Source organism: Actinomyces oris, assembly GCF_001553935.1.
In the GTDB taxonomy this organism is placed as follows: Bacteria; Actinomycetota; Actinomycetes; order Actinomycetales; family Actinomycetaceae; genus Actinomyces; species Actinomyces oris_A.
Map to the genome: position 1 here is coordinate 2,127,563 of NZ_CP014232.1, position 57,671 is coordinate 2,185,233.

The window sequence follows — 57,671 nt, forward strand, 5'->3', positions numbered from 1 at the left end:
GGGAGGAGCGGGAGGAGGCCCGGCTGCGGCTGCTCGAGCTCTTCGAGGTCATCGGCTCCACTTCCCCGGAGGTCGCCCAGGCCCGCCGCCGACTGGCCACCATGCTCTACTGAGCCACGACGAACAGCCCTGCCGGGCGTTCTCGGCTCACCCAGTGCATGCACGAGCGCCCCTCACCGGTTGTGGTGAGGGGCGCTTGCTCATGCCGTGACGATCAGGCGATGGGCTCGGGGTCGATCTTCCAGACCTCGCGGGCGTAGTCGCTGATGGTGCGGTCGGAGGAGAAGCGGCCCGAGCGGGTGATGTTCACCCAGGCCTTGCGCTGCCAGGCGCGGGTGTCGGCGTAGTCGGCCGCCATGGCGTCCTTGGTCTCGCGGTAGGAGGCGAAGTCGCCCAGGACGTAGTAGACGTCGGCCGGCTCGTAGGAGGCCTCGAGCAGGCTGCGGCGCAGGTCGGCGAACCAGCCCGAGCCGTTGTCGTCCAGGGTGCCGTCGGTGAAGGCGTCCAGGACGCGCTTGAGACCGGGGACGTTCTCGTAGTGCCACACGGGGTCGTAGCTCTCACGCAGGGCGGGCAGCTCGTCCTCCGTGGCGCCGAAGATGTAGGCGTTGTCGTCACCGACCGCCTCCAGGATCTCCACGTTGGCGCCGTCGAGGGTGCCCAGGGTCAGGGCTCCGTTCATCATGAACTTCATGTTGGAGGTCCCTGAGGCCTCCTTGCCGGCCATCGAGATCTGCTCAGAGACGTCGGCGGCCGGGATGATGTGCTCGGCCGGGGAGACGTTGTAGTTGTGGACGAAGACGACCTTGATGGTCTCGGAGACCACGGGGTCGTTGTTGACCAGGTCGGCGATGGCGTTGATGAGCTTGATGATGGCCTTGGCCCGGATGTATCCGGGAGCGGCCTTGGCGCCGAAGATGAAGACCCGCTTGGGGACCTGCAGGCTCGGGTCCTGCTTCATGCGGAAGTAGAGGTCCAGGATGTAGATGGCGTTGAGCAGCTGGCGCTTGTACTCGTGGAGACGCTTGATCTGGACGTCGAAGATGGCCTCCGGGTCGATCTCGATCCCCTCGCGCTGGGCGATCCAGGCGGCGAAGTCCACCTTGTTGGCGTGCTTGATCTCCGCGAGGCGGTCGTAGACGGACTCGTCCACGGAGTCGGTGTGCTCGGCCAGAACGGAGAGGTCCTTGACCCAGGTGTCCGAGCCGGTGACCTCGTCCAGGAGCGCCGACAGGCGCGGGTTGCACTGGCGCAGCCAGCGGCGCGGGGTGACGCCGTTGGTCTTGTTGTTGAAGCGCTCGGGCCAGATGGCGTGCCATTCGCCCAGGGTTTCGCGCTTGATGATCTCTGTGTGCAGCGCGGCGACGCCGTTGATGGAGTAGGAGGCGTAGCAGGCGATCCAGGCCATGCGCACCTTGTCCCCGGAAATGGGGGCCATGTAGTCGATGGTGCCCTGCTCCAGGCCGCGCTCGGCCATCTCCATGCGGAAGCGGCGGTCGATCTCGCGAACAATCTCGGTGATGCGCGGGAAGAGGCGGTCGAAGATGGAGATCTCCCAGGTCTCCAGGGCCTCGGCCAGCACCGTGTGGTTGGTGTAGGCGAAGGTCTTGGTGACCACCTCCCAGGCCTCCTCCCAGCCCAGGTGGTGCTCGTCCAGGAGGATGCGCATCAGCTCGGGGATGGCGAGCACCGGGTGGGTGTCGTTGAGCTGGATGGCGTTGTAGTCGGCGAAGCCGGTCAGGTCCTCACCGTGGTGGTTGACGTAGTTCTCAACGATCTGCTGCAGGGAGGCGGAGCAGAAGAAGTACTGCTGGCGCACCCGCAGGACCTTGCCCTCGTAGGTGGTGTCGTTGGGGTAGAGGACACGGGAGATGTCCGAGGTGCGCTCGCGCTCGACGATCGCCTCGGTGAAGCGCTGGGAGTTGAAGGCGTCGTAGTCGAACTCCTCGAGTGGCTCGGCCTTCCACAGGCGCAGGGTCCCCACGTTCTTGGTGCCGTAGCCGGTGATGGGCATGTCGTAGGGGATGGCGCGCACAGTCATGTCCTGGTAGTGCACCAGGCGCTGGGCCTCCTCGTGGCGGATGACGAAGGGGTAGCCCTCCTCCATCCAGGGGTCGGGGTGCTCGGTCTGGAAGCCGTCCTCGAAGAGCTGCTTGAACAGCCCGTAGCGGTAGAGGATGCCGAAGCCGTTGACCGGCAGGTCGAGGGTGGCGCAGGAGTCGAGGAAGCAGGCGGCCAGGCGGCCCAGACCACCGTTGCCCAGGGCGGCGTCGGGCTCCTGCTCCAGGACGTCGCTGAGGCTGACGCCGAAGGAGCCGACGGCCTCGCGCGCCTCATCGATCATCCCCAGGTTGGAGAGGTTGTTGAGCAGGGCGCGACCCATGAGGAACTCGGCGGAGAAGTAGTGCTCCTGGCGCCCGGCGCTGTACTTCTGCTCGGTGGCGTACCAGTCGTCCGCGATGGTGTCGACGACGGCGGCGGACAGGCCCTGCCAGACCTCCATGAGGGTGGCTGCGGTCTCGGGTCGACCGGATACGGCGCGCACCTGCGCGGGGGCGCTCGTGACCAGCTTGTGTGTCATTCTTCTTCCCTTGTCAGGCATCGTGGTCGCCGACTGCAAGAGTTTTGCAGCGGACTGAAACATCGTACATCGACGGGGCCGGGCCGACCGGAGCGCGCAAGGGAACATGGCACCGGAGGCCGCGCGCCTGTGCGAGACAGGGCCCAGACTACCCGCTTATAGGCGATAGTGGTGGGCCGAGTTCACAGTTCTGATGACATGGCGAGCAACAGGCCGCGGTGGGGCGAGAGGTCCATGCCCCTCACCCCACCGCGGCGCGTGGTATCAGCCCGGGTCAGTCCTGAGCCGGACGCAGGAAGACCGCTCCCATCGGGGGGACCCGCAGGCGCACCGAGGCAGGGCGCCCGTTCCAGGGCAGGTCCTCGGCCTCGACCCGGCCCAGGTTGCCCACACCGGAGCCGCCGTAGTCCTCGGAGTCGGTGTTGAGGACCTCCTCCCAGTCCCTGGCGAAGGGCAGGCCCACCCGGTAGCCCTCATGCGGGGTGCCGGCGAAGTTGATGATGCAGACCATCAGGTCGGCCCGCCCGTCGGCGTCGGTCCCCTTGCGCAGGTAAGACAGGACGTTGTGGTCGCCGTCGCCGGCCTCGATCCACTCGAATCCGCGGTGGGAGAAGTCCTCCGACCACAGGGCCGGCGAACTCAGGTAGAGGCGGTTGAGGTCGCTGACCAGGGCGAGCAGCCCCTGGTGGCCGGGATCGTCCAGGATCCACCAGTCCAGGGAGGTATCGGCGTTCCACTCGGTTCCCTGACCGAACTCCTGGCCCATGAACAGCAGCTGCTTGCCGGGGTGGGACCACTGGTAGGCGTACAGGGCGCGCAGACCCGCCAGCTCCTGCCAGGGGTCGCCGGGCATCTTGGACAGCAGGGAGCCCTTGCCGTGGACGACCTCATCGTGGCTCAGCGGCAGGATGAACTGCTCGGAGAAGGCGTAGACGAGGGAGAAGGTCAGCTCACCGTGGTGGTAGCGGCGGTTGACGGGGTCCTCCGCCAGGTAGCGCAGGGTGTCGTTCATCCACCCCATGTTCCACTTCAGTCCGAAGCCCAGGCCGCCGTACTCGGTGGGGGCGGTGACGCCCGGCCACGCCGTGGACTCCTCGGCGGCCATGATGATTCCGGGGTTCTTGCGGTAGGCGGTGGCGGTGGCCTCCTGCAGGAAGCTGATGGCCTCCAGGTTCTCGCGGCCGCCGAACTGGTTGGGATGCCACTGGCCGTCCTGGCGCGAGTAGTCCAGGTAGAGCATGGAGGCCACGGCGTCGACGCGCAGACCGTCGGCGTGGAACTCCTGGAGCCAGTACAGGGCATTGGCGACCAGGAAGTTGCGCACCTCGTTGCGTCCGAAGTTGAACACGTAGGTGCCCCAGTCGGGGTGCTCGCCGCGCTGCGGGTCGGGGTCCTCGTACAGGGGGGTGCCGTCGAAGCGGGCCAGGGCCCACTCGTCCTTGGGGAAGTGGGCCGGCACCCAGTCCAGAATGACGCCGATGCCGGCCTGGTGGAGCTGGTCCACCAGGTAGCGGAAGTCGTCCGGGGTGCCGAAGCGCGAGGTGGGCGCGTAGTAGCTGGTGACCTGGTAGCCCCAGGAGCCGCCGAAGGGGTGCTCGGCCACCGGCAGGAACTCCACGTGGGTGAAGCCGGCCTCCTTGACGTAGGGGACCAGCTCCTTAGCCAGGCCGCGGAAGCCCAGTCCCTGGCGCCACGAGCCGACGTGGACCTCGTAGATGCTCATCGGCCCGCTGTGGGGGTCGGTGGTGGCGCGCTTGGCCATCCACTCCTGGTCCTCCCACTGGTGGAACTGGTCGGTGACCACCGAGGCGGTGGCCGGGGGGACCTCGGTGGCGCGGGCCATTGGGTCGGCCTTCTGGTGCCAGGAGCCGTCGGCGAAGCAGAGCTCGAACTTGTATCGCGCACCGACCCCGACGCCGGGCACGAACAGCTCCCACACTCCCGATGAGCCCAGGGAGCGCATGGCGGTGGCGGTGCCGTCCCAGTAGTTGAAGTCGCCGACGACGCGCACCGCGCGGGCGTTGGGGGCCCACACGGCGAAGGCGGTTCCCTCGACCTCACCCATGGGGCCGTCGTAGCGCTTGACGTGGGCGCCCAGGACCTCCCACAGCTCCTCATGGCGGCCCTCGGAGATGAGGTAGGTGTCCATCTCACCCAGAGTGGGCATGTAGCGGTAGGGGTCGTCGACGGTGGTGGTCTCGTCGCCGTAGGTGACCTTGATGCGGTAGTCGGGGATCTCCTGGCCGGGCAGGACCGCCACCCACACACCGTCCTGCTCATGGGTGGCCGGGTGGGTGCCGTCCTTGGTGACGACGACGACGTCGTCGGCCAGGTGACGGACGGTGCGGATGGTGACTCCGTTCTCGCCGACGTGGGCGCCCAGGACCTCGTGCGGGTCGTGGTAGCGCGCGTAGGCGACGTCAGCCAGAATCCAGGGGTCGACAGGGACAGGGGCGAGGTCCTTCTCAGGTGTGTTGGCGCTCATACAGCAACTCTTCCATGCGTTGGTGATTAACGGGTGCTTTTGGACGTCGGACCGATGGGGATAAGGGGAATGGAGGATCGTCGTGTGCTCAGCCCTCCGCGTGCTCGGACAGGACCGACTCGATCCCCGCCAGGGGGATGCCCAGCCAGTCGGGACGGTTACGGGCCTCGTAGACGGCCTCGTAGAGGGCCTTGTCCAGCTCCAGGCAGGTCAGGACCGTCTGGTAAGAGGCCTCGGCCTGCTCCTGGTCGCCGGATGCCGCTGGCGACGGGGTGAGCGAGCTGGTCTCCTGGCGTCCCAGGCGGTAGCCCTCCTCGAAGGCGGAGCGCACGGCGGGGAGCCAGTCGGGGTGGGGTGCCTTGCCCACGGCGGCGGCGTAGTCGAAGGAGCGCAGCATGCCGGCTACGTCCCGGGCCGGCAGGTCGGGGTCGGAGCGCTGGGCCAGGGGGCGCAGGGGCTCGCCCTCGAAGTCCAGGACGTACCAGCGCTGCTGGCCGCCGATCTCGTGAAGCACCTGCCCCAGGTGGTAGTCGCCGTGGATGCGGGTGGCCGGCTCCAGGGCGGGGAGCTCCTCGAGACGTGCCAAGGCCTGCTCCACCTTGAGCTCCAGGGCTCGGATGTGGCCGGAGAGCTCGGGCACCTCCTCCAGCGCCCACCGGGCGCGCTTGCGCAGGGAGGCAGCGAGCTCGGTCGGCGTTGGTGGTCGGCTCGTGCCCAGGGAGGCGGCCAGGTGGTGGTGCATCTGCGCGGTCGTGCGTCCCAGATCCCGGGCCAGCTCCACGGCGCGGGCCCGCACCGGTCCGTCGACGTCGTCGGTGGAGGCCAGTGAGCAGAACAGCTCGAAGCCGTCGTCGGCGCGGGGGACGAAGCTGCAGGCGACGGCCGAGTCGGTGGACTCCTCCAGGGCGGGCTGGCCGCAGCCGCCCATGCGCGTCCAGGTCATGGTGGACCAGGCCACCGGCGTGGGCACCCGGTCCCAGCCGCTGCGGGCCAGGGCCACCGACAGCTCCACGTCGGGATTGCGCCCGTGCTCCAGGACCCGCAGGAGCTTGACGATGAGGTCACCGGTGGCGGCGTCCTGCTCCCCAAGAGCCTCGGCGGGGTCGGAAGGGGCCGGCAGGATGACGGAGGTGTTGGACTGCTCCCCGGTGGTCACCCGCAGCCTCGGCGCCCGCTGGGCGATGGCCAGGGCTCCGGCCTCGCTCAGGACGGTGCCCGCCTTCAGCGTGCTCAGGGCCCAGGCCCGCCAGAAGGCCGGGTGATGGGCGCCGTCGACGAGCGCCACCTGCGTGGGTGACCCCTGAGAGCCGGTGGTCACCAGCAGGCCGTGGTTGCCGGGTGCTTCACCGGGGGTGGCGAAGGAGTCGAGCGCCTCGGCGGCCTCCAGGACCACCGGTACGTGCAGCAGCACCATGCCGTCGCGGTGACCGGTCTCGGCCTGGTTGCCCCGTAGGGCGGCGATGACGAGGTCTCGCACCCCCTCCTCCGGCTCCCAGGTTGCGATCACGCGCAGGGAGCCCGGGGGCGGTGCGGCGTCCCCCTTGAGGGGGAACCAGCGCCGTTGGAGCATCCACGGTTCCAGCGCAGCGAGGATCTCGGCATTGGTGGGCCAGGTCGATGGGGCTTGGGCGCTGCGCAGGGAGTGTGCCGGTACGGTGGTGGGCTGCGGTGCGGCGGAGATCGGTTCGTTGGGCATCAGACTTCCTCTGTCGGGTGGTTGTCGTGGTCGCCCTGGGGGGCGTTGTCGGGCTCAGTCCGGTCAACGGACAGCCAGTAGTATCCGCGCGCTCCCAGCGTCAGGGTGAGGCGGCCGCGCTCGTCAACGGGCGGGAAGGCGCAGCCGCCGAACAGGTCCGTGGTGCCCCTGCCCGCCAGCTCGGGAACCTCGATCGTCACCGACCGGGGGGTGGCCGAGAGGTTGGCGACGCACAGGAGGGTCTCCGCTCCCTCCATTGACGACTCGTCGCAGCGCGTGTGCGCCAGGATGGCGTCGTCGCTGGTGGAGCGCAGGAGGAAGCTCCCGCGTCCCAGGACGGGATGGGCGCGGCGCAGGTGCAGGATCCGCCGGGTGAAGTGCAGCAGCGAGTCGGGTCGGGCCATCTCTGTGGCCACCGTCAGGTGCGCGTAGCCGGGGGCCTGGATGAGTGGAAGCGTCAGGGCGCCGGGATCCACCACGGAGGAGAAGCCCATGTTGGGGGAGTCGTCCCACTGCATGGGGGTGCGCACGGCGTCGCGGTCCTCCAGCCAGATGTTCTCGCCCATGCCGATCTCGTCGCCGTAGTAGAGGCAGGGGCTGCCCGGCAGCGACAGGAGCAGGGCGTAGGCCAGCTCCACCTCGGCGCGGGAGGCGTCCAGGAGTGGGGCCAGGCGGCGTCGGATCCCGATGTTGGCGCGCATGCGCTCCTCGGGGGCGTACCAGGCGTACATCTGGTCGCGCTCGGCGTCGGTGACCATCTCCAGGGTCAGCTCGTCGTGATTGCGCAGGAAGGTTCCCCACTGCCCGTGGGCGGGAATATCAGGGGTCTTCTCCAGCACCCAGCGGATGGCCTCGGCCGAGCCCTGCCGCAGCGCGTAGAAGATGCGCGGCATGACCGGGAAGTGGAAGCACATGGTGCACTCGGGGGCCTCCTCGGTGCCGAAGTACTCCACGACGTCCTCGGGCCACTGGTTGGCCTCGGCCAGCGTGATGGTGCCGGGGAACTCCCGGTCGAGCATCTGACGGATCCCGGCGATGATCTCGTGGGTGCCGGCCAGATTCTCGCAGTTGGTGCCCTCCGACTCGGTCAGATAGGGGATGGCGTCGAGGCGGAAACCGTCCACCCCGGTGCGCGCCCAGAAGCGGATGACGTCGTGGATGGCCTCGATGACCGCCGGGTTGCGATAGTTGAGGTCGGGCTGGTGGGAGAAGAAGCGGTGCCAGTAGAACTGGCCGCGCTCGACGTCGTAGGCCCAGTTGGACTCCTCGGTGTCCACGAAGATGATGCGGGCGTCGTCGTAACCGGAGTCGTCGTCGGCCCACACGTAGAAGTCCCCGTAAGGGCCCTCCGGGTCCGAGCGGGAGGCCTGGAACCAGGGGTGGGCGTCCGAGGTGTGGTTGACGACCATGTCGATGATGATGCGGATTCCGCGCTGATGGGCCTGGTGGACCAGCTCGCGGAAGTCCTCCATCGTCCCGTAGCGCGGGTCGATGGCCGTGTAGTCGGAGATGTCGTAGCCGCCGTCGCGCACGGGCGAGGGGTAGAAGGGTGGGATCCACACGCAGTCCACGCCCAGCCACGCCAGGTAGTCCAGGCGGGAGATGAGCCCGCGCAGGTCTCCGATGCCGTCGCCATCGGAGTCGGCGAAGGAGCGCAGCAGCGCCTCGTAGAAGACCGCCGTGCGGAACCACTCGGGGTCCGCGCTCAGGCCGGGGCGGGCCTGGGCCGGCAGGGCCGGCACCCCGGGGATCGGTGGGGCCACCGCCAGCGGCATGGGGATCCCGCTGCCGGGGGTGGGGATCGCCGACATCTGGGCCGCCACGGGCGCCGTGACGGGCACGCCCGCCGCGGGCTGGCCGAAGGCTCCACCCGGCGCTGCGGTTGGAGTCTCGCTGCCGGGGGGCACCTGGGCAGTACTCATCGGATCGGTGCTCACAGCGGCTCCACGGAGAAGACGTGGGCGACCTGCCCGGCGAAGGGGTCGAGGCGCACATAGTTCTGCCCCGACCACTCGTAGGAGTCTCCGGTGAGCGCGTCGGTCACCCGCACCACCGGGTGCGAGGCGTCCACCCAGCCCGGCAGGCCCAGGGCCTCCAGGTTGAGGTAGACCTCGCCGGCCCTCGCTCCGTGAGGGTCGAGGTTGACCACCGTCAGGACGACGTCGTCCTTGCCCGTGGGGCTGTGGAAGGCGTCCACCCGCTTGGAGTAGGCGAGGATCTGGTCATCGCTCGTGGGGTGGAAGTAGATGTCCCGCAGCTGGCGCAGTGCCGGGTGGGCGGTGCGGGCGGCGTTGAGGCGCGTGAGCAGGTCCTCGATGCCGTTGCGGCGAGCGGCGGCGAAGTCACGCGGCTTGTACTCGTACTTCTCGTTGTCGATCTGCTCCTCATAGCCCGGGCGCGGTGTGGACTCGGCCAGCTCGTAGCCCGAGTAGATGCCCCAGGTCGGGCTGAGCGTGGCCGCCAGGACGGCGCGCAGCTTGAAGGCCGGCACCTTCCCGTTGGTCATGAAGGGGGTGAGGATGTCGTGCGTCGTGGGCCAGAAGGCCGGGCGCAGCAGGTGGGCGGTGTCCTTGCTGAGCTCCATCATGTACTCGATGAGCTCGTCCTTGGTGTTGCGCCAGGCGAAGTAGGTGTAGGACTGGTGGAAGCCGATCATGCCCAGGGTGCGCATCATGGCGGGGCGGGTGAAGGCCTCGGCCAGGAACAGCACCTCGGGGGACTCGGCGTGGATCTCGGCGATGAGCCGCTGCCAGAATGGCAGGGGCTTGGTGTGGGGGTTGTCCACCCGGAAGATCGTCACCCCGTGCGCGATCCAGGTGCGCACGACCTCCAGGATCGCCTGGTAGATGCCCTCGGGGTCGTTGTCGAAGTTGAGCGGGTAGATGTCCTGGTACTTCTTGGGCGGGTTCTCGGCGTAGGCGATTGAGCCGTCGGCCAGGACCGTGAACCACTCGGGGTGCTCGGCCACCCACGGGTGGTCCGGGGAGCACTGGAGCGCCAGGTCCAGGGCCACCTCCATGCCCAGCTCGCGCGAGCGCGCCACCAGGGCGTCGAAGTCCTCGAAGGTGCCCAGGTCGGGGTGGATGGCGTCGTGGCCGCCGTCGGGGGAGCCGATGCCGTAAGGGGAGCCGGGGTCGCCGGGACGCGCCGTCAGGGTGTTGTTGCGGCCCTTGCGGTTGGTCAGGCCGATGGGGGAGATGGGCGTGAGGTAGAGGACGTCGAAGCCCATGGCCGCGATGCGGTCCAGCCGCTCGGTCGCGCTGCGCAGTGTCCCCGAGTGCCAGGTGCCGTCCTCGCCGGCTCCCGAGCCCAGCGAGCGCGGGAAGATCTCATACCAGGAGCCGGTCAGGGCGCGCTCGCGGTCCACCTGGAGGGGGTACTCGGCGGAGGGCGAGACGTGGTCGCGCAGCGGCAGGCGTTCCAGGGCGGCCTGGACCGAGTCCGACAGGCCCGCGGCCAGGCGGTCGGCCACGGGGTTGGAGGGGTCGCGCATGATCCATACGGCGTCGTTGAGGGCCTTGACTCCCTCCTCATCGCGCCCCTCAAGGGCCGCTGCCCGGTCCAAGACGCGGGCGCCCTCCTCCAGCATGAGCTCGACGTCGATGCCGGCGGGCACCTTGATGCCGGCGTCGTGGCTCCAGGTGGCGTACGGGTCCGACCAGCCCTCGACGCGGAAGTGCCAGTCCCCGGGGGCGTCGGGCGCCACGGAGGCCTCATAGCGGTCCAGTCCCGGGGCGATGTCGTGCATGCGGGCGCTGGGGCCGTCGCTGCCGTCAGGACGCACCAGGACCGCGGTGGCGCCGAAGCGGTCGTGCCCCTCGCGGAAGACGGTGGCGCGGATCGGAATGACCTCGCCGACGACGGCCTTGGCCGGCCAGCGCCCGTCCTCAACGACGGGGAAGACCTCGGTGACCGGGATCCGGCCGATCAACGAGAACGGGGCCGGCTGCGGTGCCGCGCAGGCCGCGGACGACCCCGACGGCGCGGTCTGCGTCCCGGTGCCCTGAGCGGGTGCGTCGGTGGGAGCGGCAGAGGACTTGGAGGGACGGGTGGACTGCTTCTTGCCGGCCTTCGGCGTCGTGTTCGGAGTCACAGGGCCAAGACTACGGTGAGAAACGATCTGAGTCACATGTCGGCCCGCAGGACGCGGATCGGCCCGGTACGCGCGTCGCGAACCGGGCCGACCGGGTGGCTGGACAGGTCGGCTCTGCGGCCGACAAGCCGTCAGTAGTTCATCTGCATGGCGGTGCGGACGTCGTCGAGCGTCCGGTTGGCGACCTCGTTGGCCCGGGCGTTGCCCTGCCCCAGGACCTCCAGGAGGTAGTCCTCGTTGGCCGCCAGCTCGGCGCGACGGGCCCGAATGGGGGAGAAGAACTCGTTGACGGCCTCCGTGGTGACCTTCTTGAGCGTGCCCGCTCCGCCGTCACCGATGCGCTCGGCGATCTCCTCGGGAGCGCCCGCCCCGCACAGGGAGGCCAGCATCAACAGGTTGGAGACCTCGGGCCGGTTGGCCGGGTCGTAGGTGATGACGCGCTCGGAGTCCGTCTTGGCCTTCTTGAGGGCCTTGGCGGTCTCATCGGCGCTCATGCGCAGCTCGATCGTGTTGTGCCGCGACTTGCTCATCTTCTCCCCGTCCAGGCCCAGCAGCATCGGGGCCTGACTGAGCAGCGCCTCGGGGCGGCGGAAGACCGGGTGGTCCTTGACCGCCCGCCCGTAGCGCTTGTCGAAGCGCTGGGCGATGAGTCGGGCCTGCTCCAGGTGGGGGAGCTGGTCCTTGCCGACGGGCACGAGGTTGGCCTGGCAGAAGAGGATGTCGGTGGCCTGGTGGACCGGGTAGGTGAGCATCAGTCCGCTCATGGCCCGCCCGTCGGTGGCCTCCAGCTCCGACTTCACCGTGGGGTTGCGGTGCAGCTCGGACTCGGTGACCAGGGAAAGGAAGGGCAGCATCAGCTGATTCTGGGCGGGGACCGCCGAGTGGGCGAAGATCGTCGAGCGCTGCGGGTCCACGCCCACCGCCAGGGCATCGGTGACCAGGGACAGGACCCGCTCGCGAATGGGGCCCACGCCGTCGCGGTCGGTGATGACCTGGTAGTCGGCCACGAGGATCCAGGTCTCCACGCCCGCGTCCTGGATCGTCTTCCAGGAGTGCATGGTGCCGAAGTAGTGGCCCAGGTGCATGTTCCCGGTGGGGCGGACCCCGGTGAACATCCGGTAGCGGCCGGGGTTGACGGCGATATCGGCCTCGATCTCGGCGGAGCGGGCGATGGATCGGGCCAGGGAGGCGTCATTGGTGGCGTTGGCCAGGGCCTCCTCGGCCGCGGTGGGGGTCTGAGTCATGGCCCCATCCTAGGGGGTGCGCTGCGGCGGCAGGCCGACGGTGGCCCGTCCTGTGGGCGCAGTGGTGCCGGCTCAGTGCGCCTCGGCGCCCGGGCTCAGGGTCTCCAGCGGTTCGCCGGAGAAGTAGACCCGCAGGGACAGCGCCTCCAGCATCGTCGTGTCGCCCGGCCGGTCCTGGTGGCAGTCCGTGAGACTCTCGGCGGCATGAACCTCGGAGCCGTTGGCCACGGTCTTGACGTCCTTGACCTCGCCGGCGTCGTCGGTCTCGATGATGACGTCGGCCGGAGTGTCCTGGGGGCTTCGGCTTACGCGCCGTGCCTGGGAGAAGGGCGCGGTATGAGGTTGGGGGACCGCCCAGGTCGAGTCCCAGGCCAGGTGCCAGTCGGTCCCGCGCCCCTCGGGCAGGACGACGTCGACCTGATCCAGGGCGCCGTTGATGACCACGAGCATGTCGTCGTCGTTCCAGAGGCGGCCCGAGCGCAGCATCTGGACCACGCGAGTGTGCGGGTCGTGCCAGGAGTCCCCGTCCATCGGTGCGGCATCCGCCCGATACCAGGCCAGGTCCGCGATCGTGTCACCGTCCAGGACCTGTCCGGTGGCGAAGCGCGAGGGACGTGCCACCGGGTGGGTGTGGCGCAGGTGGATGAGGAAGCGCGTCGTGGCGACCAGATCTCGCTGCCAGACCTCCAGGTTCCAGTCCACCCAGGAGAGCACGGAGTCCTGGCAGTAGCAGTTGTTGTTGCCCTGCTGGGTGCGTCCCATCTCGTCGCCGGCCACCAGCATGGGGGTCCCGGCGCTCAACAGGACGGTGGCCAGCAGGTTGCGCATCGACCGGCGGCGCAGCACCTCGATCGGCCCGCCGTTGATGCCCTCGACGACGTCCCCCTCGAAACCGTGGTTCCAGGAGCGGTTGTTGGAGTTGCCGTCGCGGTTGTCCTCCTTGTTGGCCAGATTGTGCTTGTGGTCGTAGACCACCAGGTCGCGCAGGGTGAAGCCGTCGTGCGCTGCCACGAAGTTGACCGAGCCCAGCGGGCCGCGGCCGCCGGGGAACTCCCCGTGGCTGAACAGGTCCGCGCTGCCCGACAGGCGCGTGGCCAGGTCGCGCAGGTCCGAGCCCAGACGGCCCTTGGAGATCTCCGAGGCGTCATGTAGCCAGAAGGAGCGCGTGGTGTCGCGGAAGTGGTCGTTCCAGTCCTGGAAGGGCTCGGGGAACTGGCCGGTGCGCCAGCCGCCGGGTCCCACGTCCCAGGGCTCGCTGATGAGCTTGACGGTGCTGAGGACCGGATCCGTGGCGATGGCCGTGAGCAGCGGGTGACGCGGCGAGAACTCCGCGGCGTGGCGCCCCAGGGTGGTGGCCAGGTCGAAGCGGAAGCCGTCTACCCCGACCTCAGTGACCCAGTAGCGCAGCGAGTCCAGAACCAGGCGGATCGCACCCGTGGCCCGGAAGTCCACCGTGTTGCCGGTGCCGGTGACATCCATGTACTGCGCCGGCAGGTAGGGGGCGTGCAGGTAGTAGTCCAGGTTGTCCAGGCCGCGCAGGCTCAAGGAGGGGCCGTCGACACCGCCCTCACAGGTGTGGTTGTAGACGACGTCGAGCACGACCTCCAGGCCGGCCTCGTGGAGCATGGAGACCATGCCGCGCACCTCGTCCAGGACCGCCTGCGGGCCGGCCGCACGCGCCGCGGCTGTGGCGTAGGAGGGCTCGGGTGCGAAGTAGCTCAGGGTGGAGTAGCCCCAGTAGTTGGTCAGGCCCCGCTTGGTCAGGAAGGGCTCGCTCACTGAGGCGTGGATCGGCAGCAGCTCGATTGTGGTGATCCCCAGGCCCTTGAGATGCTCGACCGTCACCGAGTGGGCCAGCCCCGCGTAGGTGCCGCGCAGATCCTCGGGCACGCCCGGCAGCTGGTAGGTCAGACCCTTGACATGGGCCTCGTAGATGACGCTGCGCTCGCGGGGCACGCGCGGGCCCGGAACCACCGGGAAGGTGTCGCCGGTGACCACGCCGACGGCGGTGCTGCCGGCCGAGTCCAGGTGCGAGGGCAGCCACGGCTCGGCCGCAGGGACCAGGTCGTCGGTGACCTCGTGGGCGTAGACGGCCGGCCCCAGGTCCACGTGGCCGTCCAGGGCCCGGGCGTAGGGGTCCAGCAGCAGCTTGCGGGGGTTGTAGAGCAGGCCCTCGTGCGGCTTCCAGTGGCCGTGGGCGCGGTAGCCGTAGCGCTGACCGACGCCGACGCCGGGGACGTGCGCGCTCCACAGACCCCGCAAGGGCCCGTGCATCCCGATCCGGGTCTCCTCCACCACGGCGCCGTCGGCACCCAGGGTCAGCAGGCACAGGTCCACGGCAGTGGCATGCGGGGCGTGGACAGCGAAGTCCGCGCCGTCTCCGTTGAGAGCGACGCCCAGGCCGTGGTCGGGAGCTCCTGGCAGCTCGGCGCGCGGTGCTGGAGCGGGCTCTGGCATCGAAGACATGGGCCCATTGTCCTGGCGGCCGCTGGTTGCTACCACTTGAAGGGACGTGAGGTCTCCCTCGTAGGAGTGCGCCCCGTCGCGTTCAATCCACCCGCCGTGACTGCCTCGTCATCATCGCGTCATCCCGGTCCTCGTCCTGACGCCGTGTCAGGGTGACTGAGCGCTCAGTGGTGAGATGCCGCTGTTATGGCAACCTTAAGCCATGAGAATCGTGGTCTGCATCAAGCACGTTCCTGACGTTCAGTCCGAGCGTCGCATCGAGGACGGTCGCCTCGTGCGCGGCGAGGAGGACGTCCTCAACGAGCTCGACGAGAATGCCGTCGAGGCCGCCGTCGCCCTGGCTGAGGAGGCCGACGGCGAGGTCATCGCCCTGACCATGGGGCCGGAGGATGCTGAGGACGGGGTGCGTCGCGCCCTGCAGATGGGGGCCGACTCCGGGGTCGTCGTGGCCGATGACGACCTGGCCGGCGCCGACGTCGTCACCACCGCCCGGGTCCTGGCCGCCGCGATCGAGCGCATCGGCGAGGTCGACCTGGTCGTCACCGGGATGGCCTCCCTGGACTCCATGACCTCCATGCTGCCCGGCGCCCTGGCCGCAGCCCTGCACCGTCCGGCCGTCACGCTGGCCAACCACCTCGAGGTCGATGGCGGCGCCGTGACCGTCACCCGCACCGTGGGCACCGTCCGCGAGGTCCTCAGCGCGCCGCTGCCCGCGCTCGTCAGCGTCACCGACCAGGCCAACGAGCCCCGCTACCCCAACTTCGCCGCCATGCGCGCCGCGAAGAAGAAGCCCATCGACTTCTGGGACGCCTCCGAGCTCGGACTCCAGATCACCGAGCCGGCCGTCGCAGTCGTCGACGACGAGGCCCGACCCGCTCGTGAAGCCGGCATCATCCGCACCGACGCCGGAGAGGCGGGCCGTGAGCTCGCCGCCTGGCTCGTGGAGAACAAGCTCGTCTGACGGCCGGCCGCAGCGCCCGCCCACGTCCCGGCAGGGGCGCTGGACGCCGTCGCGCCGCCCGTCTGCCTCCTACCACTCGCGAAAGAAGCTGATTCCCATGCTCGATGCCCCCCTGCTCGTCCTCGTCGATCTTGAGACCACCGAGGCCACCCCCACCGGCCCCAGCCTGGAGCTGCTTACCGCTGCCCGGGAGCTGACCGGCGGCGACGTCGTCGCCCTGGCCCTCCAGCCCCTGGGCGAGTCCGCCTCAGCGGCCCTGGCCGGCGCCGGAGCCACCCGCCTGCTGTCCGCCGACCTGGGTGAGGCCGCCCACCTGCCCGCCACCGCGGCCGACGCCGTCGTGGCGGCCGTCGGCGCCGTCCAGCCCGCCGCGGTCCTGGTCGTCTCCGACTACCGCGGCAAGGAGCTGGCCGGACGGGCAGCCGTTGTGCTCGGCTCGGCCTGCGTCTCCGACGTCACCGCCCTGGAGGCCGCCGGCACCGAGCTGCGTGCCTCCAAGCTGGTCCTGTCCGGCTCCTGGTCCACCACCGCCGGCGTCGCCTCGGGCGGCTCCGCACCGATCATCGCCGTGCGCCCCGGGATCGCCGAGGTCGCTGCGGCCGAGGGCGCCCCCCTGACGGCCGAGCCCCTCGAGGTTCCCGTGAGCGCTGAGGCCGCCGCCGTGCGCCTCGTCTCGCGCGAGGCCACCTCCGTGGCCTCCGGTCCGGTCCTGAGCGAGGCGCGCACCGTCGTCGTGGGTGGCCGCGGCGTGGACGGCGACTTCGACCTGGTCCGCTCCCTGGCCCAGCCGCTCGACGCTGCCGTCGGGGCCACCCGCGTGGCCTGCGACGAGGGCTGGATCGAGCGCAGCGCCCAGATCGGTCAGACCGGGGAGACCATCTCCCCGCGCCTGTACATCGGCCTGGGCGTCTCCGGCGCTGTCCACCACACCAGCGGCATTCAGGGGGCCGGCACCGTCGTCGCCATCTGCGACGACTCCGAGGCTCCGATCTTCGAGATGGCCGACTTCGGCGTCGTCGGCGACGTCACCGAGGTCGTGCCCCAGCTCGTCGAGGAGCTCGCCAAGCTGCGCGGCTGAGTCTCGCTTCATCGCCCCGGACTCGCTCGCGGCCGGACGGGACGTCAGGCGACGGCGTGGCTGGAGGCCTGCGCGGGGGCAACAGTTGCCTGGGCCAGGACCTGGTCGCCGTCGGCCCCGCCGTAGATGACCAGGCTCTGACCGGCGGCCACGCCACGCAGGGGCATGGCCAGCTCGGCGTGTAGGAGGCCGCGCGCCGCATCGACGCGGACCCTCGCCGGGACCGGGCGGCCGTGGGCGCGCACCTGGACGCTGGCCTCCTGCCAGCCGACGGCGGGGGAGTCGTCAGAATCAGTGCTGCCGGTGGCGAGAGGTTCGGGGTCGGCGAGAAGAACGAGCCCGTCGCCGTCGACCGCGGTGCGGCTGAGCAGTTCCTCGGGGCCGACGACGACTTCGTTGGTGGCCGGGCGCGTCTCGATGACGTAGCGGGGGCGGCCGTCCTCGGCCGGGCGGGACAGGCCCAGGCCCTTGCGTTGGCCGACGGTGAAGCCGAAGTAGCCCTGGTGGGTGCCCAGGACCTCGCCGTCGGGGGAGACCATGGCGCCCTCGTGGGCGCCGAGCGAGCGGGTCAGGAAACCGCGGGTGTCTCCGTCGGCCACGAAGCAGATGTCGTAGGAGTCCGGCTTGGAGGCCACCGGTAGGCCCCGGGACTCGGCCTCGGCGCGCACCTGTGCCTTGGAGGGGGCATCCCCCAGGGGGAAGAGGGCCCGGGCCAGGCCCTCGCGGCCGGAGACGGCCAGAACATAGGACTGGTCCTTGGCGGCATCGACAGCGCGGCGCAGCGTGAGCCCCTCAGTGTCACCGGGGCGGCCGGAGGAGGCGCCGCCGCTCAGTCGCGCGTAGTGGCCGGTGGCGACGGCGTCGAAGCCCAGGGCCAGGGCCCGCTCGAGGAGGGCGTCGAACTTGACGCGCTCGTTGCAGCGCACACAGGGGTTGGGGGTGCGCCCGGCGCGGTACTCGTCGAGGAAGTCGGACACGACGCGCTCCTCGAATTCCTCGGACAGGTCCCACACGTAGAAGGGGATGCCCAGGATCTGGGCGGCCCAGCGGGCGTCGGCGGAGTCCTCGATGGAGCAGCAGCCGCGTGAGCCCGAACGGGTCTGGGCCCGGTTGCGGGTCAGGGCCATGTGGACGCCCACGACCTCATGGCCGGCGTCGACGGCGCGCGCCGCGGCCACGGCGGAGTCGACTCCGCCGGACAGGGCGGCCAGGACGCGCACGGGGGTCTCCTTCAGGCAGGCGGGTAGATGTTGCAACGGCCGTGGCAGGCTACCGCAGGTCGGTGGCCGCCAGGCAACTGGGAGAGCCCAGGGGGACCTCGTGGCGCCCGGCATGGACGGCGTTGAGGGAGGAGATGTCATACCTGACGAGTGCGTCCCTGGCATCGGCAGCTTCACCCGGCCCCTTCGCGCTCAGTGTTGATGCTTGGGGTTCTTCGTTTTCCGTCGGGGGAGTGCAAGCGCATTCTCAGCGTGGTGGGTGAGCATGTGACGGTAGTGCCCAGGCACGTTCCAACAGCGTCCGACCAGCGGCATCATGCTGTCCGTCGGGCTCGACTCGACAAAGGCGTGGCAGTGCGTGTCAGTGTGCTCATGGTGCTCATGCCTCATCGTTCACGAAAGGAGCCGCGATGTCCGATGCGTGGTTGGCCTTCTTGGTTGTTTTCGCCATGCTGTTGGCGATCTGGCGGATAGCAGATGGTCGAGAGCATCCGATGTCGAAGAGCGAGCAGGAACGCATGTTCTTCCGGCAGACCTACAGTCTGTCGATCGATCGCATGCTCTCGGAGAGTCCGCTGGATCGAGACGAGGTACGGCGCCTGCGTGACTCCGGGAGAAGCGACGGGAGTGCGCGAGCCATTAGGTACGTCCAAGAATGGGACCCCGTTCCTCGGGATATTGCCGCCCAGTTCGTCGACCGCGTGTGAGAGGGGCTGCGCGCTGGATCGGGAACTGCGTTCTTTGCCCAGGACGTACTTTTCCCCCACACGACTGCTGACGGACTCCAGTCGTTTGGGGGACATCGCAGTCCTCGGCCACCAAGTACGTCCCCGATGACCAAGAACTCGGGCTCCAGAGCGGATGGCCGGCCGCATGGTGCCTTTGCGCTGCTGTTGAGGGGTGCTCACCGGGCGGCGAACTCGTAACCGGCGCGAATGAGGTCCCTGAGCCAGTCGCTCTGCGCGGCCTCCATCGTCTTGACGACGACGTGGTGGTTCCACCTGTTCGCACTGACCTGGTCGACGCGGTGGACGTGCGGATCCTCCACGGGACGATCGAGCCTCACGTTGAGGAACAGGGTGCCGTCGCCCGTCCTCTCATAGGCCCAGACCCACAGGAACTTCCGGTTGATGGAGAAGCTCACCTGGGCCGTCAGGTGCTTGGTGACGGAGCCGAGCGAGAGTGCGTATGACTCGATCGCCGTGTACATGGCGGCCGACGCATGCTTGCCGCTGAAGTCGCCGATCATCTTGTTCGAGGTGGTGGGCATGCGGTGCTCCTCGTGAGTCGTCGGACTGGATGCTGCTACAGGCGCGTCCCGGCCGTCTTGTGCGTCACTCTCCAGGCGCGCCTGGCCCCCTCCAGGGCGGCGGGCAGGGCGGCGAGTAGGCGCTCGACGTCGTCGGGGCTCGTCTCCTGGCCCAAGGAGCAGCGCAGCGTGGAGCGGGCCGGCCCCTCCTCAAAGCCCATCGCCAGGAGCACATGACTGGGCTGGGTAACCCCGGCGTGGCAGGCCGACCCCGCCGACGCATCAATCCCCGCCAGGTCCAGGGCCATGAGCAGCGCCTCGACGTCGGCCTCCTCGAACCACAGGTGCGCCGTCGAGGCCACATGATCGGCACCTTCCGGCAACGTGGCGTGAACGCCCGCAAGCGCCCCGGCCCCCTCCAGGATCCGACGTCGCAGCGCCGCCAGCCGGGCCTCCTGCTCCTCCCGCTCGGCGACCGCCAGCTCCACCGCCAGGGCCAGCGCCCGGGCCGCCACCACGTCCTGAGTGCCTGAGCGGAGTCCCCGCTCCTGACGGCCCCCGCCCGTGGCCGGCGTCAACGCCAGGTCGCGGCGAACCACCAGGGCCCCCACGCCCACCGGCGCCCCCAGCTTGTGCCCCGTCAGGCTCATCGCATCCAGGCCCCAGCCATGGAAGTCCACCGGAACCTTCCCCAGTGCCGCCACCACGTCGGAGTGGATGGGCACGTACCCGCTCTCGCCGGGACGCCTGCCGCCACTGGCCTCCCGCACGCGCTCCACCAGCGCCGCCATGTCCTGCACCACGCCGGTCTCATTGTTCGCCGTCATCACCGACACCAAGGATGCGGGGGAATGGTCGGTACTGCCCGCCGGCACCAGCGCCCGATCCACCGAGTCGAGCTCGACCCGCCCCGCGCCGTCAACCTCCAGCAGGCTCAGCCCCGCCCCCAGCTGTTCCACGGCGGTGCGCGCCGAGTCCAGAACCGCCGGGTGCTCAATCGGAGAGACCACCAGCCGCCCGCCCGGCACCGCGCGCGCCCGCCCCGAGACCACCAGGGCATCGGCCTCCGTCCCACCGGAGGTCAGCAGCACCTCATGCGCATCCACCCCCAGGGCACTGGCCAGGCGGGCACGCGCTTGCGCCAGCAGGGCCCCCACCCGCCGGCCCGCAGTGTGCTGCGCACTCGGATTCGCCCAGCCACCCAGCCCACTGGCCAGGTCCTCGGCAACCTGCTGGGCGACCTCGGGACGGACCGGGGCCGAGGCGGCATGATCGAGATAGGTGCGCACGCCCCCAGCCTAGACGGCGGCACCGGCGGCCAGCATGGTCCGCCCGCGGCCTCCGCGCCGCCCGCACACCGCCCGCCTTCTCGCAGAACGCCTCGCCCCTCGCCCCGGCAGCCGCCCAGTCCCATATTCATCTCCTATTGGTATGGGCGCGCCCATGTGCGCCTCGAAGCAGGGGGTGGGAGAGTGACCCCATGCGCACCGACCAGCTCGCCCTGTCCCGCTCCGCCACCGACCGCGACGCCGAGCGACGCAGCGAGCCCGGGCTGCTGGAGCGCCTCGCCGCCGACCCCGACACCCGCCTGCTGCTGGTCGACGCCCGTGGCCGCGTGGCCCTGACCGGCCCGGCCATCCACCCCGACCTGCCCGACGACGGCCTCACCCCACCCAGCCTCATCGGCAGCCCCGGCGCCACCGCCTGGGAGGGCCCCGGCACCCGCAGCGGCTGGGGCCTGCCCGACCTGCGCGTCGGCTACCTCGGAGCCTCCACCCCCACTCGCTGTCCCGACCTGACCGTCCTCTACATGGGCCGCGAGCTCGCCGACGACGCAGCCTCCACCGGCCCCGCCTGGATCGCCGTCGTCGTGCCCCAGGCCCTCGAGGTCCCCGACGCCCCCGAGCCGCCCGCCACCGGCTCCGACGCCGAGGGCACCGCCGTCGATCACCCCGACCTGCGCCGCCTGCTGGAGCGCTACCCGCTCTCCGCCCTGCGAGCCATGGGCGCCCAGATGACGGCCCGCGACGCCGGCCTGGCCACCACGGCCACCGCTCTGGCCGCCTGGCACGCCCGCTCCGCCTACTGCCCGGGCTGCGGCGGACGCACCGAGATCATTGAGGCCGGCTGGGCCCGGCGCTGCTCCGACTGCGCCACCGTCCACTTCCCGCGCACCGACCCGGCCGTCATCATGGCGGTCACCGATACCTCCGACCGCCTCCTCCTCGTGCGCGGCGCCGCCTGGGCTCCCCGGCGCTACTCGGTCGTGGCCGGCTTCGTCGAGGCCGGCGAGTCCGTGGAGGCGGCCGTGGCCCGGGAGGTATGGGAAGAGGCCGGGCTGCGCGTGGCCGACGTCGAGTACCTCGCCTCCCAGCCCTGGCCCTTCCCACGCTCCCTCATGCTCGGCTGCCGCGCCCGCCTGGCCCCCGGCGAGGACCGGCCCCGACCCGACGGCCAGGAGGTCGTCGAGGCCCGCCTCGTCTCCCGTGACGAGCTCACCGCGGCTGCCGACGACGGCAGCATCCTCCTGCCCGGCCCCACCTCCATCGCCAGACTCCTCGTCGAGGACTGGTACGGCGGCCCCATCGTCAGCTGACGCACCCCGCCCGGGCAAAGGACCGTCGATTCCTGTCGCCTCCCCGTGGCAGGCTGGTACCGATGAGCCCGACCACCCCCCACCCCGCCCCTCTCGAGGTATCCAGGCTCCTGGAGGCCCTCGACCCCGACCAGCGCGAGGTCGCCGAGCACCTCGAAGGCCCCCTGTGTGTCCTGGCGGGCGCAGGCACCGGCAAGACCCGGGCCATCACCTATCGCATCGCCCACGGCGTGGCCACCGGCGCCTATCAGGCCACCCAGGTCCTGGCCGTCACCTTCACCGCCCGCGCCGCCGGCGAGATGCGCTCGCGCCTGGCCGACCTCGGCGTCCCCGGCGTCCAGGCCCGTACCTTCCACGCCGCCGCCCTGCGTCAGCTCACCTACTTCTGGCCCACCGCCATCGGCGGGCGCCGCCCCGACATCCAGGCCCATAAGGCGCCCCTGGTCGGCGCCGCCGCCCGTCGCCTGGGCCTGCCCACCGACCGGGCCACCGTGCGGGACCTGGCCGCCGAGGTCGAGTGGGCCAAGGTCACCATGACCCTGCCCGAGGACTACGCCCAGGCCGCCGTCGTCGCCGGTCGCACCGGCGTGGCCGGGCAGGAGGCGGCCACCGTCGCCCAGGTCCTGTCCCTCTACGAGGAGGCCAAGAGCGAGCGCGGCGTCATCGACTTCGAGGACGTGCTCCTGCTGACCATCGGGATCCTCCTGGACCGCGAGGACGTCGCCGCCCAGGTGCGCGGCCAGTACAAGCACTTCGTCGTCGATGAGTACCAGGACGTCTCCCCGCTCCAGCAGCGCCTGTTGGACCTGTGGCTGGGACGGCGCCGCCAGCTCTGCGTCGTGGGGGACGTCTCTCAGACCATCTACTCCTTCACCGGCGCCACGCCCGCCTTCCTCACCGGTTTCGCCACCCGCTACGAGGGGGCGCGCACCGTGCGCCTGAGCCGCGACTACCGCTCCACCCCGCAGGTCGTCTCCCTGGCCAACCGGGTCCTGTCCCGCTCGCGGCGTGGGGGCGGCGGTCCGCATCTGCCCGCCGGCGCCGTTGAGCTGGTCGCCCAGCGGCCCAGCGGCCCCGCCGTGCGCTTCGAGACCTACGACGACGACATCGCCGAGGCCGAGGGCGCCGTCGCTCAGGTGCGCCGGCTGCAGGCCGCCGGGGTCCCCCTGAGCGAGATCGCGATCCTGTACCGCACCAACTCCCAGTCCGAGGTCTTCGAACAGGCCCTGGCCGGAGCCCAGATCGGCTACCTCGTGCGCGGCGGCGAGCGCTTCTTCGAGCGTGAGGAGGTCAAACGCGCCATGGCCGTCGTCCTCGGGGCCGCCCGCACCGAGAAGGCCACCCTGACCGGAGACCTCGGCCAGGACGCGCGCACCGTCCTGGCCCGTGAGGGCTGGAGCGAGGAGCCGCCCGCACCGCGTGGAGCTGTGCGCGAGCGGTGGGACGCTCTCAACGCCCTGGTGGCCCTGGCCGATGAGATGGCCCAAACCCGCGGCGCCGACCTCGACGCCTTCCACACCGAGCTGCGTGAGCGCGCCGACGCCCAGAACGCCCCCACCGTCGAGGGCGTCACCCTGTCCTCCCTGCACGCCGCCAAGGGCCTGGAGTGGGACGCCGTCATCCTCGCAGGCGTCTGCGAGGGGCTGCTGCCGATCTCCTTGGCCGAGGGGCAGGCGGCCATCGAGGAGGAGCGGCGCCTGCTCTATGTGGGCGTCACCCGCGCGCGAGAGCACCTCGTCATCTCCTACGCCCGCGCCCGCAACGCCGGCGGACGGGCCGCGCGCAAGCCCTCCCGCTTCCTGGACGGCCTGTGGCCCACCGGCGACGGTCCCAAGGACGCCTCCCGGCGCCAGGGCCGCCAAAGCGCCAAGGAACGCTCCCGGCAGTCCGCCGCCGACTTCGAGGCCAACAACGACCCCCGCACCATCGCCCTGTTCGAGGAGCTGCGGGCCTGGCGCTCCCAGGTCGCCAAGGAGAGGGGCAAGCCCGCCTTCACGGTCTTCGCCGACGCCACCCTGCGGGACATCGCCGTCGTCAAACCCACCAGCCTGCCCCAGCTCTCCCTCATCCGCGGCGTGGGCGCCACCAAGCTCCAGGACTATGGCGGGCCGGTCCTGGCCCTCCTGCGCGACTTCGAGGCGGAGAACTGAGCGGCCACCAGGGGCGTTGCTGCCCGACGGCGCTCACAGCTGCGAGCACAGGCACTCGGGGTGACGATCCCAGGCCCTGTGCCGCCCCCGGGGCTCCCGGCCGGTGACCTCCACCGAGTGCGTGGACCACCACGCGGCCGAGTCCTCGCTCGCCTCCCCGCCCGGTTCGGTCTCGTCCCCGGCGCCGTCGGCCCCGGATGCCCGGCCCACCAGCGTGTCGATGACGGCCCGTGCCGTTGACGCCGCGGCCTCGTGCAGGACCAGGTGCTCGACCTCGGGCATCGGCAGGGTGCGCATCTGCGTGGCCAGCGCCGGCCAGCACGGGTCGGCGTCCCTCTCCCACAGGGCCAGGCAGGTCGAGCACGGGCCCTGAGCGTTGAGTACCGGGCCGATGCGCACGCCCGCCTCGCCGACGACGACAGGCAGGTGCACCACGTCCTCCTGAACGAGTCGGCGCGCGAGCAGCGGCTCGACCACGTGCGCGTCCACCGTCACCATGACATCAGGACGGGTGCGCAACGGCGCCCGCGTCCTCAGGGCCGGGAAGCGCGCGGACAGGAGTGGGGCCAGGCCCCCGTCCTGTGGAGACCGGGTGGACAGGATCGTGCCCACCCCCGCCTCCGCCAGCCACAGAGCAGCCTCCTGAGCCAAGGCGCTCACGCCGTGAACAGCCAGGACGGCCTGGGACAGGACCGCGCCACGGCCTTTGGCGTCAGCTCCCAGCCGGTCCCAGTAGACGCCGTCGGCCCCACCGAGCTCGCTGGTCGCCGAGGCCACCAGCACCCCCTGACGCTCCAGGTCCGCGACAATCTGCCGCGCCCGCGTCACCGGTACCCGACTGCGACGGGCGGCCCGGTAGACCCCTGCGCTCTCCAGGTTGCGCGCGAACTCATCGAGCAGGCGCTGCTCGGCCAGGCTCAGGTCACTGACAATGGTGCGGCGCTCGGGACTTGTCCCGATCTGGCTGACGCCCTGCTGGCGCCACAGGATGGCGCACCCGCCTCGTACACGCATCGTGCCTCCTCTCAGGTCTCCTGGAACCCGAAGGGGCGCCGGGAGCTCGAGGTCCTGACGAACGCGTCAGGACATGGAGCGACAGTGGCACGGGTTGGAGCCGATCCACCAGAGGTAGTTGCTGGCCTGTGGATAACTGTCCCCGGCGGGGCGCTGGGTCAGCGGGAGTCACTTGGCCGAGCACGTGGCCAGGCCGGAGGTGTCACCCGACGCGATCGCCTGAGTGGCGGTGACGGCCTCGTGCAGGGTGCTCACGGAGAAGACCTGCATGCCCTTGGGCTCATGACCCTTGACCTCCTCGCAGTTGCTCGTCGGGGCGAGGAAGAACGTGGAGCCCGCCTCTTTGGCACCCGCCATCTTCTGCTGGATCCCGCCGATGGGGCCGACCTGCCCGGTCATGTCGATCGTCCCGGTCCCGGAGATGTCCTTGCCTCCGGTCAGGGCCCCCGGGGTGATCTCGTCAACGACCCCCAGCGCGAACATCATGCCGGCACTGGGACCGCCGACGTCGGACAGGCTGAAGGTGGCCTCCACCTGACTGTCCACCGAGATCCTCAGGCTCAGCCCCAGCAGGGAACCGGTCGTCCCCTCCTGCGGGGCGATCGTGGTGAGCGCGGCGCTCGCCTGCTGCTCGCCGCGGCGCACCCCGAGTGTCACCCGAGTGCCTTCGGCAATGGTGGTCATGAGCTCTCGCAGCTGGGAGAAGGAGGTGATGGTCGTCGTCTGGCCGCCCTCAGGAGTGATGGTCTCCAGGACGTCCCCGGCCTGGATCTCCGTCGAGGTCTGCTGCTCGGTCACCTCAGTGACGGTCAGGTGCATGGCGCCGGCCTTACCGGTCTCCACGAGTGCGGCGATGACGGCGGAGTCCTGCGAGGCCGTCATCTGGGCCTTACCGGTCTCCTCGACCTGCTCGGCGCTCTGATCCTGCGGGCACACCTGGTTGCGGTCCACGATCCGCTTGTCCGCCGAGAACCAGGCGGTGACGAGGTCGGCAGTGGTCACCGGGTAGCCGGGGCAGCCCGATACGGAGACTGTCGTCATGCGCAGGGCGCCCTCGGTCGGGTAGGTCTCAGTTCCCGAGACCTTCAGGACGTCCTGGCTCGACGACGAACCGTTGTCCAGCACGTTCCAGGTCGGGCCGGGGGCCTCGATGACCACGTTGATTGGCACCGTGAAGACGGCGACGATGAGGGCCACCACCACCAGGACCGCCCCGACCGTCACGGAGCGTCGCAGCCTGCGTCGACGCCGGTCCTGCGCGGAGGGCTGCGGAGCCGGGGCTTCGGCGTGCCCGGCCTGGTCGAGCGGATTGCCCTCATGCTCCCGCATCGGCTGGGTGGTGCCTGGGGAGGTCGAGTCCGCAGTGTCGGCGGCGTCGTGCTGGTCTGGGTGCGTCACGCGCTCATCATGCGACATCATCCTGGGGAAGACGGACACATACCGACACGAACCCAGCACGAACCTGCTACGAACCCGGCCCAGGGCCGCTACGGAGAAGCCCTGAGCCTCTCCGGGGCGGTGCGGGCACGCCGTCGGCGAACGGAACATAGCCCCGGCACAGGAATGGGTGCGACCATAAGGCCGTTAGTGACAGTGTCCAGGCGCCCCAGACGGCCCGGACCATGCCCAAGGACGACCCGGCGAGAGGAAACCCCGTGAGCGAGGACGCCTTCGACGAGCTCGAGAAGATGCTCGCATCTCTGTTCGGCGAGCAGATGGCCTCCGACGCCGTCGGCGCCCTGCGCTCATCCGGGGTGGATCCCAGTTCCATCGCCCAGATGCCGGGGGTGGGGGACATCTCTCAGCTCAGTCCCGCCCAGCTGCTGGCGATGCGCGCCCAGTTCCAGCAGATGTTCTCCGCCTCCACCACCGAGCCGGTCAACTGGCAGATGGGGCAGGAGCTGGCCCTTCAGCAGGCGCGCGGCGACGGCGACCCCACGGTGACCGCCGCGGTCGCCGAGTCCACGCGCCAGGCCCTTCAGGTGGCCGACCTGTGGCTCGACACCGCCACTGAATTCATGCCCGCCCCCGGGCAGCGGGAGGCCTGGAGCCGTGGCACCTGGGTCGAGCGCACGCTGCCGGTGTGGAAGGACGTGTGCGCCCCGGTGGCCGAGGCCGTCACCGCAGCCCTGGCTCGCACCCTGGAGAAGCAGATTCAGGACATGCCGGCTGAGATGGGGCAGGCCGCCCAGCAGATGGGGGCACTCGGGTCCATCATGCGCACCATGGCCGGCACGGCCTTCGGCCTCCAGATCGGCCAGGCCATCGGTGAGCTCGCCAAAGAGGCGCTGGGGGCCACCGACACCGGCCTGCCCCTGACCCGCGAGCCCGGCACGGCACTGGTTCCCGCCAACGTGGCCGCCTTCGCCGAGGGGCTGGAGGTCGATGAGGACGAGGCCCGCATGTTCCTGGCCGTGCGGGAGGCCGCCACCGCCCGCCTCTACGCCCACGTGCCGTGGCTGCGCGGGCAGGTGCTTCAGGCAGTGCTCGCCTACGCCCGCGAGATCCGCATCGACACCGAGACCCTGGAGTCCGCTGTGGCCCAGGTGGATCCCAACGACCCCGACGCCCTGCGCGAGGCCCTTGAGAGTGGGCTGTTCGCACCCCAGGAGACGGCGGCCCAGCGTGAGGCCCTGGAGGACCTGGAGACGCTCCTGGCACTCGTTGAGGGCTGGGTCGAGGTGGTCACCGCCCGCGCCGCCGCACCGCACCTGCCCCACCTCATGGCACTGGCCGAGATGATGCGCCGGCGCCGCGCCCAGGGCGGCGCCGCCGAGCAGGTCTTCGCCCGCCTCATCGGGCTGACCTTCCGGCCCCGCCGGGCTCGGGAGGCCGCCGAGCTGTGGGCCCACCTGGGCGCTCAGGCCGGTGACGCCGAGCGCGACGCCTTCTGGAACCACCCCGACGTCATGCCCACGGCCTCCGAGCTCGCCAACCCCAAGGACTTCCTCACCATGCGGCGCATGGCCCAGGACATCGACGCCGAGATCGACGCCGACCTGGCCTCCCTGCTGGACGGGACCCTCGGGTACGCCGAGGGCGCCAAGGAGGCCGATGAGAACAGCCCCGAGGGGCTCGGGGACCGGAACCCCGCCTCCGCCGACGACGCCGCCTCCCAGGAGCCCAGCCAGTCCCAGTCAACGGGCCCCGTCTCGGCCGGCCCCGGGGACGAGGACTCGCCCGGAGAGCCCGACGAGCAGGACCCGACCGGCACGGACAAGGCCTGAGCCACACGGGGCCACGCGGCGCCGGCGACCGGCTACAGGAAGGTCGCCGCCAGGGCCTCGACCAGCCCGGGGACCAGGTGCTCGCCCTGGTAGAGCGAGGCGTCGTCGTCGTGACTGCGTGAGCGCAGTACGCACCAGGACTGCCCGCCGCGCAGGACCCCCACCACCATGCGGATGTCCTCGCGGTCCGGGCGCTCCTGGAGGAAGGCCAGACGCTTAGCGGCATCGGTGATGGCCTCGGCCTCCTCCTGGGCCGCGGGCGGAAGGACCAGCCGCTCGACGCTGATGGCGGCGCCGTGGACGGAGTCGGGCCAGGCGAGCTGCACCAGCAGGTGCTCCAGGTCCGCGGCGGGCGGCAGCCCCTCCTGCTCCACCACCATGAGCAGCTCGGGGTTCGTGCGGGCCTCCTCCACGGTGGCGGTGTCCAGGAGGCCGGCCACGTCTGGGTCGGCCTCAAGAGCCTCGGCGGTGCGCACCAGTGCGAAGACGCGCACCGGCTGGTCCCAGCCGTGGGCCGCCACGTGAGTTTCGGTCTCCGTCACCGCGCGGGCCAGCGCCTGTGCTGCGGAGGCCTCGGCTCGACCCGCCCCCGCGGTGTTCGCCTCATCATGCATTGTGTCAGTCACGCCGCCATCGTCTCACTGGTGGCGCCGCCTCCTCCAGTGACGAGGCATCATCAGTCAGGGGGCGCTCCTTGGCCGCCCGAGGCGTCTTCTCATCCTGGAGAAGGTTATGGGCGTCTCAGAGGTCTGTGGGACGATGGCCCGAGCGGCCCCTCCGGCCGATGACGCCATGTTTCACCGTGTGCGAGTTTCACCGTGTGCGAGGCGGCGTCACCACGAACGTCAGACAGGGAGCAGGATCGTGAGCACCAGGCCCGATGACGAGTCCCCGGACTCACCCCCCGAGGAGTCCTCGAGCAAGTCCACTGGCTCGTCCCGGCAGGGGAAGCCTGACAACTTAGCCGGACTGTTCGGCCTTGGACGCATGGGCGGGGGAGGGCCCCGTCCTCCCCACGCGCCGCGCAGCAGGACGGGTGGTGGCCGTCCCGGTCCGCTGGCCATGACGATCTCGATCATCGTGGCCATCGCCGTGGCCATCGGCATCCTGTCGCAGGTGTGGACCGAGGTCCTCTGGTTCAGTCAGATCGGGTACGCCCGTGTGCTGTGGACGCAGTGGATCGCCCTCATCGTCCTCTTCCTGGCGGGATTTGCCATCATGTTCGGGGCCGTCTTCGTCTCGATGACCAGGGCCTACCGTGCCCGGGAGATTGGGATGCCCGACGACGAGGCCTCGCGTAACCTCGAGGCCTACCGCTCCGTCATCGAACCCATGCGACGTCGGCTGACCTGGGCGGTTCCGGCAGTGCTGGCACTGTTCGGCTCGGCCTGGGAGCTGGCCCCCAGCTGGCGGGAGATTCTGCTGGCCTTGAACTCCCAGTCCTTCGGGGTCAAGGACCCCCAGTTCGGGATCGACATCTCCTTCTACGTCTTCATCCTGCCGGCGGTGCTGACGCTCGTGTCCTTCCTGGCCGGCGTCGTCCTGTTCTCCGGGGTGACGTCCATCGTCGTCCACTACCTGTACGGCGGTATCTCCGTGGTGCGCAAGCCCCACTTCACCAAGGCCGCCCGCATGCACCTGGCAGTCTTCCTGGCGCTGTACGCCGTCATCCGGGCCGTGGGCTACTGGCTGGGGCGTTACAGCGCCCTGTACGCCTCCAACTCCAAGTTCGACGGCGCCAACTACACCGACGTCAACGCGGTCATCCCCGCCAATGCGATCCTCGCGGCCATCGGACTGGCCGTGGCGATCCTCTTCATCGCCTCGGTGCGCTCCAGCTCCTGGCGCCTGCCGATCATCGGTGTGGCCGTCATGATCGTCTCCTCCCTGGTGGTGGGGACCGCCTACCCGCTGGTCATCCAGAAGTTCATCGTCGACCCCAACGCCCAGCGCCAGGAGGCCGAGTACATCCAGCGCAATATCAACGCCACCAAGGCCGCCTATGGCCTGGAGAACGTGGAGACCACCAACTACGACGCCACGACGAAGGCGGCGGCCGGCCAGCTGGAGAAGGACGCGGAGTCCACCACCTCGATCCGGCTCCTGGACCCCGGGCTCATCTCCCCGACCTTCCAGCAGGTCCAGCAGAACAAGCAGTACTACTCCTTCGCGAACCGGCTCAACGTGGACCGCTACAAGGTGGGCTCCTCCAGCCGGGACACGGTCATCGCGGTGCGTGAGCTCAACCTGTCCGGCCTGGGCGAGCAGCAGCAGACCTGGGTCAACGAGCACACCGTCTACACCCACGGATACGGCGTCGTGAACGCCTACGGCAACACGGTGGCCACCCGCGGCTACCCCTCCTTCTGGGAGGGAGGCATCCCCTCCAAGGGGGACCTGGGCGAGTACGAGCCCCGGATCTACTTCGGTCAGTCCTCGCCGTCCTACTCCATTGTGGGCGGCAAGGACAACGGCTCGCCGCGCGAGCTGGACTACCCCGATGACGAGTCCAAAACCGGTCAGGTCAACACCACCTTCGCCGGAAACGGCGGGCCGAGCGTGTCCAACCCGTTCAACCGCCTGCTCTACGCCACCAAGTTCCGGGAGGCCAACATCCTCTTCTCCCAGGAGGTGCGCGAGGGCTCCCAGATCCTCTACGACCGGGACCCGGCCAAGCGAGTCGCCAAGGTGGCCCCCTGGCTGACCCTGGACAACAGTCCCTACCCGGCCGTTGTCGATCACGATGACAACCCGGCCACTCCCAAGCGGGTCGTGTGGATCGTCGACGGCTACACCACGACGAACAACTACCCCTACGCCCAGCACGAGTCCCTGGCCAAAGCGACGGCGACCGCCGACAACAAGGGCGGACTTCTGCGGGCGCCGGAGGAGTCCAACTACGTGCGCAACTCCGTCAAGGCCGTCGTGGACGCCTATGACGGGTCGGTCAAGCTCTACCAGTGGGATGACAAGGACCCGATCCTCAAGGCCTGGCAGAAGGTCTTCCCCGGGACAGTCACGCCCATGAGCCAGATGAGCGCCGACCTCATCGCCCACATGCGCTACCCCGAGGACCTGTTCAATGTCCAGCGCACCATGATGGCGACCTATCACGTCAACGACGCCGCGGAGTTCTACTCCGGTGGAGACTTCTGGAAGATCCCGGATGACCCGACCACGCCCGGTCAGGACCAGCAGGCCCCCTACTACCTGACCCTCAAGATGCCCGGGCAGGACCAGGCGAGCTTCTCCCTGTCCAGCGCCTACATCATCGGCGGAAACACCAACCGCAACGTGCTCACCGGCTTCCTCGCCGTGGACTCCGAGACCTCTCCCGGCACCGGGAAGAAGGGGGAACGCAGTCCGAGCTACGGCAAGCTGAGACTCCTGGAGCTGCCGCGTTCCTCGAACGTGGCCGGGCCGGGGCAGGTGCAGAACATCTTCGACTCCAACCCGGAGATCTCCAAGGAGCTCAACCTCCTGTCCCAGGAGGGATCCCAGGTCATCAAGGGCAACCTGCTGACGCTGCCCGTGGGAGGCGGACTGCTCTACGTCCAGCCCGTCTACGTGCAGTCGTCGTCGGGAACTCAGTACCCGCTGCTGCGCAAGGTGCTGGTCTCCTTCGGGGACAACGTCGGATTCGCCGACACCCTCTCGGGGGCGCTCGACCAGGTCTTCGGCGGTAACTCCGGGGCGACCACGGGTCAGGAGGCCATCGACGGCGATGCCGCCGCGGCCAATGACACCAATGAGACGACCGACGGTAAGGACCCGACGGCGGATGGCGGAGCCAAGGCGTCGGCGAGCCCGAGCGCCACGCCCACGGCTTCAGCCAGCGCGTCCCCCTCGGCCTCGGCCAGCGCGTCCTCCAGTTCCTCCGCCACCCCGTCGGCCTCGGGAACCTCGGATCCGAAGGCGGAGCTCAATCAGGCGCTCTCCGATGCTCAGACCGCGATGACTGACGCGGACAACGCCAGGAGCAAGGGCGACTGGTCGGCATACGGTGATGCGCAGAGGCGCCTCAACGAAGCCGTCAACCGGGCCGTTGAGGCCCAGAAGAAGGTGGGCTGAGCCCACTCTCGGCCGCTCCTGAGGGCGTGCCCTGCGACCCGCCTCACCGGGCGGTGAGCAAGGGCACGCCCTCGTCATTTGCCTCAAGGGTGGGACGCCCCCTAGGGTTGGTTTCACCGACGCGGGGTGGAGCAGTTCGGTAGCTCGCCGGGCTCATAACCCGGAGGTCGCAGGTTCGAATCCTGTCCCCGCTACCACTCCAGAGGAGCCCGGTCCTTCCCAGGACCGGGCTCCTCTGCTCTTGTCTGTCCGGCCGTCCGACCGAAGAGAGGCAGCAGCCTTGAGGGGGCGTACGTTATAACGTACGCTTGCTGTGTGTCTACGATTCCAGTGACGACCGCTCGTTCTCAGTTGTATCGGCTCATCGATCAGGTCAACGAAGACTCCGAGCCGCTGGTCATCACCGGCCAACGCGGCAATGCCGTCTTGGTGGGGGAGGAGGACTGGAGGGCGATCCAGGAGACGCTCTACCTGGAGTCCGTCCCGGGCATGATGGACTCGATCCGGAACGCCCGACGTGAAGGCATCGAGGCGGGCTCGGAAGAACTCGACTGGTGAGCTCGTGGCGAATCGTGTTCTCACGTCAGGCACAGAAGGACGCGAAGAAACTCGCCGCGGCGGGACTCAAGCCTAAAACCGAGAAGCTCCTCAACCTCATGCGGGAGAATCCCTTCGTCAAACCGCCTCGTTACGAAAAGCTGGTCGGGGATCTATCGGGCTGCTACTCGCGGCGTATCACTATCCAGCATCGACTCGTCTACGAGGTGCACACCGACGAGAGGACCATCCATGTCCTGAGAATGTGGACCCACTACGAGTGACGGTAGCTCCCAGCAGGCTCGGCGTGATGCGACTCCCCGGACTGGCATGACTGCGGGCGCGTGGCTGGGTAGTGCCCGTATCTCCCTCATGAACACGTTCGCGGTTGCCTGCGCGCCCGCGTGGGATCTGTGCGAAACTCAAGTATGGCAAAGAAGCACCCCACCATGGACCGTTCCCTGTACGAGGCAGAGCTGCTGAGGCTGCAGGCGGAGCTGGTCGAGATGCAGGAGTGGGTCAGGGCCACGGGAGCCCGCGTCGTCGTTATCTTCGAGGGCCGTGACGCGGCCGGCAAGGGTGGGGCGATCAAACGCATCACCGAGTACCTCAACCCGCGTATCGCGCGCGTGGTCGCGCTTCCCGTCCCCACTGAGCGTGAGCGCACCCAGTGGTACTTCCAGCGCTACATTGCGCACCTGCCCGCCGCCGGCGAGATCTGCCTGTTCGACCGTTCCTGGTACAACCGCGGCGGCGTCGAGCACGTCATGGGTTACTGCACCCCGGAGGAGCACCGGCGCTTCCTCCAGCAGTGCCCGGTCTTCGAGAGGATGCTTGTCGACGACGGCATCCTGCTGCGCAAGTACTGGTTCTCCGTCCCTCAGAAGGAGCAGTACAAGCGCTTCAAGTCGCGGATGACCGACCCCATGCGGCGCTGGAAGCTCTCACCCACCGACCTGGAGGCCCTGCCCCGCTGGGAGGACTACTCGCGGGCCAAGGACGAGATGTTCGTCCACACGGACATCGACTCCGCCCGCTGGCACGTCGTGGAGTCGGCCGACAAGCGCAAGGCCCGCCTCAACATGATCCACCACCTGTTGGAGTCCATCCCCTACGAGCACGTGGAGCGTCCTGAGATGACCTTCCCGAAGAAGTCCTCGTTGCCGTCGTCGGGCTACCGCCGCACGGACCGGTCTCTCCAGAGCGAGGTGCCCGACTACGCGGCCACTCTCAGCGAGTCCGACGCAACCGAGCGCTACGTGGACCTCGAGGATCAGGGGATCAGCTAGGGCCGGCGGCTCCTGCGCCCCAGCTCCTCGAAGACCTGCCCGACCGGTTCACGGATGATGAGGTCGGCACGGGAGTCATACGGCGTGGGAGTCGCGTTCATGAGGACCAGGCGCTCACCGGCGTAGTAGTCGATGAGGCCTGCCGCCGGGTAGACGACCAGGCTCGTGCCGGCCACGATCAGCAGGTCCGCCTCCGAGATGGCCCGCACCGCCCCCTCTATGACGTCGCTGTCCAGCATCTCCCCGTAGAACACGATGTCCGGGCGTAGCACCGAGGCGCACGTGGGGCAGTGGGGGACTTCGCCGGAGCGGGCGTCGTCGACGTCGTCCAGGGTGATGTGCTCGCCGCAGCCGGTACAGGTCAGGCGCGACCAGTTGCCGTGCAGCTCGAGGACCCGCTCGGAGCCGGCCCGCTGGTGGAGGCCGTCAATGTTCTGCGTGACCACGGCCGACAGCTTCCCGGCCCGCTCGAGGTCGGCCACGAACCTGTGCGCGGCGTTGGGGGCCACGCCCTCGCGGGCGTTCTCCTGGGCGAACCACTCCCAGTAGGCCTGCGGGTGCACGGTGAAGAAGTCGATGGACAGCACCTGCTCCAGGGGAATCTCCCGGTCCTGGTGGTAGAAGCCCTTGGCGCCCCGGAAGTCGGGGATCCCCGACTCCGTGGAGACCCCGGCGCCGCCGAAGAAGACGATGCGGCTGGACTCTTCGATCCACTGGGCGAGCAGGCCCCTCTGGCTGTTCTGGCGATCCATGCACTCCACCCTAACGCCGGGCGTTGAAGCTGCGTGGCGCACGGCGGCAGCGGTCATCGGGTCCTGGGGCCTTGATGCGCAACGAAGGGCGCCGCCTCCCAGTATGGGAGGCGGCGCCGACGTCGGGGGTTCAGGGCTCAGATACCGAAGCCGACCCGGCGGGGCTCGGCCTCACCGAGCTCGATGTACGCCAGGGAGCCGGCCGGCACGAAGACCTTGCGGCCCTTGTCGTCGCTGAGGATGACGGCCTTGGTCTCGGCGTCGGCCACGGCGGCCAGCACCTTCTCCTGAGAGTCGGAGGTCTCCAGGGAGAGCTCGCGGCTGGCGTGCTTGATTCCGATCGTGACCTGCATGGGGCTCCTTCGCATCGTCTGTGTGCCGTATTGAGCGGCACAGCGCCCATCGGGGAGAGGGGCGTGAACCTGGCTCGATACTAGGGGGCTGCGGCCGTGCCGGCCCTCCGCGCGCCCCAGGAGCCGCGGCGTTTCGCGCCACGCGGAACGGGCGCCGTCGGCGCTCCCGGGTGGCGGGCTCAGCACCGATGACGATCCGTTAACGGTGCACGATCCTGTCGGTGGCCCGTGGTGAGATGGTCCCATGTCCCAGGACCCCGTCCGTCTCCTACCGCCCGCCGAGGCGGTCGAGCTGCCCGCCGCCGACGCCGATGGGCAGCGGGTCCTGGACCGCGTGGCTGAGGGCTCCAACGTCGTTGTCCTGGGGGCGCCCGGGACCGGTAAGACCTCTCTGGCCCTGAGGCTGCTGGCCGAGGCGGTCGCTGGCGGCCGCGACGCCGTCCTGCTGGCCCCCACCCGGGCGCGGGCCGACTGGCTGCGCGGCCGGGCCGCTCACCTGCTGCGTGAGGGCCATGGCGACGGCGTCGTCCGAGTGCGTACCCCCGCAGCCCTCGCCCTGACGATCCTGACCACCTCTTTGACCATGCGGCCCGACCCGCTGCCGCCTCCGGTGCTTCTGGCCGGTGCGGAGGAGGACTCCGTCCTGGCCTCGATGATCAGCACCGTCACCTGGCCAGGGCTCCCCGCCGAGGCCACCGGGTCTCGGGCGTTCCGCTCCGAGCTGCGCAACCTCCTGGCCCGCGCCGGAGAGCTCGGCATCAGCGCCGACGACCTGGCCGACCTGGGACACCGGCTCAATGTCCCCATCTGGGGGCCCGCGTCCCAGCTCCTGCGCACCTGGGATGCTCAGGGGCGGGCCAGCGCCGAGCGTAGGGCCCAGACCCGCAAGATGGACACGGCTCGTCTTCAGGACCGAGCCGTGGAGGCCCTGAGCTCCTGGGGCGCCGACGCCGTCACTGTCCGCCGCCCTGTGCCGGACCTCGTCCTCGTGGACGACTACCAGGACTGCACGGCCGCCACCGCCAGGCTCCTGACGGCCCTGGCGAGCCCGGACCCCGACGGGCACCGGGCGCAGGTCGTGGTGCTGGGGGACCCCGACGTCGCCGTGGAGACCTTCCGTGGCGGCACCCCCAGCCTGCTCGTCGCCGCCGAGGACCACTCGGGGCTTGCAGCCAGCCGCCTGCGGCTGACCACTTGCTACCGAGGCAACCCGGCCATCGAGGCGGTGATCCGCGACCAGAGTGCCCGGGTCCCGGTGACCGGCACGACCGCCCACCGGCAGACGACCCTGGCGCCCGGGTCCTCAGTACGGTCCTCGGTAGGGTCTTCCTCCGGGGCGAGTGACGCCGAGCGCCCGCAGGCGGCGGCCGGCGTCGAGGTCATCCTGGCCTCCTCCATCTGGCAGGAGCACGCCCACGTCGCCCGGGCGCTCAGGCTCGAGCACGTGCACCACGGCACCGCCTGGTCACAGATGGCGGTCATCGTTCGCAGCGCCGCCGACGCCGAGACCCTCGCCAGGGACCTGCGCAGACGAGGCGTGCCCCTGGCCTCCCGCACGCCTGCGGTCCTGCTACGCGCAGAACCGGCCGCAGCCGCGCTCCTGGACATCGTGCGCGCCGCCATCCGCGACCAGCTGGGCGGGCACGGTGAACCGCCCCAGCGCGACGCCGCCATCAACCTCCTCACCAGCCCCCTGGTGGGGCTGACCACCATGGACCTGCGCCGACTGCGCCGCAGGCTGCGACAGGCCCAGCCGGCTGCAACCCCGCACGCCAGTGCGCCCGAGCCCAGTGAGCCCAGTACCTCCACCGGTCCCGTCCCCGGTCCCACTGTCGATCCCACCGCCGGGACCGGGCCCCGAACCGGCGGCGACGCCGCCCTCCTGGCTCTGCTGGCCGACCCTGAGCAGGCCTCCGGCTTCGCCCGGTCCCTGGACGGGCAGCCGCTGAGCGCCCAGGCGGACCGACTCCTCACCGCAGCCAGGATCCTTGAGGCCCTGCGTGCCGCCATCGGGCAGACCCCGGCCGAGGCCCCGCTCGATGTCGAGGCCCTGCTGTGGGCCGCCTGGAACGCCTCCGAGCGGGCCGAGGCCTGGCGCGCCACCGCCCTGCTGCCCTCGGCAAGCTCGGTGCGAATGCTCCTGTCCGAGGCCGCCGAGCACGACCTCGACGTCGTCACCACCCTGTTTAAACGCGCCGAGGTCTGGGCCGAGCGCCACCCGGGCCAGGACGCCGCCAGCTTCCTGGCCGAGCTCGATGCCGAGGTCCTGCCCTCGGACTCTGTGGCTCCTCAGGGGCGGCGCCCGGAGGGTGTGGCCGTCATGACCCCGGCGGGTTGCGCGGGTCAGGAGTGGGAGCTTGTTGTGGTCGTCGGGCTGGAGCGGGACCGCTGGCCGGACCTGCGCCTGAGGGACTCCCTGACCCGTACCGGCCTGCTCGTCGACGCCGTCACCGGCCGCCTGACCACAGACACCGCTGCACCGGGGGAGGGAAGCGGCGGCAGCGGCGCCGTGGCCGCTGCCCGGGCGCAGGTGCGCGCCGATGAGCGCCGTATGCTCATCATGGCCGTGTCGCGCGCCTCCAGGCGCCTCCTGCTGACCGCCACCGCCGACGCCGAGCACGCCCCCTCACCCTTCCTGACCGAGATCGCCCGCAGCGCCGGGATCGCTCTGACCGACGCCGATGGCGCCCATCTCCTGACTCCCGACACCGGCGACCTCACCCTGCGCGGCCTGGTGGGGGAGCTGCGCCATGCCGCCATCTGCGGGAACCTTGAGACGGCCACCGACGCCGAGCGCCGCCGCGGCCGGGCCGCCGTCGACCTGTTGGCCGACCTCGCCCGCCAAGGCGTACCCGGCGCCGACCCCGCCACCTGGATCGGCGCGACCGGCCCCACCTCCAGCGCCCCCCTCATCGCCGCCGGCGAGCGGATACGGGTCAGCCCCTCCGACGTGGAGGGCCTGGCCGCCTGCCCCCTGAAGTGGTTCCTGACCCGCAGCGGCGGATCGGCCCCCGCCAGCGACGCCCAGGCCCTGGGCAGCCTTGTCCACGCCGTTGCCGAACGGGCGGAGACGGAGCACCTGCGCGGTCCGGCCCTGCGCGAGGCCTTCGAGGAGCGATTGACCGGCCTCGGCTACCCCGCCACCTGGCAGGGAGGCCTGGCCGCAGACCGCGCCCGCGCCATGATCGAGCGCCTCGACGCCTACCTGGCTGACTGCGACGCCCTGGGCGTGCGCGCCGACGTCGAGCAGCCGGTGCGCGCCGACGTCGACATCCCCCTGAGTGTCCTCAGCCCCGCGGTCCGTCAGCGGGCCGGCCTGCTGATACCGACGAAAGGCGGCAACGCCGTCCCGGTCACGATCTCCGGGCGCATCGACCGCCTCGAGCACTTCGGTGGCCTTTCGGGAGGCGAATCGGAGGACTCCGCCGGACCTGACCGGAACGGCACGGTGCGCGTCATCGACCTCAAGACCGGGCAGCGGGTCCCCAAGGACGTCCAGCGTCATCCCCAGCTGGCCACCTACCGGCTGGCCCTGAGGTCGCAGGGTCTCGACGTCGTCGGCGGAGCCCTTGTGCTCCTGGGCAAGGAGCCCTCCAAGCGCTCAGGGGACGGCTATGTCCTGGCTCCGCCGGGTGCCGCACTCGACCCCAGCCCCGCCGCCCCGGAACCTGCGGAGAAGGCCGCGTGCGAGCCCGCTGAGGAACCGGGTGACGAGGAGGCGAACGGTGCTGCCGACAGCAGCGAGGAGTACTGGGCCGAGGAGCTTGTGGCCACCGCGGCCGTGGCCGGAGTGGGCCCGCAGATCGAGGCCCGCACCGGTGAGCACTGCCGTACCTGCCGGGTCAAGGACTCCTGCCCCGTGCAGGTCGAGGGAAGGAGAGTCGTCTCATGACCCCCACCGGTCCACGCCGGCTCACCCCCCAGGCCCTGGCGGAGGCGCTCAGCATCCACACCCCCACCCAGGAGCAGGCGCGAGTCATCGCCCACCGGCTGAGCCCCCTGCTGGTGGTCGCCGGAGCCGGCTCGGGCAAGACCGCCACCATGGCCCAGCGAGTCGTCTATCTGGTCGCCACCGGGCAGGTCCGCCCCGACCAGATCCTCGGACTGACCTTCACCCGCAAGGCCACCGCCGAGCTCGACCAGCGCGTCGCCTCCCGCCTGGCCGGCCTCAGCGCGGCCGGCCTGCTCCCGGTCGCCGCACCGGAGCACGACAGCGGCGCGGAGGGCACCGCTGACGCGACCGACTTTGGCGAGCCGATGATCGCCACCTACAACTCCTTCGCAGGCGCCCTGGTGCGAGACCACGGACTGCGCATCGGCGTGGACCCCGACTCCACCCTCATCACCCAGGCCCGCTCCTGGCAGATCGTCACCTCACTGCTCGAGGCTCGCACGCTCCCGCTGCCCAACGAGAGCCTCAGCCACAACGCGAGCGCCACCCTGGTCCTGGCCGACTCCCTGAGCCAGAACCTGCTGACCATCGAGGAGGCCGCCAAGGACCTGGCGGACCTCACCGAGCAGTTCACCGCCCTGGCCGCCATCAAGGGCTGCAAGACCCTGGTCGGCAAGGCGCCCGCCGTCATGGCCGAGTGGGAGGCCCTGCTCGACGTCGTCGCCGAGCTGCATGCGCACAAACGTCACCACGGCCTGCTCGACTTCGGTGACCAGATCGCCCTGGCCTGCGCCATCGCTGAGTCCGTCCCCGAGGCCGCTGCCCAGGTGCGGGCCCAGTACCCCGCGGTCCTGCTCGACGAGTTCCAGGACACCTCGGTGGCCCAGGTCCGGCTCTTGTCCGCCCTTTTCGCCGACTCCGGGGTGACCGCCGTCGGCGACCCCCACCAGGCCATCTACGGCTGGCGAGGAGCCAGCGCAGCAGCCCTGGACACCTTCCACCAGCGCTTCAACCCCACTGGCACCGCCCTCCTGGACTCCGGGACCTCACCGGCTGAGGCCACCCCCGTCCTGGAGCTGTCGACCTCCTGGCGCAACGACTCCACCATCCTGGAGGTCGCCAACGTCGTCTCCGCGCCGCTGCGCTCCGGCGTCGTTGAGGACGGGGACCCGGTGGGCGAGCACCTCACCGTCGCCCCCTTGCGGGCCCGCCCCGCGGCCTTCGGCCTGGAGCCCGGGGCGGCGTTCGGGGCCTTCCTCCAGGACCCAGCCGAGGAGGCCCGCACGGTGGCCGCCTTCCTCACCGAGCGCTGGTCGCCCAGTGCCGAGATGGCCGTCCTGTGCCGCACTCGGGCGCAGATGGAGCCCGTTGCCGCTGAGCTGGAGGAGGCCGGCCTGCCTTACACGATCATTGGCCTGGGCGGGATGCTCTACGTCCCCGAGGTCGCCGACGTTCGCGCCCTGCTGACCGTGGCCTCGGACCCGGAGCGCGGGGACCGGGTGGTCCGGCTCCTGACCGGTTTCGGCATCGGTGCCCGCGACCTGCGGGCCCTGGCGGCGCTGGCCCGCGAGCTCACCCGCACCGCAACCGAAAGCGGCAAGGAGGGACCAGGGGCTCACGGCGATCAGGCCGAGGCCGACTCCCCACTGCTCAGCGAGGCCCTGGACGCCCTGCTGCGATGGCATGAGGACGGAGTACAGGAAGAGCAGGAAGAGTCCGCGGCGGCCCGGGACCTGACCGAGGCCGGGCGGGCTGTTGCCTTGCGCACCGCCCGGGCGATCCGACGCATCCGGGAGGCCGTCTCCCTGCCCCTGCCCGACCTCGTGGCCCTGGCCGAGCAGGTCCTCGACCTCGACATCGAGATCGCCGCCCGGGTCGGCCACCCCATGGGGCACCGTGCCCTCGACTCCTTCCACGAGACGGCCCGGGCCTTCGCCGCCGACACCGACGCCCCCACCCTCACCGGCTTCTTGGAATGGCTCGACGCCGCCGAGGAGCACGAGGACGCCATGAGCGCCCCCGAGGTCGAGCCCTCGCCCGGGGCGGTCCAGCTCCTCACCGTCCACGCCGCCAAGGGTCTGGAGTGGGACGTCGTTGCCGTCCCCGGCATGGACGAGCAGGTCTTCCCCTCCTACACCAGCGCCGTCAAGGACGACCTTCGTGTCGCGGAGACCGGCTGGATGGGCTCCACCTCCACCTTCCCCTTCCCGCTGCGGGCCGACGCCGGCGACCTGCCCCCCTTCACCGTGGGGGGCCTCGACCCGGCTGTCACGGACAAGCCCCTCCTGACTGAGACGATGAGCGCCTACAAGGAGGCCCTCGGACGCCAGAGCCTGCGAGAGGAGCGCCGCCTGGCCTACGTGGCCTTCACACGGGCCCGCCACGAGCTCCTCCTGACCGGCTCCCACCTGTCCAAGACCGCTTCCAAGCCCCGCCGTCCCTCACGCTTCCTCACCGAGCTCCAGCGGCGCGACCTCCTCCGCCCCTACGCGGAGGGTTGGGTCGACTTCGATGAGTCCCGCCCCAACCCGCTGACCGCCCTGACCCAGGTGGGCACCTGGCCCCCCGACGCCGATGCAGCAGAGCCCCTGGACAGCCAGGCCCTGGAGGCCGGGGGAGAGGACGCCCCGGTCACCGACCGGCTCGCCGCTGTGCGGCGGGCCCGGTACGCGGCCGCCGGCCAGGTCACCGCCGCCATGGGCGGGACCGAGCCCGCCCAGGAGGTGCCCGCTCAGGCCCAGCTCGACGACGAGGCGGTGCGGCGGTGGAGACTTGAGGCGGGACTCCTCCTGGCCGAGCGCACCCGGGCCCTGTCCAGCGGGCCCGCCGTCCGCCTGCCCGAGCACCTGGCCGCCACCCGCCTGGACGACCTGCGCGCCGACCGCCGGCAGTTCGCACTCGACCTGCGTCGCCCACTCCCACCCGAGCCCCGCGCCGCCGGCCGGCTCGGAACCGTCTTCCACGACGCCGTCGCCCAGCGCCTGAGCGCACGCGGCACCCTGTTCGACCTGGGGCAGGCGGGCGTGCCTGACAGCCTCGGGCCCCAGGACCGGGACCGCATCGAGCGCTGGCTGGAGACCGCCGAGAACCTGCCGCTCTTGGAGGACTACGTCCTGGCCGAGACCGAGACGGACCGGGAGATCACCATCGGCGCCACCACCCTGCGCTGCCGCATGGATGCCGTCTTCCGCCGCTCGGACGGTTCTGGATGGCTCATCGTCGACTGGAAGACCGGGCGGCGACAGGTGCCCGTGGACCAGCTCAGCGTCTACGTTCACGCCTGGGCTGCCTCCCAGGGCGTGCCCACCGCCTCAGTACGGGCCGCCTACGTCTACGTCGACTACCCCGGAGGACGCGTCGATGAGCTCACCGCCGAGGGCCTGCTCAGCATCGAGCAGATCCAGGCGGCCCTGACAGTGGGCTGAAGGCGCGTGAGCCGCGCGCCTGTCAGCTCTCCTCGTCGTCGACGCGCACCATGGCCACCGGGTTGGTGATGGCGTCAGGCTCAGCCGGCTCGCGAACCCCGGGCACCGGTGCCAGCCGGGGCGTGGCCGGCTCCACTAGCGGGGCGTCACCCACCTGGGCGGCCAGGTCCTCCAGCATCGCCACCGCGTCATTGATGACCGGCTTGTCCCCGGTCCGCACCCCGTGCAGCAGCCAACGCGCCAGGCTCAGCTCACTGACCAGCTCGGCCCGCTCACGCAGGTGGCGGTCAACGCCCTCGGAGCGGGCGATGTCGTAGGCGTCCTCAATGGAGTCCAGGCAGTCCACCGGTGCTGAGGAGTACACCCAGGCCAGGTCCTCGGCCGGGTCACCTACATGCGCCTGGGACCAGCCCCGCACCGCCACCACCGTGCCACCGGCCACCAGGACGTTCTCCTCAGCGAGGTCCCCGTGAACCACCGTGGGGCGGAAGCGCCACAGGGCGGTGTCCTCCAGGGCCTGCTCCCAGCGCCCCAGCAGCGCCGGTGGAGTCCTGCCCGTCGCGGCGGTGTCGTCCAGCAGGCTCAGCCAGCGCTGACGCACCTCCTCGGCGTCGTAGACCGGCATACCAGCCTCGGAGATCACCGTCATGGACAGCTCGTGGATCTCACCGAGCGCCTTGCCCAGGCCCGCCGACATCCCCGGCCCTGGCCGGAGCGTCTCCACCGGGATCGGCTTGCCCTCCACATGGGAGCGGACCTGAATGTGGGCGTCCTTCTGACGCAGGGACCCGGCGACGCGAGGAACATCGAAGGAGAGCCGTCCGTCGTCGACGACCCGGCCGATGCGGCGCAGCACCTCGGCCTCAGCCTCCAAGGAAGCGCCCACGGCATCGGTGCGGGCCTCATGGATCTCCCAGTGGCGGCCCTGGGTGTCGATGACACCGACGATGTGCCGCTCCGGCGTCTCGGACTGCGGCAGCGCCAGCCGAGCCGGGTTGAGGCCGCCGACGGCGACGCTCGCCATTGCCGCCAGGGAGAGCGCCGAGTGACGGGGGCGGGGGGCCTCGGCGACCTGGGGCGTCGAGGCACGCTGATCGCCCCGTGCAGGGCCGGATGACGCCCCGGGCAGCGGAGCGACGACAACGGGGGCGCGATAGCCGTCGGCGTCGTCGTCATCGGCAGTGTCGTTGGCGTCCTGGTCACCGGGAAGAGCGCTGAGCTTGCCGTGGTCATCGGCAGCGTGAGCCGCAGCGCACTCGACGTCGGAGGTCACCTCGTCGGCGAGGCTGTCGGTACCGCCGTTGACATCAGTGGTGCCGGGGGCGTCCGGGGACTGCGGAGGCTGTGACATGGTCCAACCGTAGGCGACAGGTCCTATGTCTCGCAGGACAGCCGCGCCCGTCCGCTGGCGGCAAACGTCCAGGGACGTGGGCAACGGCTTGAGGAATACGCCAGAAGGTCGACGTTATCCACAGGTTCTGTCGAGGTGGTGGCCATGTCGTGACCAGGTGCTCTAGAGTTTATCCGTGACGATGGTCACCGACCGGCCGGTGTGTCACGGCTCAGCGCAAAGCCCCAGGCCGGTTCTCACACCATCCTCACTCCTACCCTCGTACGACTCCCACGCTGAGAGGCATCATGGACGCTGCCGATCTTCTCCTGACGGAGATTCGCGAGCTGGTGCGCACTCGCGGCATCGACCCCCTCAACGACGCCTCCGACCTGGAACAGCTCGTCACCCAGGCCGAGGAGGACTATCTGCGCCGCTCCGACGCCGGACTCGTCCCGCCGCTCATCGACCCTCCGGGCGCGCGCACCCGCGTGCTGGACGCCATGGCGGGGTTGGGGCCGCTCCAGGGCTACCTTGATGACGAGTCCATTGAGGAGATCTGGGTCAATGCCCCCGGCCGCGTCTTCGTCGCCCGTTCCGGGCGCCCCGAGCTGACCACCACGATCCTGGAGAGCGAGGACCTCACCGTCCTGGTCGAGCGGATGCTGCGGGCCTCCGGGCGCCGCCTGGACCTGTCCAGCCCCTTCGTCGACGCTCAGCTCGCCGGGGGACAGCGGCTCCACGTCGTCATCCCGCCCATCACCTCCCAGCACTGGGCGGTCAACATCCGCAAGCACACCTCGCGTGCCTCCCGCACCACCGACCTCGTGCGTATGGGATCGCTGACCAGCCAGGTCGCCGCCTTCCTGGACGCCTCCGTACAGGCCGGTCTCAACATCCTGGTCTCGGGCGCCACCCAGGCTGGCAAGACCACGATGGTCAGGGCACTGGCCGGAGCGATCCCGGGTTCCCAGCGGGTCATCTCCTGCGAAGAGGTCTTCGAGCTCGCCCTGCGCAACCGGGACTGTGTGTCCATGCAGACCCGGCCGCCCAACCTCGAGGGGGTCGGTGAGATCAGCCTGCGGCGCCTGGTCAAGGAGGCCTTGCGCATGCGCCCCGACCGCCTCCTCATCGGAGAGGTTCGCGAGGCCGAGGCCCTGGACCTGCTCATCGCCATGAACTCGGGCTTGCCCTCCATGTGCACCATCCATGCCAACTCTGCTCGGGAGGCCGTCATCAAGATCTGTACGCTCCCGCTTCTAGCGGGGGAGAATGTTTCCAGCGACTTCGTGGTCCCCACCGTCGCCAGCGCCATCGACCTGGTTGTCCATCTTGACCTGGATCGCAGTGGGCGCCGTACCGTGCGAGAGGTCGCGGCCCTGTCCGGCCGGGTTGAGAACGGCATCATCGAGCTCTCCGACGTCTTCCACCGCGACTCCGCCGGCAACCTCGTGCGGGGCGCCGGGGCGCCTGACGCCGCCGAGCGCTTCAACCGGGCCGGTCATGACCTCACCGCCCTGCTCGGCTCCCGCCCCACAGGCCCCCAGGAGGTCTACTGATGGGTGCCGTCGCCGGGCTCCTGGGCGGGGTGGGGCTGCTCCTGATCTGGATGGCCTGCACCTCCGACCCGCCTCAGTGGCGCTCGAGACGCTCCCGTCTCCTGGCCGACATCCTGGTCCAGGCCGGTGCCGGCCGTACCAGTCCCACCATGTTCGTCCTGGGCTCGCTCGGGCTGGGGCTGCTCATCGGCCTGGTCTTCCTGGGAATGTCCCGAGCCTGGCCGGTGGCTCTCGCCTTCAGTGCCATCTTCACGGCCATCCCCTTCCTCATCATCTCCTCGCGGGCGCGCAACCGTCGCACCCGGCTGCGCGAGGTATGGCCCGAGGCCGTCGACACCCTCGTCTCCGGCGTCCGTGCGGGTATGAGCCTGCCGGAGGCGCTGACCAACCTCGGTGAGCGCGGCCCGGAGGCCGTCCGCCCCCAGTTCCGGGCCTTCGCCACCGACTATGCCGCCTCCGCCCGGTTCGACAGCTCCCTGGACCGGCTCAAGACCCGCTTCGCCGACCCGGTCGCCGACCGGATCGTTGAGGCCCTGCGCCTGGCCCACGAGGTAGGCGGCACCGACCTGGGGACGCTGCTGCGCTCCCTGTCGCAGATGCTGCGTGAGGACATGCGCACCCGAGGCGAGCTCGAGGCGCGCCAGTCCTGGACCGTCAACGGCGCCAAGGTCGCGGTCGCCGCCCCATGGCTGGTTCTGGCACTGCTGGCCACCCGGCCTCAGGCAGCAGCGGCCTACGCCACCACCGCCGGAGCCGTCGTTCTCCTGGTCGGAGCAGTTGTCTCGGTCGTCGCCTACCGGCTCATGCTGCGCCTGGGGCGGCTCCCTGAGGAGGAGAGGACACTGCGATGACTCCCATGAACGCGATGCTTACCGGAGGACTCGCCGGACTGGTGGGGGCCGTGGGCCTCCTGAGCGTCATCTCAGCCCTCCGCCGACGCCGCCCCACACTCATGGCCCGCCTGGAGCCCTACGTCCACCGCCGGCCCACGACCTCCGGCCTGCTGGCCGCTCCGGCAGGGCCGACCTCCGACGGGAGCACCGTCGCCGGCCTGCTCATGGCCTCCACCGCACATGTTCTCAGCCTCGGCAGGCTGATGGACACCCTGGGGTCGTCAGCCGACTCGGTACGGCGTCGCCTGACGCGATCAGGCTCGTCACTGGGGGTCGACCAGTTCCGCCTCCAGCAGGTCCTGTGGTCGGCGACGGCGCTCCTGCTCGTCGTGGCTGCAGGCGGCCTGGCGGCCCTGGCCCGCTCCGTCAACGTGCCCGCGCTCATCCTCCTGTGCCTCATGGCCACGGTCGCCGGAGCCGCTGCCCGCGACTGGTGGCTCAGCCGGGCCGTGGCGAAACGGCTGTCACGGATCGAGGCGCAGCTGCCCGACGTCGTCGAGCTGCTGGCCCTGGCGGTGGGGGCCGGTCAGGGTCCGGTGCCGGCCATCGAGCGCATCGTCGCGCTGGGCCGGGGCGACCTCGTCGACGAGCTGAGCAGCACTCTGACCGACATCCGCTCCGGCACGGTCCTGTCCACAGCCCTGGACCGTATGGAGCGGCGAGTCGGCTCCGTCCACGTCACCCGCCTGTGCGAGGCAATCATCGTGGCCCTCGAGCGCGGTACACCACTGGCCGAGGTCCTGCGCTCCCAGGCCGCCGACGTGCGTGAGGCGGCGCGCCAGGACCTCATGGAGGAGGGCGGAAGACGGGAGATCGCCCAAATGGTCCCCGTGGTCTTCCTCGTCCTGCCCATCACCGTCGTCTTCGCCCTCTTCCCGGGACTGTTCGTCCTGAGGCTGGGGGTGTGAAGCGCACCCACCGTGTTACCGCACCTGCGGAGCCCAATCAGCCTTCGTCCTCTTGCCCAGAATCCCGACCTACAGCAAGGAGCAGTCATGAAGCGCCTCATCCCTCCCACATCCCACCGCCCTGACCCCGGTCCTCGATCGTGGCGTGCCACCGGTGCGACCCGGATCGATCTGCGCGATGAGCGCGGCGACGTCCCCGGCTGGGTCCTGGTGACCCTCATGACCGCGGGGCTCGTCGTGGCTCTGTGGACGGTGGCCGGCAGCACGCTGACCGAGGTCTTCCTCAACGCCATCGCGAAGGTGACCAGTGCGATCTGAACGAGTGCCCCTCCTCGGGGTGCTCCAACGGGCTGGTCGCGCCCTGCCCCGGCCGGCTCGCCCCTGCCCGCGCGAGCACAACGAGTCGGGCTCGGCCGTCGTCGACTTCGTCATGGTCGGTGCGCTCGTCATCGTCGTGTTCGTGGCGCTCCTCCAGGTGGCCCTGGGGGTCTACGCCCGGAACGTCCTCACCGACGCCGCGGGCGACGGTGCTCGTCGAGCCGCACTGGTCGGGGGCACGGAGGTCGAGGCGCGCCAGCGGGTGCAGGTTCTGACCGACGCCGCCCTCAGGCGCGGCTACGTGGACACCGTTACCGTCTCGCGGGTGTCCTCCGGCGACCTGAGGATCGTTGAGGTGACGGTGACAGCGCCCTTCCCGGTCCTGGGGCTGTTCGGCCCCGGTGGGACACTGCGGGTCACCGGGCACGCCATCGATGAGTCCTCCCTGATCCAGCAGAGGTGAGCTCGGGTGGTAGGCATGGTCGGCTCCAGGCGTTGCGGTCGCCGAGCCGCGTCGCGGTCGCCGAGGGCGGTGTTGGCCCCCGCCCTCATCGCGGTGAGGGCAGTCAGCCGGCACCGAGAGGCACTCAGGGCAGGTCGCCGAACCGTCCGACGGCTCATGAGCCAGGAGGAGGGCAATGCGATCGTCGAGTTCATCGGGTGGAGCGCCGTCCTGGTGGTGCCCGTGCTCTACCTGGTGGTCACGCTCGCCCAGCTCCAGGCCACGACCTTCGCCGTCGCCTCGGCGGCCGACGCCGCCAGCCGGGTACTGGAGGTCGATGACTCGCCCTTAGCGATGGATAACGCGCAGCTGGCCATGCAGCTGTCCCTGTCCGATCAGGGCATCGACGCCGACCCGTCCGGCTCCCTGTCAGTCACCTGTGCTCATGGCTGCGCCCGGGGACAGGCGGCGATGGTCGAAGTCTCAGTCGGTGTGGACCTGCCGGGCTTCGCCTCGCTGGGAATCGGGCGGGATGTCGTCGTCGTGGACACCGAGCGCTCCATCACCCTGCCGGGCAAGGAGGAGCCGTGAACCGGAACTCCGCTCCCAGGACCGCCCGAGGTCGGGCCCGCGCCCTGCTGTGTCGGCTGCACCGCGAAGAGGACGGGCAGACGCTTCTCCTGGGGGTCGGGCTTATCTGCGTCGTCCTTGCGCTGCTGTTCGTCGCGGCCTCGGCAACCGCCGTCTACCTCGACCTCAAGACCCTCACGTCACTGGCGGACTCGGCTGCGGCCGCGGGGGCCGACAGCGTGGAGGCGCACCCCTACTACGGGGGCGGTGTGACGGATGAAGCACCCGGGTCCCTCACTGACGCAGGGGTGGGAAGCAAGGCTGCCGAGGACCTGTCCGCCCAGCCGGCGGCGGCCAGGCTGGAGGGGGTCACGATCGTCAGTGCCCGGGCCGCTGACAGCCAGACCGCCGAGGTGAGGCTGCAGGCCCGCTCGCGTCCGCCGTTCCTGCCCTGGGGGATCCTCCCGGCCGAGGGCTTCACCATCACCGCCACCGGCTCTGCCCGAATGACGACGACGCAGTGAGTCGGCGGACTCACTGCGTCGAGATGGATGGGTGAAAGGTTGTGTGTGGCCGGAGGCGGCCCGCCGCTCAGGCCTGCTCGACGAAGCCCGCCGAGACCACGGGGGAGGGGTGCCGGCGCAGGTGCATCCGGGACCGCAGCTCCTCAGTCTGCCGGCGCGAGAGCTGGGCGATGTAGGCCCGCTTCACCGTGAACAGGATGTTGAGCCCTACCAGGAGGTAGAAGGCGTTGGCGATGACGCTGGGCCAGGCGCCGGAGCTCGCGCAGTTGATCGTCAGCAGCACGGAGCCGGTGATGTTGAGGGCCTGATACTTGAGCGAATCGCCGGCGATCGTGCCCTTGGAGACCAGGAAGTAGGCCACGAGGAGCTCAGCGGCACCGATCCAGCCGCCGATAGAGATGAGGGAGGAGAGCACGTCGTTCACGGGGACGATTCTTAGACACCCCCGAATGAAGGTCAATCGCATCTATCTGCATGAGGGATGTAGATTTACTTCATGCAGGTATTGCCCCAGAGGCTCTCGGTTCTATTGGCCGTCCATCGAGCTGGAGGAGTCGTCGCAGCGGCAGATTTCCTTCATATAACGCCGTCGGCGGTCTCCCAGCAGATTCGCCTCCTGGAGCGCGAGTGCGGCGCCCGGGTCCTGGATCGCACGCCCACCGGAGCCGTGCTCACGGCGGCCGGGAAGGTTCTGGCGGACGCGGCCGAGCGCATCGAGGACGAGCTGACCACCGTGCGCCGCGAGCTGGCGGACCTGGACGACTCCATCCCCTCCGGTGTGGTGCGTGTCGCGAGCTTCGCCTCCGCCGTCCGGGCACTCCTGCTGCCCCTCCTCAGCTCGCTGGCGACGACCAGCCCCGAGCTGGAGGTGATCGTCGAGGAAGCCGAGGAGCGCAACGCCCTGCCCCGCCTGCGTCGCGGTGAGCTCGACCTGGTCCTCATCGAGCGTGACGAGCACACGCTGCCCGCGGCGCCTCGGGGCATGGTCGACATCCCACTGCTGGACGAGTCCTGGCTCGTCGTCGTGCCTGCCGAGCAGGCGGCGCCCTCGACCCTGGCGGACCTGGCGCGCGCCACCTGGATCGATCTGGCCCCGGGGACCGCGGGCGCCTTCGCCCTGGACCGGCTGGAGCGTCAGCTGGGGGTGCCGTTGACGACACGGCACGTCGCCTATGACTACGACGTCGTCCTGGCCATGGTCAGTCAGGGCCTGGGCTGCGCGCTCCTGCCCGAGCTGGCCGTTTACTCCGGGCTCGTCCCCGATGAGCTCAGTGTGGTGCGCCTGCCCGGCCTGGGTGTGCGCCAGCTGGTGGTGCGTCACCGGTCGACTCGCACCGAGCCGGGTCCGGCGACACGCGCGGTGCTCGAGGCTCTGCTCGCCCAGGCCCAGGGCATTGAGCTGGGGTGACCCTCAACGGCGGCGCTATCAGCTCCTCGGAGCGGGGCGAGTCGGTTCCGACGGCGCCCCTCGCACGATCTGCCGTAGACTCCCCTCCGTGGCCACTGACTTCTCCGCTGAGATCGAACGACTCCGACACACCTACGCCTCAATCGCCGCGGTGACCGACCCCGAGGCCCTGCGCGCCCGGATCGCCGAGCTCTCCGAGCAGGCCTCCGCACCCGACCTGTGGGATGACCCCGACTCCGCCCAGGTGGTCACCTCCGCGCTGTCCCACGCCCAAGCCGACCTCAAGCGGGTCGAGAGCCTGGGGGAGCGCATCGAGGACCTCGAGGCGATGGTCGAGCTCGCCGGCGAGGAGGAGGGCGAGGATGCCGCCGAAATCCTCGCCGAGGCCGAGACGGACCTGGCGGCCATCAGCAAGGACCTCTCCGACCTGGAGATCCGCACGCTGCTCAGCGGCGAGTACGACCCCCGCGACGCCGTCATCACCATTCGCTCGGGCGCCGGCGGCGTGGACGCCGCCGACTTCGCCGAGATGCTCCTGCGCATGTACACCCGCTGGGCCGAGCGGCACGACTACCCCGTCAAGGTCCTCAACACCTCCTACGCCGAGGAGGCGGGTCTGAAGTCGGTCACCTTCGAGGTCCACGCCCCCTACGCCTACGGGACCCTGAGCGTCGAGGGCGGCACGCACCGCCTGGTGCGCATCAGCCCCTTCGACAACCAGGGTCGCCGCCAGACCTCCTTCGCCGCCGTCGAGGTCATCCCACTCATCGAGTCCACCGACCACATCGACATCCCCGAGACCGACATCCGCATCGACGTCTTCCGCTCCTCGGGACCCGGCGGGCAGAGCGTCAACACCACCGACTCCGCCGTGCGCATCACCCACCTGCCCACGGGCCTGGTGGTCTCCATGCAGGACGAGAAATCCCAGATCCAGAACCGCGCCGCCGCCATGCGCGTCCTCCAGTCGCGCCTGCTCCTGCTCAAGCAGCAGGAGGAGGACGCCAAGAAGAAGGAGCTCGCCGGGGACGTCAAGGCCTCCTGGGGGACCAGATGCGCTCCTACGTCCTCAATCCCTATCAGATGGTCAAGGACCTGCGGACCAACTTCGAGGTCGGCAACCCCGACTCGGTCTTCGACGGCGACATCGACGGCTTCATCGACGCCGGCATCCGCTGGCGCAAGCAGCAGGAGACGGCCGAGGACTGAGCGGCTCGCTTCATCAGAAGCATCATCGGAGTCAGGGATCCCCCGGAGGGGTCCCTGATTTCTTTTCCGTGACCCCCTGATTTTTCCGGGGTCCGATTGAGGTCGCAAAATGGTGAGCGTACCGTGAATTTCATGAGCGCATCACATGGAAAACCTCGATCGGTGGAAGTCTCATCAACACTCTCGTCTCTCGAGTCCTCGGATCTCAGTGGGGATCGATCGGATCAAGGTCGTCGCCTCACCGCGGGCGGAAAGGTTCTGCGCATCGTGATTGCGTTTGCGATGATGTTCGCCTGTGCGCTCACGCCGCCTTTACTGAGTCAGATTCCTGCTGTCCGGTCCTTTGCTCTCGCGCACTCGCATCCCCAGGGTAATGCCGACGACTTAGTCATGGCTGCCTTCGTTCTGTTGCTCTATGGGACGGCAACGATTCTGGTTCTCATGCTGTGCTATGTGCTGCGTCGTACTCTTGATCGCGGCCGCCGCGTCAGCCTATGTTTGCGTTTAGATCGTCGAGCCCTGTTGTGGGTGGTGGGGATGGTTCTCGTTGCAGTCGCGGTGAATCTCGCGGTCGCCGGTTTTGTCCACTCCCTCGGTCTTGCTGGTGGGAATGAGGGGATTCCGGACCGGCCTTGGTGGATTATGGCTGTGATGATCTTCTCTCAGGCCTTTCTTCTGCAGGGTATCCCTGAAGAGATAATCTGGCGAGGCTGGCTCTTCTCCTCGCTGGGCGAGACGCGTTTTGCAGCAGTGTCCAGCGTCCTCGGGTTCACTGTTCTTCACCTTCTATCCCAAGGGGGTCAGCAGAACCTGCTGGAGCACCTCACGTATCTCGCGAGGCCGTGTGGATTCGCGGTGACAGCATTGATCGTTCGGACGATCTCCGGGTCGACCTGGGCGGCCATCGGCGTGCACGGAGGACTGCACGTGGCGAACGACATGCTGTCGGACTGGCTGCATCTTCCTCACGGGTCGATCACCTGGATTCCCCAGGGCCTGCTCTGGGCAGCGGTCGGGCTTCTCATTCTCGCCTTCCACCGCCGTCGCCAGCGGTTGTCAGGCCAGACATATTGACGCCCTCCATCTTCAGGAGCCATTCCTTGCGGTCGACTCCTCCGGCGTAACCGCGCAGGCTCCCGTCGGAGGCGAGCACGCGGTGGCACGGCACGATAAGAGCGATCGGGTTGTGTCCGACTGCGCCACCCACGGCCTGTGCGGACATGTGCCTCCGGCCAGTACGCCGGGCGACCTCCGCGGCGATGCGGGCATAGGTGCTGGTGGCACCGAAGGGGATGGAGAGCATGATGGAGGTGACCATCTTCTTGAAGTCGGAGCCCTCAACCCTGATCGGCGGAGTGAAACCCGGGTCAGTGCCCCCGAAGTAGGCGTCGAGCCACTGGGCCGTCCGCGTGAAGACAGGCAGATGCGGCTTGAGCTCTGCGTTGCCGTCGATCGTCGAGCGGTCGTACTTCTGCCCGTCGAACCACAGGCCTGTGAGGTGCTCGCCGTCGCTGGCCATGGTCATGGCTCCCAAGGGGGACTCGTAATGGCTGAGGTAGTGCATCTCTTCTTTCTTCTCGTTCCGCTTCTTGCTCTTGGTGGCGTGTTCGGGCGCTGATTCTGCTTCTGCCCGGTTCCACAGGTGCATGACGGCGTAGGCCCGCCACGGTTTCCAACATTCGGCCAGCGTGAGGATCTTCCCTCGGGGCGGGGTTCTCAGCGCCTTTCTGACCTCCAGGTCGGTGGCGAGGAATGCATCGGGCCAAGCCAGGCAGCGCATGGCGATATAGTTGGCGGTCCAGGTTCCAATGCCCGGGATCTCCATGAACCGAGTAACTGCGGCTTCAGGGTCGGGGCAGCAGGAGGCGTCGATGATGCCGGAACTCATCATCGCGGCCAGTCCGTGAATAGCCCGTGCCCGGGCAGCAATGATGCCGAGCGGTCCTAGATGCTGCTCGATCGCACCGTCGAGGTTGAGGAGCTCCTGAACCGTGGGGAAGGTCGTGGTCAGTCCGTCGATTCCGGTGTCCACGGGTGAACCGAGAGCCTGGACGAGCCGACCGGCCAGCGTCCTGGCTGCCTGGACCGTGACCTGCTGACCCAGGACCGCGAGGACAGCGGTTTCGAAGGCGTCGAAGCAGCCGGGCACACGTGTGCCTGGGATGAATGGTCCGAGCGTGGAGTCATCCATGCTTGTGAGTGCGCCAGCCACGGTATCGGGCTCGCAGTGGAGATCGAACAGATTTTTGATCCCGTCCAGCACCACCGGTAGTGCGGATAGCAGTGAGGCGGAGACGGTTACCGCCAGCCGATTGTGCTCGGAGTCGTTGCCCACGGCCACCCAGCCTGTGAGATCACGTCCTGAGGAGCGCAGGCGGATCGTCCTGGCGTAACGATCGTCTTCTACCTTCTCGACGCCGGGGATGGCTCTGCGTGCCAGGAACTTCAGTATGAGGTCCCAACGGTATGGGGGACGGTACCCCAGACTGAGCTGGACGGTGTCACCGTCGGCCCTGTTGAGCCGTGCTTGGCTGCGCAAAGCGGTGGGCGTCAGCCGGTAGCGACGTCGGAACACCTCGTTGAAGCGGCGCAGGCTGCCGAACCCCGCGGCATAGGCCACGTCCACCACTGATAGGTCCGTGTCGGTCAAAAGACTCTTGGCCAGCAGAAGTCTGCAGGTCTGGCGGTACTCCACGGGACGCACGTGATAAGCGTCCTCGAAGACACGGCGCAGGTGGCGGTTGGAGCAGCCCAGATGACGGGCGATATCCGTCAGGCTTCCCTGAACACCACAGTTCCTCTCGATGTACCGTGCTGCGGCGCGAGCCAGTGATGCCGAAGAGTCCACGGGGGCGTACCCGGGTGCCAGCTCGGGCCGGCACAGCAGACAGGGGCGGAACCCCGCTTGTTCGGCCTCGGCTGCCGTGGCGTAGAAGGAGCAGTTGACCGCAAGCGGTTTCCGCGCCTGGCACACTGGGCGGCAATAGACACCGGTCGTTGCGACCCCAACGAAGAACCGTCCGTCGAATCGGGTGTCCTTGGCCAACAGGGCCCTATACAGCGATTCGCTGTCCAAATCCGGCATGATCCTCCTCAGAAACGTTCCAAGCATGGCATCGGGGCCTTAAGGAGTCCGGCCGTTTTCGGACATTGATGTCCAGCCGTTGACGCGCTTCTGGTTGAGACGGCACGGTCTCCTCCCGGTTCGTCGGCGAGTGGGCCGAGAACATGTCGGTCCTCAGCGGAGTGCTGCGGATTCGCGTGCACCGTCTCACCTCCGTCGTCGTCGCCAATGCTCCGGGGCTCCCTTAGGCTTGGCCACGGTGCGCAGGGCGGGACCGGTCGGTCGCCGTCGTCGCGCAGAACCTCCGCTCACACCCTGACGAAAGGCGCAGACGAGCAGTGGCTGAGTACATCTACCAGATGATCAAGGCGCGCAAGGCCCACGGTGACAAGGTCATCCTCGACGACGTCACCATGGCCTTCCTCCCCGGAGCCAAGATCGGCATGGTCGGCCCCAACGGCGCCGGCAAGTCCTCCATCCTCAAGATCATGGCCGGCATCGACCAGCCCTCCAACGGCGAGGCCCGCCTGACCCCCGGCTACAGCGTCGGCATCCTCCTGCAGGAGCCCCCGCTCAACGAGGACAAGACAGTACTCGGCAACGTCGAGGAGGGCGTCGCCGAGATCAAGTCCAAGCTGGACCGCTACAACGAGATCAGTGCCGCCATGGCGGACCCGGACGCTGACTTCGACGCCCTCATGGCGGAGATGGGCACCCTCCAGGACGCCCTGGACGCCGCCAACGCCTGGGACCTCGACTCCCAGCTCGAGCAGGCCATGGACGCCCTGCGCTGCCCCCCACCGGACGCCGAGGTCAAGCACCTCTCCGGTGGTGAGCGCCGCCGCGTCGCCCTGTGCAAACTGCTCCTCGAGGCCCCCGACCTCCTCCTCCTGGACGAGCCCACCAACCACCTCGACGCCGAGTCCGTGCTCTGGCTCGAGCAGCACCTGGCCAGCTACCAGGGCGCCGTCATCGCCGTCACCCACGACCGTTACTTCCTCGACCACGTCGCCGAGTGGATCGCCGAGGTCGACCGCGGCCACCTCTACCCCTACGAGGGCAACTACTCCACCTACCTGGAGACCAAGGAGAAGCGCCTCGAGGTCCAGGGCAAGAAGGACGCCAAGCTCGCCAAGCGCCTCAAGGAGGAGCTTGAGTGGGTGCGCTCCTCGGCCAAGGGACGCCAGGCCAAGTCCAAGGCCCGTCTGGCCCGCTACGAGGAAATGGCCGCCGAGGCCGAGCGCACCCGCAAGCTCGACTTCGAGGAGATCCAGATCCCGCCGGGGCCCCGCCTGGGCAACCAGGTCCTGGAGGCCACCAACCTCAACAAGGGCTTCGACGGGCGCACCCTCATCGACGGGCTCTCCTTCACCCTGCCGCGCAACGGCATCGTCGGGGTCGTCGGCCCCAACGGCGTCGGCAAGTCCACCCTGTTCAAGACCATCGTGGGCCTGGAGCCGCTCGACGGCGGAGACCTCAAGATCGGTCAGACCGTCAAGCTCTCCTACGTCGACCAGTCCCGAGCCGGCATCGACCCCAAGAAGACCCTCTGGGAGGTCGTCTCTGACGGGCTGGACTACATCCAGGTCGGCAACGTGGAGATGCCCTCGCGCGCCTACGTCGCCTCCTTCGGCTTCAAGGGGGCCGACCAGCAGAAGCCGGCCGGCGTCCTCTCCGGCGGAGAGCGCAACCGCCTCAACCTGGCCCTGACCCTCAAGCAGGGCGGCAACCTCATCCTCCTGGACGAGCCCACCAACGACCTCGACGTCGAGACCCTGGGCTCCCTGGAGAACGCCCTGCTGGAGTTCCCCGGCTGCGCCGTGGTCATCACCCACGACCGCTGGTTCCTCGACCGCGTGGCCACCCACATCCTGGCCTGGGAGGGAACCGACGAGAACCCTGCCAGCTGGTACTGGTTCGAGGGGAACTTCGCCTCCTACGAGGAGAACAAGGTCGAGCGCCTCGGCCCCGAGGCGGCCCGCCCCCACCGGGTCACCTACCGGAAGCTGACTCGAGACTGAGCGGAGCCCGCCCGGTCGACCGCGTAAGAAGGAGAAGCGCCATTCCCTCAGCCAGGCTGCTGAGGGAATGGCGCTTCTCGTCCTGCTTCAGAAGGCGACTTCATACGTCTTGTCGGTTGGAGTCGATTGCACTTAAGGTGCTGGTGGAGGTGTCATGATGAGTAGGAATACCCCAGGACTCATCCCCGAAGGCGGCGTTATCGGGAAGCTTCCGTTCGACGGGCAGTGGCTGACCGAGCGCAGTCCCACACGCCGCGTTCCCAGCCATGGGACTCACCTGTTCGCCACCATGTACGCATTTGACTTCGTCGCCGTCGACGACGATGGTCTCACGGCTCCACCACGCAGCATGCGTGCGCTCTTCACCCCCGAACCGCCAGAGCTCTTCCACGCCTTCGGTCGTCCCTTGCACTCGCCCGTTGCGGGAACCGTGGTCTCCGTTCACGACGGCGAGCCCGACCACGTGGCGCGCCGTTCCGTCCTGACTCGCATCCCGTACGGATTGAGTCAGCCCCAACGAATTCGGCAGGGACTTCCCGCCATCCCTGGAAACCACATCATCATTCAGGTTGCCGAGGGGCCTCATTGCGTGGGACTCGTGCACCTTCAGCGAGGCTCCGTCCAGGTGTCGCCCGGCGACCGGGTGAGCGCAGGCGATCAGATCGGTCGATGCGGCAACTCCGGGAACTCCACGCAGCCCCACCTTCACATCCAAGCGATGGACAGTCCAGATCTCCGTACCGCGAAGGGGGTTCCGCTCCGTTTTGAGGAGTTCCGGCAACGCAGCCCGCAGCAGGGTGCTCCCTGGGCACTTCGGCGACAGTCATGCCCCGAGCAGGGGGCGGTCGTCGCTCAACCTTGATATGACGTCATGGAATGAGCCTCAGATCCGGCGTGCTGATCGGTCGCGGGGCGCTGCGACCAGATCGTGGCGAGAATCGGGGGATGGGCCTGCGGCGCAGTGCGCAGCTCCTGAATGGGGACGTACTTCTCCGGCGAGGACTGCGTTGTCCTCCAAACTTCTGAGATCCGGCCGCAGTCGTATG

43 protein-coding genes and 1 tRNA gene (1 of these 44 cut by a window edge) are annotated in these 57,671 nt (G+C 69.6%); 26 read left to right on the forward strand and 18 right to left on the reverse strand.

All coding sequences use genetic code 11. The features are described 5' to 3' along the window. Positions 1-113 carry the 3' portion of a tetratricopeptide repeat protein gene (locus tag AXE84_RS08550; protein WP_020991698.1) on the forward strand. It extends 835 nt beyond the left edge of the window, so 113 of the gene's 948 nt are visible here — the last part of the coding sequence; the start codon falls outside the window, past its left edge; it ends in the stop codon at positions 111-113. Positions 114-214: 101 nt separating this feature from the next. On the opposite strand, the gene AXE84_RS08555 is transcribed toward AXE84_RS08550, so the two are convergent. From AXE84_RS08555 to glgX, 7 genes are all read right to left on the reverse strand, one after another. Beyond that, on the reverse strand, positions 215-2,581 hold the full coding sequence (locus AXE84_RS08555; protein WP_060957578.1) for a glycogen/starch/alpha-glucan phosphorylase: 2,367 nt from the start codon (positions 2,579-2,581) through the stop codon (positions 215-217). A gap of 274 nt (positions 2,582-2,855) precedes the next feature. Beyond that, the gene (glgB, locus tag AXE84_RS08560; RefSeq protein ID WP_060957579.1) at positions 2,856-5,066 is read right to left on the reverse strand and encodes a 1,4-alpha-glucan branching protein GlgB; all 2,211 of its coding nucleotides are present in this window, start codon (positions 5,064-5,066) and stop codon (positions 2,856-2,858) included. Positions 5,067-5,154: 88 nt separating this feature from the next. After that, on the reverse strand, positions 5,155-6,762 hold the full coding sequence (locus tag AXE84_RS08565) for a phosphotransferase (protein WP_060957580.1): 1,608 nt from the start codon (positions 6,760-6,762) through the stop codon (positions 5,155-5,157). Further along, the gene (gene treS, locus AXE84_RS08570) at positions 6,762-8,684 is read right to left on the reverse strand and encodes a maltose alpha-D-glucosyltransferase (protein ID WP_060958219.1); all 1,923 of its coding nucleotides are present in this window, start codon (positions 8,682-8,684) and stop codon (positions 6,762-6,764) included. The genes AXE84_RS08565 and treS overlap by 1 nt, the downstream gene beginning before the upstream one ends. A gap of 11 nt (positions 8,685-8,695) precedes the next feature. Next, positions 8,696-10,855, reverse strand: coding sequence for an alpha-1,4-glucan--maltose-1-phosphate maltosyltransferase (locus AXE84_RS08575; RefSeq protein WP_269465408.1), 2,160 nt, complete (start codon positions 10,853-10,855; stop codon positions 8,696-8,698). Between the two features lie 131 nt (positions 10,856-10,986). After that, positions 10,987-12,099 carry a tryptophan--tRNA ligase gene (gene trpS, locus AXE84_RS08580; protein WP_010613454.1) on the reverse strand — a complete coding sequence of 371 codons (1,113 nt, stop codon included), beginning with the start codon at positions 12,097-12,099 and terminating at the stop codon, positions 10,987-10,989. A gap of 72 nt (positions 12,100-12,171) precedes the next feature. Further along, positions 12,172-14,565 carry a glycogen debranching protein GlgX gene (glgX, locus tag AXE84_RS08585; protein ID WP_060957582.1) on the reverse strand — a complete coding sequence of 798 codons (2,394 nt, stop codon included), beginning with the start codon at positions 14,563-14,565 and terminating at the stop codon, positions 12,172-12,174. 202 nt (positions 14,566-14,767) lie between these two features. Between glgX and AXE84_RS08590 the strand changes: the two genes are divergently transcribed. Together AXE84_RS08590 and AXE84_RS08595 are read left to right on the forward strand one after the other, a co-directional pair. Beyond that, positions 14,768-15,526 (forward strand): electron transfer flavoprotein subunit beta/FixA family protein, encoded by a 759-nt coding sequence (locus tag AXE84_RS08590; protein WP_060957583.1) that lies wholly within the window; start codon positions 14,768-14,770, stop codon positions 15,524-15,526. Between the two features lie 97 nt (positions 15,527-15,623). Beyond that, on the forward strand, positions 15,624-16,604 hold the full coding sequence (locus AXE84_RS08595; protein WP_060957584.1) for an electron transfer flavoprotein subunit alpha/FixB family protein: 981 nt from the start codon (positions 15,624-15,626) through the stop codon (positions 16,602-16,604). Positions 16,605-16,648: 44 nt separating this feature from the next. Here the strand turns inward: AXE84_RS08595 and mnmA are convergent, their stop codons facing one another. Beyond that, a complete protein-coding gene (mnmA, locus tag AXE84_RS08600; RefSeq protein WP_060957585.1) occupies positions 16,649-17,824 on the reverse strand; it encodes a tRNA 2-thiouridine(34) synthase MnmA in 1,176 nt (391 codons plus the stop codon). Between the two features lie 410 nt (positions 17,825-18,234). Here mnmA and AXE84_RS08605 point away from each other — a divergent pair, with 410 nt between their 5' ends. Then, positions 18,235-18,531: a hypothetical protein gene (locus AXE84_RS08605; RefSeq protein ID WP_010613459.1), complete on the forward strand. Its 297-nt coding sequence runs from the start codon at positions 18,235-18,237 to the stop codon at positions 18,529-18,531. A gap of 197 nt (positions 18,532-18,728) precedes the next feature. Here AXE84_RS08605 and AXE84_RS08610 read toward each other — a convergent pair whose 3' ends face one another. Together AXE84_RS08610 and AXE84_RS08615 are read right to left on the reverse strand one after the other, a co-directional pair. Further along, positions 18,729-19,094 carry a DUF5655 domain-containing protein gene (locus AXE84_RS08610; RefSeq protein ID WP_010613460.1) on the reverse strand — a complete coding sequence of 122 codons (366 nt, stop codon included), beginning with the start codon at positions 19,092-19,094 and terminating at the stop codon, positions 18,729-18,731. Positions 19,095-19,129: 35 nt separating this feature from the next. Beyond that, on the reverse strand, positions 19,130-20,362 hold the full coding sequence (locus tag AXE84_RS08615; RefSeq protein ID WP_060957586.1) for a cysteine desulfurase family protein: 1,233 nt from the start codon (positions 20,360-20,362) through the stop codon (positions 19,130-19,132). A gap of 191 nt (positions 20,363-20,553) precedes the next feature. Between AXE84_RS08615 and nudC the strand changes: the two genes are divergently transcribed. After that, on the forward strand, positions 20,554-21,669 hold the full coding sequence (gene nudC, locus AXE84_RS08620) for an NAD(+) diphosphatase (protein WP_060957587.1): 1,116 nt from the start codon (positions 20,554-20,556) through the stop codon (positions 21,667-21,669). 62 nt (positions 21,670-21,731) lie between these two features. After that, on the forward strand, positions 21,732-23,819 hold the full coding sequence (locus AXE84_RS08625) for an ATP-dependent helicase (RefSeq protein ID WP_060957588.1): 2,088 nt from the start codon (positions 21,732-21,734) through the stop codon (positions 23,817-23,819). 33 nt (positions 23,820-23,852) lie between these two features. On the opposite strand, the gene AXE84_RS08630 is transcribed toward AXE84_RS08625, so the two are convergent. Both AXE84_RS08630 and AXE84_RS08635 read right to left on the reverse strand, forming a co-directional pair. After that, positions 23,853-24,833, reverse strand: coding sequence for a hypothetical protein (locus AXE84_RS08630; RefSeq protein ID WP_060957589.1), 981 nt, complete (start codon positions 24,831-24,833; stop codon positions 23,853-23,855). Between the two features lie 168 nt (positions 24,834-25,001). Then, on the reverse strand, positions 25,002-26,231 hold the full coding sequence (locus AXE84_RS08635; protein WP_010613466.1) for a PDZ domain-containing protein: 1,230 nt from the start codon (positions 26,229-26,231) through the stop codon (positions 25,002-25,004). A 257-nt stretch (positions 26,232-26,488) separates the two neighbouring features. On the opposite strand from AXE84_RS08635, the gene AXE84_RS08640 reads away from it, so the two are divergent. After that, positions 26,489-28,060, forward strand: coding sequence for a zinc-dependent metalloprotease (locus tag AXE84_RS08640; RefSeq protein WP_060957590.1), 1,572 nt, complete (start codon positions 26,489-26,491; stop codon positions 28,058-28,060). A 32-nt stretch (positions 28,061-28,092) separates the two neighbouring features. On the opposite strand, the gene AXE84_RS08645 is transcribed toward AXE84_RS08640, so the two are convergent. Further along, complete coding sequence (locus AXE84_RS08645; RefSeq protein WP_060957591.1) at positions 28,093-28,674, reverse strand: PPA1309 family protein; 582 nt, start codon at positions 28,672-28,674, stop codon at positions 28,093-28,095. 250 nt (positions 28,675-28,924) lie between these two features. Here AXE84_RS08645 and AXE84_RS08650 point away from each other — a divergent pair, with 250 nt between their 5' ends. The 5 genes from AXE84_RS08650 to ppk2 all read left to right on the forward strand — a co-directional run bounded on the left by AXE84_RS08650 (position 28,925) and on the right by ppk2 (position 33,957). Continuing rightward, complete coding sequence (locus AXE84_RS08650) at positions 28,925-32,131, forward strand: UPF0182 family protein (protein WP_060957592.1); 3,207 nt, start codon at positions 28,925-28,927, stop codon at positions 32,129-32,131. A gap of 120 nt (positions 32,132-32,251) precedes the next feature. Beyond that, positions 32,252-32,328 (forward strand) — tRNA-Met (locus AXE84_RS08655). Positions 32,329-32,446: 118 nt separating this feature from the next. Then, positions 32,447-32,689 carry a type II toxin-antitoxin system Phd/YefM family antitoxin gene (locus tag AXE84_RS08660; RefSeq protein ID WP_029316340.1) on the forward strand — a complete coding sequence of 81 codons (243 nt, stop codon included), beginning with the start codon at positions 32,447-32,449 and terminating at the stop codon, positions 32,687-32,689. Further along, positions 32,686-32,952: a Txe/YoeB family addiction module toxin gene (locus AXE84_RS08665; protein WP_081093133.1), complete on the forward strand. Its 267-nt coding sequence runs from the start codon at positions 32,686-32,688 to the stop codon at positions 32,950-32,952. The genes AXE84_RS08660 and AXE84_RS08665 overlap by 4 nt, the downstream gene beginning before the upstream one ends. A gap of 165 nt (positions 32,953-33,117) precedes the next feature. Further along, entirely contained in the window at positions 33,118-33,957 is an 840-nt protein-coding gene (ppk2, locus tag AXE84_RS08670) for a polyphosphate kinase 2 (RefSeq protein WP_060957594.1), read from the forward strand. Here ppk2 and AXE84_RS08675 read toward each other — a convergent pair. Together AXE84_RS08675 and AXE84_RS08680 are read right to left on the reverse strand one after the other, a co-directional pair. Beyond that, on the reverse strand, positions 33,954-34,709 hold the full coding sequence (locus AXE84_RS08675) for an NAD-dependent protein deacylase (RefSeq protein ID WP_060957595.1): 756 nt from the start codon (positions 34,707-34,709) through the stop codon (positions 33,954-33,956). The genes ppk2 and AXE84_RS08675 overlap by 4 nt on opposite strands. A gap of 137 nt (positions 34,710-34,846) precedes the next feature. Then, entirely contained in the window at positions 34,847-35,062 is a 216-nt protein-coding gene (locus AXE84_RS08680; protein ID WP_009407243.1) for a DUF3107 domain-containing protein, read from the reverse strand. A gap of 244 nt (positions 35,063-35,306) precedes the next feature. On the opposite strand from AXE84_RS08680, the gene AXE84_RS08685 reads away from it, so the two are divergent. Both AXE84_RS08685 and AXE84_RS08690 read left to right on the forward strand, forming a co-directional pair. Continuing rightward, positions 35,307-38,954 (forward strand): UrvD/REP family ATP-dependent DNA helicase, encoded by a 3,648-nt coding sequence (locus AXE84_RS08685; RefSeq protein ID WP_060957596.1) that lies wholly within the window; start codon positions 35,307-35,309, stop codon positions 38,952-38,954. Next, positions 38,951-42,379, forward strand: coding sequence for an ATP-dependent DNA helicase (locus AXE84_RS08690; protein ID WP_060957597.1), 3,429 nt, complete (start codon positions 38,951-38,953; stop codon positions 42,377-42,379). Before AXE84_RS08685 ends, AXE84_RS08690 begins: the two co-directional genes overlap by 4 nt. Before the next feature lie 22 nt (positions 42,380-42,401). Here the strand turns inward: AXE84_RS08690 and AXE84_RS08695 are convergent, their stop codons facing one another. Next, the gene (locus tag AXE84_RS08695) at positions 42,402-43,730 is read right to left on the reverse strand and encodes a phosphotransferase (protein ID WP_060957598.1); all 1,329 of its coding nucleotides are present in this window, start codon (positions 43,728-43,730) and stop codon (positions 42,402-42,404) included. A gap of 287 nt (positions 43,731-44,017) precedes the next feature. On the opposite strand from AXE84_RS08695, the gene AXE84_RS08700 reads away from it, so the two are divergent. The 7 genes from AXE84_RS08700 (at position 44,018) to AXE84_RS08730 (ending at position 48,923) form a co-directional block, all read left to right on the forward strand. After that, entirely contained in the window at positions 44,018-45,268 is a 1,251-nt protein-coding gene (locus tag AXE84_RS08700; protein ID WP_060957599.1) for a CpaF family protein, read from the forward strand. Then, positions 45,268-46,119: a type II secretion system F family protein gene (locus tag AXE84_RS08705; RefSeq protein WP_060957600.1), complete on the forward strand. Its 852-nt coding sequence runs from the start codon at positions 45,268-45,270 to the stop codon at positions 46,117-46,119. The genes AXE84_RS08700 and AXE84_RS08705 overlap by 1 nt, the downstream gene beginning before the upstream one ends. Then, entirely contained in the window at positions 46,116-47,069 is a 954-nt protein-coding gene (locus AXE84_RS08710; protein ID WP_060957601.1) for a type II secretion system F family protein, read from the forward strand. Before AXE84_RS08705 ends, AXE84_RS08710 begins: the two co-directional genes overlap by 4 nt. 87 nt (positions 47,070-47,156) lie before the next feature. Beyond that, positions 47,157-47,387 (forward strand): hypothetical protein, encoded by a 231-nt coding sequence (locus AXE84_RS08715; RefSeq protein WP_060957602.1) that lies wholly within the window; start codon positions 47,157-47,159, stop codon positions 47,385-47,387. Continuing rightward, positions 47,377-47,850 (forward strand): TadE family protein, encoded by a 474-nt coding sequence (locus tag AXE84_RS08720; protein WP_060957603.1) that lies wholly within the window; start codon positions 47,377-47,379, stop codon positions 47,848-47,850. Before AXE84_RS08715 ends, AXE84_RS08720 begins: the two co-directional genes overlap by 11 nt. 156 nt (positions 47,851-48,006) lie before the next feature. Next, positions 48,007-48,420 (forward strand): hypothetical protein, encoded by a 414-nt coding sequence (locus AXE84_RS08725; protein WP_060957604.1) that lies wholly within the window; start codon positions 48,007-48,009, stop codon positions 48,418-48,420. Continuing rightward, on the forward strand, positions 48,417-48,923 hold the full coding sequence (locus AXE84_RS08730) for a hypothetical protein (protein WP_060957605.1): 507 nt from the start codon (positions 48,417-48,419) through the stop codon (positions 48,921-48,923). The genes AXE84_RS08725 and AXE84_RS08730 overlap by 4 nt, the downstream gene beginning before the upstream one ends. A gap of 67 nt (positions 48,924-48,990) precedes the next feature. Here AXE84_RS08730 and AXE84_RS08735 read toward each other — a convergent pair whose 3' ends face one another. Then, positions 48,991-49,347: a CBU_0592 family membrane protein gene (locus AXE84_RS08735; RefSeq protein ID WP_003786661.1), complete on the reverse strand. Its 357-nt coding sequence runs from the start codon at positions 49,345-49,347 to the stop codon at positions 48,991-48,993. 72 nt (positions 49,348-49,419) lie between these two features. Between AXE84_RS08735 and AXE84_RS08740 the strand changes: the two genes are divergently transcribed. The 3 genes from AXE84_RS08740 to AXE84_RS08750 all read left to right on the forward strand — a co-directional run bounded on the left by AXE84_RS08740 (position 49,420) and on the right by AXE84_RS08750 (position 52,614). Next, entirely contained in the window at positions 49,420-50,331 is a 912-nt protein-coding gene (locus AXE84_RS08740) for a LysR family transcriptional regulator (RefSeq protein WP_060957606.1), read from the forward strand. An 88-nt stretch (positions 50,332-50,419) separates the two neighbouring features. Next, positions 50,420-51,540, forward strand: a protein-coding gene (gene prfB, locus AXE84_RS08745; protein WP_010613489.1) for a peptide chain release factor 2 whose coding sequence is annotated in 2 segments (ribosomal slippage) — positions 50,420-51,377 and positions 51,377-51,540 — 1,122 coding nt in all. Because the reading frame shifts where the segments join, the coding sequence is not laid out codon by codon here. 123 nt (positions 51,541-51,663) lie between these two features. Continuing rightward, a complete protein-coding gene (locus AXE84_RS08750; protein ID WP_081093134.1) occupies positions 51,664-52,614 on the forward strand; it encodes a CPBP family intramembrane glutamic endopeptidase in 951 nt (316 codons plus the stop codon). Here AXE84_RS08750 and AXE84_RS08755 read toward each other — a convergent pair. After that, complete coding sequence (locus AXE84_RS08755; RefSeq protein ID WP_060957607.1) at positions 52,562-54,652, reverse strand: methylated-DNA--[protein]-cysteine S-methyltransferase; 2,091 nt, start codon at positions 54,650-54,652, stop codon at positions 52,562-52,564. The genes AXE84_RS08750 and AXE84_RS08755 overlap by 53 nt on opposite strands. Before the next feature lie 290 nt (positions 54,653-54,942). Between AXE84_RS08755 and ettA the strand changes: the two genes are divergently transcribed. Both ettA and AXE84_RS13525 read left to right on the forward strand, forming a co-directional pair. After that, positions 54,943-56,625, forward strand: coding sequence for an energy-dependent translational throttle protein EttA (gene ettA, locus AXE84_RS08760; RefSeq protein WP_009747851.1), 1,683 nt, complete (start codon positions 54,943-54,945; stop codon positions 56,623-56,625). 157 nt (positions 56,626-56,782) lie between these two features. Next, positions 56,783-57,487 carry a M23 family metallopeptidase gene (locus AXE84_RS13525; RefSeq protein WP_029316352.1) on the forward strand — a complete coding sequence of 235 codons (705 nt, stop codon included), beginning with the start codon at positions 56,783-56,785 and terminating at the stop codon, positions 57,485-57,487. The last annotated feature ends 184 nt before the right edge of the window (positions 57,488-57,671 follow it).

Excerpts from the sequence above, each read along its gene's own strand:
- AXE84_RS08555 (WP_060957578.1), bottom strand. The coding sequence starts at position 2,581 with ATGACACACAAGCTGGTCACGAGCGCCCCCGCGCAGGTGCGCGCCGTA.
- glgB (WP_060957579.1), bottom strand. The coding sequence starts at position 5,066 with ATGAGCGCCAACACACCTGAGAAGGACCTCGCCCCTGTCCCTGTCGAC.
- AXE84_RS08565 (WP_060957580.1), bottom strand. The coding sequence starts at position 6,762 with ATGCCCAACGAACCGATCTCCGCCGCACCGCAGCCCACCACCGTACCG.
- treS (WP_060958219.1), bottom strand. The coding sequence starts at position 8,684 with ATGAGTACTGCCCAGGTGCCCCCCGGCAGCGAGACTCCAACCGCAGCG.
- trpS (WP_010613454.1), bottom strand. The coding sequence starts at position 12,099 with ATGACTCAGACCCCCACCGCGGCCGAGGAGGCCCTGGCCAACGCCACC.
- glgX (WP_060957582.1), bottom strand. The coding sequence starts at position 14,565 with ATGTCTTCGATGCCAGAGCCCGCTCCAGCACCGCGCGCCGAGCTGCCA.
- AXE84_RS08590 (WP_060957583.1), top strand. The coding sequence starts at position 14,768 with ATGAGAATCGTGGTCTGCATCAAGCACGTTCCTGACGTTCAGTCCGAG.
- AXE84_RS08595 (WP_060957584.1), top strand. The coding sequence starts at position 15,624 with ATGCTCGATGCCCCCCTGCTCGTCCTCGTCGATCTTGAGACCACCGAG.
- AXE84_RS08605 (WP_010613459.1), top strand. The coding sequence starts at position 18,235 with ATGTCCGATGCGTGGTTGGCCTTCTTGGTTGTTTTCGCCATGCTGTTG.
- AXE84_RS08610 (WP_010613460.1), bottom strand. The coding sequence starts at position 19,094 with ATGCCCACCACCTCGAACAAGATGATCGGCGACTTCAGCGGCAAGCAT.
- nudC (WP_060957587.1), top strand. The coding sequence starts at position 20,554 with ATGCGCACCGACCAGCTCGCCCTGTCCCGCTCCGCCACCGACCGCGAC.
- AXE84_RS08625 (WP_060957588.1), top strand. The coding sequence starts at position 21,732 with ATGAGCCCGACCACCCCCCACCCCGCCCCTCTCGAGGTATCCAGGCTC.
- AXE84_RS08630 (WP_060957589.1), bottom strand. The coding sequence starts at position 24,833 with ATGCGTGTACGAGGCGGGTGCGCCATCCTGTGGCGCCAGCAGGGCGTC.
- AXE84_RS08645 (WP_060957591.1), bottom strand. The coding sequence starts at position 28,674 with ATGCATGATGAGGCGAACACCGCGGGGGCGGGTCGAGCCGAGGCCTCC.
- ppk2 (WP_060957594.1), top strand. The coding sequence starts at position 33,118 with ATGGACCGTTCCCTGTACGAGGCAGAGCTGCTGAGGCTGCAGGCGGAG.
- AXE84_RS08675 (WP_060957595.1), bottom strand. The coding sequence starts at position 34,709 with ATGGATCGCCAGAACAGCCAGAGGGGCCTGCTCGCCCAGTGGATCGAA.
- AXE84_RS08680 (WP_009407243.1), bottom strand. The coding sequence starts at position 35,062 with ATGCAGGTCACGATCGGAATCAAGCACGCCAGCCGCGAGCTCTCCCTG.
- AXE84_RS08685 (WP_060957596.1), top strand. The coding sequence starts at position 35,307 with ATGTCCCAGGACCCCGTCCGTCTCCTACCGCCCGCCGAGGCGGTCGAG.
- AXE84_RS08690 (WP_060957597.1), top strand. The coding sequence starts at position 38,951 with ATGACCCCCACCGGTCCACGCCGGCTCACCCCCCAGGCCCTGGCGGAG.
- AXE84_RS08695 (WP_060957598.1), bottom strand. The coding sequence starts at position 43,730 with ATGTCACAGCCTCCGCAGTCCCCGGACGCCCCCGGCACCACTGATGTC.
- AXE84_RS08700 (WP_060957599.1), top strand. The coding sequence starts at position 44,018 with ATGGACGCTGCCGATCTTCTCCTGACGGAGATTCGCGAGCTGGTGCGC.
- AXE84_RS08705 (WP_060957600.1), top strand. The coding sequence starts at position 45,268 with ATGGGTGCCGTCGCCGGGCTCCTGGGCGGGGTGGGGCTGCTCCTGATC.
- AXE84_RS08710 (WP_060957601.1), top strand. The coding sequence starts at position 46,116 with ATGACTCCCATGAACGCGATGCTTACCGGAGGACTCGCCGGACTGGTG.
- AXE84_RS08715 (WP_060957602.1), top strand. The coding sequence starts at position 47,157 with ATGAAGCGCCTCATCCCTCCCACATCCCACCGCCCTGACCCCGGTCCT.
- AXE84_RS08725 (WP_060957604.1), top strand. The coding sequence starts at position 48,007 with ATGAGCCAGGAGGAGGGCAATGCGATCGTCGAGTTCATCGGGTGGAGC.
- AXE84_RS08740 (WP_060957606.1), top strand. The coding sequence starts at position 49,420 with ATGCAGGTATTGCCCCAGAGGCTCTCGGTTCTATTGGCCGTCCATCGA.
- AXE84_RS08755 (WP_060957607.1), bottom strand. The coding sequence starts at position 54,652 with ATGCTTGGAACGTTTCTGAGGAGGATCATGCCGGATTTGGACAGCGAA.
- AXE84_RS13525 (WP_029316352.1), top strand. The coding sequence starts at position 56,783 with ATGAGTAGGAATACCCCAGGACTCATCCCCGAAGGCGGCGTTATCGGG.